Here is a 57671-nt window from a genome sequence, read left to right on the forward strand (position 1 = left end):
TTCGCCATCGAGGTCAAAGTCGCACTTTTTGAACAAGCCGTCCGGCGGCTCTGGAAGATTTGACGACCAAAGCCGCAGGTCATGATCCCGCAGACTTTCAGGTCCGTAGGAAAGAAAGGTGTTCGGGGTACCAGCCATTGGCCGGATTCCAAGTGTATGAAGACCGGCCCAATAGACGCTGGACGCAAGACGTTTCAGATTTCTGCCCGCGTCGCGGCCAATGACGCCGGTCGTCTCACCACCCGCCAAGAGCGCCTCGCTCAATTGAAATTCAAGGTCGCGTGCGAATGCGACGCGCTCGGCAGGCGTGCCCTTTTGACGTTGTGCCTCGCGATAGATCCAAGGGACAAACAGCATATAGCGAAGTCGGGTTTGAATCGTGCTCGTACCCGGGAAGAGCAAGTCGGCTATCGCGTCACGAACGGTCCCTAGGCCGAGCTCATCCCGCGCCTCAGGCTGCTTGAACAGATCAATAAGAGTCTGCGCTCGCTGGCGCTCGTCCGGGTCAAAATCTATCCAGGCCAGATAGGACATATCGCTCTTTCAAGTTTCGGCGTTTGATGAGGTGCAATCGACCGATGACAAGTCGTTGGGCGTAGAGGAGGCGCCGAGAGGCGAGAGAGACCCGCGAGGCCCCTACACTTGGTCTTTCCCGATCATCGACGGAAAGCCATCATCCGCCAGCGGCAGCGGTTCGATCTGTGACGGCAATTTGATGCGCAAGATGTCCGGCTCATCTTGTGCCAAGCCGTAAGCCAGCAACAGCCGGCCAGAATCACAGCGTTTGCGCGTCATATGCTTTGGCGGTTTCGGCCTGTAGGCCTTTCGATCCCCGAGAATTCGGCCCGGCATGCTGTCGACAAAGGCGGCGTGAACCTCGGTCGCACATCCTCCCCCAGTCGTCACAAGCTGCACCGGCTCGCGGCGCAAGCTCGGCCTGAAACAACCGGGAGCAACCGTCGGAAGGCAGGCTCGCTTGTATACGAGGTTGAACTGGTGATCGCAGGCTGACCGGAAAACCTTATCGTCGATCTCGGCTTCGCGCGCTGTTTCGAGCGCCGCCGCACCCAATAGTTCGACGCCGGCCGAGAAGGCTGCAATGTTGGTACCTTCATCATCGTCATTGAGGTTGAACGCGACGATATCGAGGGTCGAGGCTCCAACATCCACCAGCACATGCGACCGGCGGTAAGATGTCGGCAATTTGGCATATCCGGCCAAAGCCGCACAAAGCTCGGGAACTACGATATAGCCGGGCGGAAGCTCGCCGGATGAAGCACGATAAGCCTGCCGCACCTTGTCCAAACTAAGGTTGGTGCAATCGGCAGCAACCACGCGCGCGGCGCTCAGGATACGCCGGAATATTCCGAATGAGGCGGCGTCATCGTGAGCTGCGGTCGGGATGCCAAAATTGAAAGAAAGAAAGTGCGATCCGCCGACAGGGCCAAGCGGTCGGGTCTCGGCGTACCAGCCGGTCAGATGCGCCATATGCAGCGCGATGAAGGCAACGGCCGCATCGGCACGGGTTACGGGAACTTCCGGCCGGATACGCTCACCGTCATAGCCGGCAATGATCCCCGTCTTGAAACCGTCAAGCGGCGTCGCGTTGTTCGAAGGGACCAGCGAAAACTCCTGACTGTCAGGATCAAACCAGATCACGGTCTGCCACAGATAAGGGTGATCTCGCGACCGCAGCTCCTTCGGAACCTCCATTGCCGCGACCGGATCATCGGCCGCATAGGGCTGATGAAACACCACCTTCAGCGAGCTAGTGCCGAAGTCGAACCCCACCAGATAGCCGCCCTCGTCGCGCTCCGGTCGCTCGGCGAGCAACCGGCTCCCGGTAGCGATATGATCGCAAATTTCCCGCGAAACAGTAGTCCGAACCGAATTCGCTCGCGCTTCAATCGCCGGCGTCGACCTCTTCACGACATCCCGGATATGATCGAACGCCTCCTCCACCGGACTCTTGCGGCTCTTGGGCACTTCGACGGGGGCTGCGGCAGACTGCGGCGCCGAGACATTGCTGCGGGAAGCCTCATCGGCATGGTCGGTCACCGGAGAGGATGGGGGAACCGGCGGTAAGCTGGCTTCATCGCGTTGCAGCCTAGCCCGTGCCGCAGGCGTCAGGTCCCCGACCAGGGCTGGAGGCGTGCGTGATGGCCGAACTGGAACTTTGGAAGGATCGATCTCCCGTTTTGGCGGGCGAGATTTCTTCGACACCTCGATCGCCCGGCCCCGCCGATCGACTATGCCATTCCCAGGCGCCAATTCACTCGGCGTCCGTCCGGATTCGGAGCCACCGTCGTTGAAGGCATGTCTAGCGAGCATCTGTTGCTCCATGTCCGAAACATCGATCGGAGCACGGCTCTCAGAGGCACTGCCAGCGGGCTGATGACGGCCTGCCCCCGCACCGCTGCGCGGAACCCGCGCATTTTCGCGCATGGCCGCTTGCAGCCCGCTCAGCTGGTCTGCGAGGCTTGTTGGGCGACGATCCTTTGCCATCATGGCTTCTCCAACAGATCAACGATGGCGAGGCCGACCAGCTTTGGCTCATCGTAACTGAAGGATTCTTCGCGCCGCTGTATCTCGTTGAGCTTCAGGTTGAGCCGGGCCATCAGCTTCTCGAGCTTGCCCTGCACGGCGTAAACGAGTTGCTGGCGTTTCACGCTGCCGGAAAAGCGATGCTCCCTGATCTGGGTCTCGGCCCGTTCCTGCTCGCGCCGTGCATGTTCCTCGATCAACGACCGCTGCGTGTCGACAAGATCATAATGCCGGGCTGCTTCGGCGTTCTCAAAATCGGAGCGTGCCTCCCTGAGCGACTGAGCCAGATCTTCGACCGTGGGCATCGCTGCAAGACACTCATCCGGCGGAAGAAGATTGAGCCGCGGCTCTTCTGACAGTGCTTCGAGCAAAATCCGCTCGGCGACCTCCTCGGAAAGCGCCACCCGTCCTCCGAGCGCAGCTCCTACAAAGGCGAGCTTGTCGACCGGCACTATGCCTTCGACGGACCATCGCTCGATGGCGATAGCGTAGCGTCCAGCAGGCACGCCCCATTCTTCTCTCACCGGAATCTGGAATGCAGTGACAGGTCGCGCGAGGGAGCTTCCCTGCTTTCGGTCGAGCATCTGAGCGCTGAAACGTGACAATGGATGGGTCATCGGAATGGCTTCGACACCGCGAAACCGCGACGGGTTCGGATTGCTACCGAAAATGCTCCTGACGACGCTCTCGCGTGCAAACTTTGTCGGATAGCGCCGGGCGTTGTTGTTTCGAAACTGGTTGAATTCGGCGGCCGCGGCGGCGGACAGCCGGATATCGTAGGCCTCGATCTCCATATTGGCTGCCCGATCAATTCGGGTTCCCCGATAGGACCCGGCCAAGATACCAGCGACATAGTCGCGCAGATCCGCTGCGGTGAGGCGCTTGTGCGGCGCCTGCGCATCGTTGATGCGCTGCAAAATGCTGTCACCGTGCGCAACCAGCCCTGGCGCCTCGCGCTCAAGCTGCTCCGCTTGGGCCTTGCGCTGTTCGGCCGCGAGCACAGACCTATCAAGCTCGATCGCGCGTTGCTCGACAGATAGTTCGGGATTGACGAGCGCAATCTCGATATCGCGAATGATATCGCCCAAAATAGGCTCGAAATCTCCGAGCGCCGTCCGGATGATGCCCAACCGCTCGTACAGCCGGTCATAGACCTGCTCTTCGATGGTGTCCTTCGAGATCAGATTGATGATGTCGATCGACTGCGACTGCTGTCCGATGCGATCGATACGACCAATCCGCTGCTCCACCTTCATGGGATTCCAGGGCAAGTCCCAGTTGAAGAGGATACGGCAAAACTGAAGGTCGAGACCTTCACCGCCTACTTCGGAGGTCAAAAGGATCGTACCGCCCGGCGCATCCCCGAACAGGTTCACGATCGACTGGCGATCCCCCGCCACACCCCCATGCAGTTCGAGAACCTCGAAACCCTTGGCACGCAGCTTCTGTTCGAGGTGAGCGATCGATTTGCGGAAGCTGCTGAAGATGATGACCTTTTCGTCGGGCGTTTCCGCACGAATGTGTCTTAGCCATTCGGCTAGACGGTCAAATTTAGTGTCACTCGCTTCCAGCGCACGTAGGCGAACAGGATCGTCGCAAATCTCTCCCAGAGCTTCCGTCAGGGGGCCGGGCATGGGTCCACTCGATCCGGCATCATCTTCCTCATCGAGTGTAAGCTGGCCGCTTCGCGTGCCCCAATGGCGATATGCCGCAGGCAGGCTCGAGGCCAGTAGGCGCTGGGTCTGAGCGAGGAGAAAACGCTCGTTGATGTCATGCCTGTAAGCATAGGCCTCGATCCGAGCCGTCGCTTCGTCATAAAAGTCCCGTTCGGCCTCGGTCATTTCCCATCGCGCCGTTCGAGGTCGCCGCTCAACCTTGAACTCGGCAACATCACGCCGGCGGGTGCGATTGATTATCGAGCCGAGAAGGGACATCTCTTCGAGACGTGCAGCGATCTTGATGCGGTTTGCCGGCGTATCCTCCACTCCCTTGGCGAATTCTTCGCGCAAGCGCTCCAAGCGGCTTCCGGTCTTGAGCACCTGACCTTCTGGCAAATCCGCGACAAGGGCCGCGACGCTTGCCATCGGAACCTTTGGATTTCGCGCAGCTTCCCACGCAGCCACATAGGGCGCGTTTTCTTCCTGCAGCATGTCGAACAACCACTCGCGTTCGAAGGTATCGGGATCGATAAGCTTGAGCAGGGCGCGCAGGTCATTAGCCCGGAGGTTGATCGGTGTGGCCGACAGAAACAGGCTGTAGTCGGTCACGTCGGTGACCAACTGACCGAGCTGATGGTTCATCGTGTCGGTATTGCGCAAATGGTGCGCCTCATCGATCACAACCAGGTCGAAAAGATCGTCGCCCGCTTCCGCGAGATATTCCGCCAAGTCGGCGCGCGGCCCACTGACATCTTCATCGGGATCGCTCCATCCTTTGGGCGGACGCAGGCTCGGCATGGATGCAATGACCGCAAAGCCCTCCCTGTGCTCGCTGTCATCCTTGAGCGTCTGAAGCAGCCCCTTGGCATCTTTGATCTGTGCAAGGACGTTGAACTTGCTGCGCAGTTCGTCGCGCCACTTCTCGCAGAGCGGCTTGGGGCAGATGACCAGGAGACGGCGACAATCGAAGCGGGCGACAAGCTCCGTCCACACCAGCCCGGCTTCGATCGTCTTTCCAAGGCCGACCTCATCAGCGATGAGCAAGCCCCGCGACGGCGAATTGAGGAGCTTCAATACGGGCTTGAACTGGTAGGCGTGAAACTCCGTGTTGGTCGCACCCAGGCTATAGATCATGTCCGCGAGGCGGCCGGTCATCCGAAGATGCGTGATGACCCGCCTGAGATCGCTAGGTGCCGACAGCTTTCCACGCTTCAAGTCTTCGAACGGATCAGCAACCGCGAGGATCGCTTCGAGCTGCGCGCTCGGAACTTTCCGGCGGCCCGTCGGGAAGTCGATCCAAAGAAAGGTGCGCCCGTGGACTTCTTCCGCAGGCTCTCTCCCGACCGTCCCGACAGTTGACGGGTCATTTTTTAAACGAACAAGTTCACCAGCCGAGAACATCTTCTTCCCTTCCCCCAAGGAACGTCCTTGCGTCCCAATAATCACTGGGCTCGTCAATGCGATTTACCTCGTCCGTTCAGAACTTCAGGCGGTGCAGACGGTTTGCCGCCGTAACGATCGCCCCGTCGTCGCTGACGACGACATAGCTGTCGAGCGCGCGCTCCAGCTTCGAGTATCGCTCGCGCCCGAATGCGCCAGCCAGCCGCCGCCGCGATTTCTTGTCGAGATAATAAATGTCCGCGCCGCGGTGCCGGCGGCGCGTGCCATAAGTAAGGATCGCATCCAGCGCTTCAGTAGAAATTCCACGCTGCTGGATGCGCTGCCTCGCATGCTTCGTCAGTCCCATGTCGTCCTCCCAATGGTTGCCGAGCATCCAAAATAGGAAATTGGGGCGACAAAAACTGTCACCCGCTGAGACTGAGGTCAAATTGGGCCTAGCCCCTTACGGCAGAGCCTCAAACTCGCGCTGGTGTCCATGCACCATCTGGCGAAGCCGAGCGGGCTGCAGCACCTCGACCGACTTCCCCCATGAATAGAGGTGCCAGCACATTTCGAGATGTCCCGAGGCCTTGAAGCGCACGAGCAAGGAGCCATCGGCCTCTTCCTCCACACTCTGCGTAGGGTGGAACACGAACCGCCGGGCATGGGGTGCAGCGTCTGGCGAAAAGCGCCAAATGACGTCGCCATGTTCGGCAGCATTCTCGAACGAGCCAAAGCCCTTTTCGGAATGTTCGCGGATATTGAAGCCGGGATCGATCTCGAAGCTCGTGTCGAGTAGCTCGGCCGAGTAGATTTCTTCGACCCGGTAATGGCGCAGCGGCTCGGTAGCCGGCTTGGCCGTGTCGCGCGCGACGAGATAGCGGCGCACACCCAGCAAGAGGCCGTGCGGCGCAACCACACGCTCGGTCGGCTTGTCCTGCGTCCGGCGCCGATATGAGATGCGGAGCAGAAACGGCCCTTTCAGGCTCTCCGATATCGCACTGTCGACCTCGCTCGTTCCGGCCGGTCGCGGCCCCGGACGCGCGGCATGCCCCAGCGCTTCGAGCAGGGCTTCCTCATCGACAGCCAATCGTGTGCCCGCATGAGCGGGAATCAGCGCCCTTACCTTCCGTTCCATCTGGCGCACGGTCGCAGCCTCGGCCGCCATGCCGGCCGCGTCCAGCTGGCGTATTGCCGTCGTCATCGCGGCTAGTTCCTCGGCCGACGGCAACAACAAGGGCGCAATCGCCCGCGCGGGGATGCGCCATCGCCGCTTGCGATCGTCACCGTCTTCGGGCTCGGCCTGAGGGAAAGCCGCCTCAAGCGCGACCGTCATGCGCTGCGCCGATCGGTGGACACAGCCAAACTCCTCGACAATCTCTTCGAGCGACACCCCGCTGCGGCGCGTCGCCATCATCGCTAGCTTGAGAAGGTCCTGGGCCTTTGCAAACGACATCCGATTCTCCATGACAGCTTTTGTCGTCCCGACCTGCCATAGCGGAATAAAGGGGATTGTGTATGCGGATGATCGACGACGCTCTCAGGCTTTCGGCCTCGGACCTGATGCGGTTCAAGGGGTGCAGGCACGCGACGACGCTCGATCTGCGGCTGATAGAGGCCCGCGATATCGCTCCGTGCGAGGATGGCGATGAAGCCGAACTTCTTCAGAAGCAGGGCGACGCCCACGAACTTGCCTTCCTCGACGCGCTCAAGGCGCAGGGCAAAAATGTCGTCGAAATTCCCAAGGACGGGATCACGCTGGAAGAGTCGGTCCGGCTCACACGCGAGGCGATGACGGCCGGCCCGGACATCATCTTTCAGGGCGCGCTGCTCGGCGGCGCATGGGGCGGCTATTCCGACTTTCTCGAACGGGTGGAACGCCCCTCCAATCTCGGAAGCTGGTCCTATGAGGTTGTCGATACCAAGCTGAAACGGAAGCCCGACCCCAAACATATTCTCCAGCTCTCGCTCTACTCCGACCTGATCGCCGACCTTCAGGGCGTCCGGCCGGAATCCGCTCATCTCCAGCTCGGCGACGGGTCGCGTTTCACCGTGCCGCTCGCCGACGTGGCATCTTACGCACGCCATGCACGGGCGGTGTTCGAAACCTTCCTGACCGACCGTCCGGAAACGCGGCCCGAGCCTGTTTCAAGCTGCGGCCTCTGCCGCTGGAAAGAGCATTGCCGCGACGAATGGGACAAGGCCGACAGCCTTGCCCTGGTAGCCGGCATGACAAGATCGCAGCGTGGAAAAGTCGAGGCCGCAGGCATCGAAACGCTCGGCGGCCTCGCGGTCCATGACCAGCGCATCCCGAAGCTCGCTCCTGAGACCCAGCAGCGGCTCCAGACGCAGGCGCGACTCCAGGCCGCGCGCCGCGCCGGCGCCCCGCCGGGATTTGCGCTTCGCGACTATGAGCCCGGCAAGGGATTCGGACTGCTGCCCGAAGCCGACGACGGCGACCTCTTCTACGATATCGAGGGCGATCCCTATTATGAGGGCGGCCTCGAATATCTCCACGGCATCTGGTTTCGCGATGAGGGCGAATGGAGCTTCCGCGCCTTTTGGGCGCATGACCGTGCCGCCGAGGGCGAAGCGGTTTCTGAGCTACTGCAATTCTTCACGGCGCATCTCCAGCGCCACCCGAAGGCGCACATATACCACTATGCGAATTATGAGATTGCGGCGCTTCGCCGCCTGACCGCGGAGCATCGCGTCGGCGAGGCCGCCATGGACCAACTCCAGCGTGAACGGCGGTTCGTCGACCTGTTCCGCGTCGTGTCGGGATCGCTGATCGCTTCCGAGAAAGGCTATTCGATCAAGGATCTCGAAGCCTTTTATATGGAGAAGCGCGAAGCGGATGTCGCAACCGCGGGCGCGAGCGTCGTCTTCTACGAACGCTGGCGGGAAACGCAGGACGGCGATCTGCTCGACAAGATCTACGACTATAACCGCACCGACTGCATCTCGACGCAGCTGCTGCGCGACTGGCTGATCCGCGACGTTCGCCCTGAAGGCCTGCCTTGGCCGAAACTCGGCGAGGTTCCCGACGGGGGCCCGCTCGCGAATGTCGAGGCCGAGGACGATGAGATGGCGGCGCTGCGCGAGCGGCTCCTTCCGGTTCGCGAGCGGCTCGGCGAAGACATCGCCGATCTGCTGCTCGACCTCAACTTCTTCCACAAGCGCGAAGACAAGCCCGCGTGGTGGGCGATCTTCGATCGGCTCGCGCAGGAGAGCGAGGAGCTCGTCGATGATCTTGAATGCGTCCAGGGCCTCGAGGCGGTCGGTGATCCCGTCAAAGTAACGGCAAGGTCGTTCGAGCGAACCTATCGCTTCCCGCCGCAGGAGACCAAATTGAGGGCAGGCCGCAAACCCTGCGTCAAACCCGCCGCGATGCCCGAGGATGTCGATCTGCGCGAGATCGACCACGACACGAACTTGCTCGTGCTGCGCCGCTCGACAGCGAAAGGCGAGCTGCCCGATCGGCTCGATCTCATTCCGGCCAAGCCGATCGGCAACGCAACGCTGCGCGCCGCGGTTGCAGCCGTGACCGATGCCATCATCGACAATCCCGGCTCGGCCAAAGCGATCGAACAATTGCTCATGCGCGCGGCGCCGACGTTTCGCGACGGCGCGCGGCCGAAGGGCATCATCGACGCCGAAGGCGATCTCCCGGCGCAGACCAGCGCCGCAATTGCCGCCATGGATGAAACGACCCTAGCGATCCAGGGACCGCCCGGCACCGGCAAGACCTATGTCAGTGCGCTATCGATCATAGACCTCGTCCGTGCAGGCAAGCGCGTTGCGGTTTCGTCGAACAGTCACAAGGCCATCACCAATCTCCTTGAAGCGGTCGCGGACCGGAGCGCGACCGATGGTGTTCGATGCAGCGTGGTCCAAAAAGTCGCCGACGATGACGATGAAAATGCCCATCCCGGCATCGTCCTTGTCAGCGAGAATGACGCGCCTGAAATCGGGACCGCCGATGTCGTCGGCGCTACGGCGTGGCATTTCGCTCGATATGAAGCGCCAGCCTATGACTATCTCTTCGTTGACGAAGCGGGACAGGTCTCGCTTGCCAATATCATCGCCATGTCGCGCGCGGCCCGCAATCTCGTCCTCGTCGGCGATCCGATGCAACTGCCGCAGCCGCTTCAAGGTACGCACCCCGGACGGAGTGGCGATTCCTGTCTCGAATATCTGATCGACGGACACCGGGTCGTCCCCGCCGATCGCGGCATCTTCATGCCGGTCAGCCGCCGAATGCATCCCGCGGTCTGCGACTATATCTCGGTCGCCGTCTATGAAGGCAAGCTGCACTCGGACGATGCCGCCGGCAGTCAATCACTGCTCGCTACTGACGGGCAATCGCTCGTCGGCGCGGGCGTCCGCGCGATCGATCACTTCGGGCGCTCGCAGGTCAGCCCGGAAGAGATCGACGCCATCAAGGCGCAGATCGAGGCTGTGACCGGAGCAACCTATCGCGCGCGAGACGAAAGCGAGCGCGCCATCGGCCACACCGATATTCTGGTCGTCGCACCCTATAATGCCCAAGTTAACGCGCTGCGCGCCGCGCTGCCTGCGGCTGTCCGTGTCGGCACGGTCGACCGCTTCCAGGGGCAGGAGGCGCCGGTGTGCCTCGTCTCCATGACGACATCGAGCGGTGAGGAGCTGCCGCGCGACATCGACTTCCTCTTCTCGCTGAACAGGATCAATGTCGCCGTATCGCGCGCGCAGACCTCGGCGGTCGTCTTCGCAAGTCCCCTTCTTCTCGAAACCCCCTGCCGAACCGTCGAGGAAATGATGCTCGTAAATGCACTTTGTTTGCTCCGCGAGCATGGGGGTGACAGCTTCTGACATGCTGTGGTGCGAATCTGCTTTCATCGAACGAAAGGAGATTCGCTCATGGCCTACTGGGATATCGGACTTCGCCACATCGTCGACGTTGACGGGCAGTTGCTGGCAATCGACGCCGAGGTGATCGACACGGCTTCGCTTCTCGCGAAGGCCAATCTTCCGACCGACCGCCAGCTCTGGCTGGTCCGGGCCGGCGAATATTTCGCGCTCGGTGCGAAGCAGCTTCTCCGCCTCTCGCAGGACGAAGTGCTGTTCTTCGAGACCGCCGAGCGCGTGCAGGCGCCGATATTTCACAAAAGGGCCGCTTGAGGCCCAACGCCCCCTAAGCAGATTTGGAAAGGAAAAGCTCATGGCAGACGTGCAAGTGACGTGCATCAACAAGCAGCCGCGCAACGATCCTTATGAAGGGATCACCCACCTCGGCGGAGCGACCTGGCACTGGACGCGACAGCAGGTCATCGATTCGATCGAGGCGAAGACCAACACGTTCTACACCCTTGTCGGAAACAACCGGGGCGATATCGGCGTCGTGAATGGAGCGAACGGCAAATATCTTCGCACCTACGCCGACGGAAAGTGGAATGACAACCTCCTCGCGCTTCCGGAATGTCCTCGCTAACATCTAAATGGCCCTATCGCATTACGCGGTAGGGCCTGGATCCGGCGCCCCGAGATGATCAACGAACAGAAAGAAAATTATGCAGGAGCGGTACCTCGGGGATTCTCACGACTTCTTGAAGTACGCCCTGCTCCGGCATCTGAGCAAATCTCTCGAGCTTCGGATCGGGGTGAACTGGTACCTTACGACGCCCGATCAGGTTGACCGCCCGGGCAACAATGATGGCGAAAAGCGTCATCATCTCAAAGGCGGGGTTTGGCGTGATGCGGACGCCGAGCTCTTCGAAAAGATCGGCAAGTTCGATACGGTCGCCGACCGCAAGCTTTCGAACGTAGCCTCGTGGGAGATTCTACCGCCCGACACTTGCTACTTTGCGGCCCACGTTCCTGCGGATGACCGTGGAAGCTGGCACCAGAACGCGATCGCCGAATTGCAGCCGGCCGACCTGATTTTCCTCGATCCGGATAACGGCTTCGAGGTGACCTCAATGACCGCGCGAACCCGGCCCAAATATTCGCTCTTCAGCGAAGCCGCGGACTATGTGGCTGCGGGCAAGTCTGTCGTTGCAATCCAGTTCGCTCGCCAATGCGACCCGGTACAGCGAGCGATCGATATTCGAATCAAGCTCGTCTCACTGGTAGGAAGTCCTGCGGACTTCCCGGTTATTCGCGGGCGCGTTGCTCCCAATCTTCTATTCTTCAGTATCGTTCCGGGCGCCAATCGCGAGCGGTGGCGGCGCGCCCTGCTCGACTTCGAGATGAATTGCGCCAAGGCCGAAATCATCGAGTAGGCGGCTTTCAATGTTTCTTTATTGCCGTCTGGCATGGTCGTTCCATGTCAACGACGCTCGAACATCCTGCTAAGCTCGCAGTTCTCATTGATGCCGATAACGCGTCGCCGCGGATAGCCGCAGGCCTTTTCAAAGAAATCGCCACGATAGGCGAAGCGAGCGTCCGGCGCATTTATGGCGATTTTTCTAGCACGCGGCTCAAGGGTTGGGCGGAGGTTTTGGCCACACATGCCATCATGCCGCACCAGAATTTCGCCAATACGATCGGGAAGAACGCGTCCGACATCGCGCTCGTGATCGATGCTATGGATCTTCTGCATTCGGGACGGTTCGATACCTTTTGCCTCGTCTCGTCGGATAGCGACTTCACGCGCCTTGCCGCCCGAATACGAGAACAAGGCGTCGCCGTGTATGGCTTCGGAGAACAGAAAACGCCGCAAAGTTTCCGTCAGGCGTGCAAGCGCTTCATCTACACCGAGAACCTTACGCTCGACGAAGCTAAAGGCATAACGGCGATTGGCGGCGGCCCCGAGCCTGAACCCGAAACGGCCAAACTAAAGCCGACGGAGGCGATCCCGCTCATCCAAGCAGCGCTGGGCCAGCTCGACGATCTGGATGGCTGGTACCCGCTAAGCGCGGTTGGAAGCCGACTTCTGGCAGAGATGCCCGATTTCGATCCACGCAGCTACGGGTGCGCCAAGCTCGTCTCGCTGATCGAAAAATCTGGCGCCTTCGACATTAGGCGCGACCAGCTTCGGGTTTACATCAAGACAAAATAGCTGCCCCGCAATCGCTGATCGTCTTACCCAACTCCCTTGGCAAAGAGCTTAGTCAGAGGCCGAAGTCTGAAGGCCGAAACCTAAACCGCTCCTCCGACGGAAAAGCGCGAAGAGCGATCAATTCCCCTTGCTCGTAGCGAATATGCCAAGTTTGAGCGTTGCGGGGCGCTGGGTCACGAAAGACCGATGGGTCCAGCAGGGCCACGTTCGCGCGATGCTGAGGATCTCTAACGGACGCATAGCGAATAGCCTGCGCGTCAATCTCTCGCGCTTCAGACGCAAATTGCTGGCAAGCGGAATAGTCGTCCTGCGCCATCCACAGCGACGCGCCCGCAACAAATGGTTCTGCACACAGGTCGAGCAGACGATCCATCGCTACCGAGACACTGATTGCCGAGTGTTCCACGGTCGTGCTCGGCGGCTGAAATCCAGGCGACCGGGAGTAGAAACGCAGTCGCCAATAGGCTGTCTCGGCAATCGCAGCGCCAATCGCCTCTGCGGCATAGAAGATGCCGGGCTTCTCGCCGGCGCGGCGAAATCTCGAGCTAATCTTATGCCCGTAGCGAAACGGCGTCGCGAGCAGATAGTGGAGATGTCGCGCCGCTACCGGCAAGTTCGGTTTCACTTCTTCCACAAGCTGCTCGAGCAACGCTTGATCGTCGGCGCCCGCCGCCAGACGGTTGGTCGAAATCCGATGTTGTGCTTCGACGATCCGCCACAGCTTCCCACGGTAGGCGCGAAGATGCTCCGGCTTCGGCGTTCGCTCAAACGCGGGCGCGGTAATCATCGACATAGTCGGCCACGTCGTTCAGACCGCGGATCGTTCGGATCAGATCGATGGGTCTGCCGCCAAGATCCAAGTTTTCCGACTTCAGCCAAGACGTCGACGCCGCATCGTCGCTTCCCATGAGCGCATCGAGGCTGCGAAAAAGCCGGACGAGATACTGCCCAAGTTCGAACGCCTTCTCGGCTCGCTGAAGTTGATAACTGCCGGAACGAAGACGCGAGGCCGTTGCAGCAGAAATACCGACCACCGAGCCCAACTGCTCGTTCGTCAGCTTCCAGCACGTCGCCACACGCGCGACCGCTTCCGAGAGAACTCGTCCCTGATCCGCTTGGGAGGCTGGCCGCGTCGCCATGACATTCTCCAGAATGAAAATCTACATTTCCATTCATAAGAACAAACTTCGGATTTTGCAAGCGGGCGCATTTCATTTGGCGGTTAGAGCCGAGATCTGGTCTTCGTCAGACGCGCGTAGAGCGTCGAGATAATCGCTCCACCACTGATGCATCGCTACCCGTTCATCCCAATAGCGCCCTCGATTATACGTCCCGCGAACGACATTGGCGTCCGCATGCGCCAGTGACCGCTCGATGGCATCGGGATGCCACTTGCCGCTTTCGTTCAAGAGCGAAGAAGCGGTGGTGCGCAGGCCGTGAGCCGTCACCTCCCCGGTGGAGTATCCCATGCGGCGGAACGCCTGATTGAGTGTGTTCTCGCTCATTGGGCGACGAAACGTGTGAAAGGCAGGAAAGACGAACCCTTCGGGTCCGGTAAGCTCATGAAGCTGCCTCAAATAGCTCACGACCTGACGCGACAAAGGTACGGCATGCGGCCGGCGCATCTTCATGCGCTCCGCAGGGATATTCCATACCGCACTATCGAGGTCGATCTCCGACCACAGGGCTTTACGCAGTTCTCCGGGCCTGGCCATCACATGAGGCGCAATTTGACACCCGAGCCGCGTAATCGTGTTTCCGGTGTATGCATCGATAGACCGCAGCAACGCACCAACTGCCTCCGGTTCCAAGAGCGCAGCGTGGTGCGTCACACGCGGGGCGATCAGCGCCCCCCGCAACACGGCAGTAGGATCGCTCTCTCCTCTTCCAGTCGCGACCGCATAGCGGAAGACCCTGCTGGCGAAGGAGCGGGCGCGACGCGCCGTTTCATATTTGCCGCGCGCCTCGATCCTTTTGAGCACAGCCAGAACCTCAACGGGCTTGAGGTCGGCGACAGGCATGGTCGCGATAGGCTTGAGCTGGTCGAGGAGCCAGTTAGCCTTCACCGTCGTCGCATCGGCTCGCCCCTCGGCGACCGACTTGTCGATATACTCCTTGGCGATGTCACCGAACGTGTTTCCGGCATTGAACTGCGCGATCAGCTTCTGACGCTTGCGCTCGGCAAGCGGGTCCACGCCCTCGCGCAACTTACGCCGGGCATCGTCGCGCAATTGCCTCGCCTCGGCCAAGCGCACTTCCGGATATGCACCGAGCGCGATGCGGTTATCCTTTCCGAGGTGCCGATACTTGAAGCGCCAGAGCTTTGCGCCTGTCGGGCGCACCTCCAGATAGAGGCCTCCAGCGTCCGCGCGTTTGTACGGACGGTCCTCCGGCTTCAGCGAACGGATCACAACATCGGTAAGGGACATCGACTCAACTCCTGCAAGCAGGTCTCAGCCGGTGCGACATCTCAAGCCAGCGATGGGGCCACCAGAAAATGGCCGTGGGGCCATCGCCTATTCCGGTGGCCCCATTTCGAGTGAGATCGAGTGAAATATCCTCGGACACCAAAAGACAAGACCAAGGAGAAAATGGCAGATTTCTGCCGTTTTGTCGATGGTTCTGGGATGTCAGGAGAGGGGTAAATGGTGCCCAGAAGAGGACTCGAACCTCCACGACCTTGCGATCGCCAGCACCTGAAGCTGGTGCGTCTACCAATTCCGCCATCTGGGCACGGGGTAGGAGCGGGCGCTTAGCGGGGCGTCCATCGGCTTGTCAACCGCGCTGCGAGCACCGACGCACATTTTATCGCAAAGCCGCCGGTTTCGCCTCACAATAGGCGCCTCGCCCCTTGCCCCCCTTCCCGCTTCGCGGCATGGGGAAGCCGTGCGGCGCGCCCCTGCGCCCGCAAGAGAATCGATCACAGGCGGACGATATGCAGAAACTCGACGGGCAATTGATCACGGTGCTGGGCGGCGGCGGCTTTCTTGGCCGCTATGTCGTGCAGCGGCTGCTGACGCGCGGTGCGCGCGTTCGCGTCGCGCAGCGCGAACCCCGCGCCGCAACCTTTCTGAAGCCGCTCGGCGGGCTTGGCCAGACGCAGTTCGTCGCGGTCGACGTTCGCGATCCCGCCAGCGTCGCGCGCGCCGTGCAGGGCAGCGATGCCGTCATCAACCTCGTCGGCGCGTTCGGCGACATGCAGGCGGTGCAGGCCGATGGCGCCGGCCATGTTGCGACCGCCGCCAAGACGGCCGGCGTCGGCTCGCTTGTCCATGTCTCGGCGATCGGCGCCGACGCCCACAGCGCATCGGCCTATGGCCGCAGCAAGGGCGATGGCGAAGCAGCGGTCCGCGCAGCCTTTGCCGACGCAGCGATCCTGCGCCCGTCGATCCTGTTCGGCCGCGAGGATCATTTCATCAACCGTTTCGCGACGATGATGCGCATGGCGCCGGTCGTTCCGGTGATTGCGCCGAAGGCGAAGTTCCAGCCTGTCTATGTCGGCGACGTCGCCGATGCGGTCGTCGCGGCGCTGGCCCGTGATGCTGCGGGCAAGACGTTCGAGCTCGGCGGGCCCCAGGTGCTGACGATGGCCGAACTTCTGCGCTGGATCGCGGATGCGACCGGCCGCAGCCCGCTGTTCGTCGATGTGCCCGACTTCGTTGCCTCGGCACTCGCCAGCGGCTTCGGCTGGGCACCCGGCGCGCCGATCACCAAGGATCAGTGGTTGATGCTCCAGCACGACAATGTCGTCGCAAACGACGCCGCGGGGCTCGCAGAGCTCGGCATCACCCCGACGTCGCTCGGTTCGGTCGCCGACGGCTGGCTCGTCCAATATCGCCGCAATGGTCGCTTCGCCGAGCTTGCCTCGCGATAATGTCTATCTGGCTGACCGCAATCATCCTCGGCATCGTCGAGGGTCTGACCGAGTTTTTGCCCGTCTCCTCGACGGGCCACCTCATCCTCGCGACCGAGCTGCTCGGCTATGACGCCGCGCGCTGGGCGATCTTCAACATCGCGATCCAGCCGGGGGCGATCCTTGCGATCGTCGTGCTGTACCGGAAGCTTTTCTGGGAGATGTTCACGGGCTTTTTCCGCCGCGAACCGCAAGCGATCGCGTTCGTGCGCAACCTGCTGCTCGCCTTCTTTCCCGCGGTGATCCTCGGCCTCGCGTTCGGCGACTATATCGAGCTGCTGCTCGAAAATGCCGTGGTCGTTGCCTGGGCCCTTATCATCGGCGGCTTTGCGATCCTGCTCGTCGAGCGCTTTGCGAAGACGACGGATGTCGGCGGCGTCGCGAATGTGTCGACGCGGCAATCGATCCTGGTCGGGCTGGTCCAGTGCATCGCGATGATCCCGGGCGTCAGCCGGTCTGGCGCGACGATCCTCGGCGCGATGTCGTTCGGGGTCGATCGCAAGACCGCGGCCGAGTTCAGCTTCTTCCTTGCGCTCCCGACGCTGACGGGTGCGACGATACTCCAGCTGTTCAAGCACCGCGACGCGATCACATCGAACGACCTCGGCCTGATCGCGGTCGGCTCGCTCGTCTCGTTCATCGTCGCCTGGGCGGTGATCAAGGCGTTCCTCGCCGTCGTCACGCGCTACGGCTTTGCGCCCTTCGCCTGGTATCGAATCATCGCCGGCGTCGCCGCACTGATCTGGCTCGGGATGAGATAGGTCCGAACTGATACTAATCGACGAAAGATAATTGCGCGACCCCATTTTGAGGCAAATTCACCCCTCATTTTAGGTTAGCAATACTGCCCTAACTCGATATTCGCCCGTGACACGGCTTTTCGAGCCATGCAATTCCCCGCTCAACGAAGGGGATACTGCATGGCTTCCGAACGCATGCTCCAATTTGTGGGGCGTGAACAATCCTATCCGGACAAGCGCTCCGCCGAAGAACGCGCGCGCGACTTTCGCGAGATCGCCGAGCGCTACGCCGAGCCCGACGCCGACGCGCAGGCCGCACGCTGTTCGCAGTGCGGCGTGCCCTATTGCTCGGTGCATTGCCCGCTCCACAATCATATTCCCGACTGGCTGCGCCTGACCGCCGAGGGGCGGCTGCGCGAAGCCTATGAGCTTTCGAACGCCACCTCGACGATGCCCGAGATCTGCGGCCGCATCTGCCCGCAGGATCGCCTGTGCGAGGGCAATTGCGTGATCGAATTTTCGGGGCATGGCGCGGTGACGATCGGCAGCGTCGAGAAATATATCACCGACACCGCCTGGGCCGAGGGCTGGGTCGAACCGCTGCACGCAGGCGCCGCGACCGGCCAGTCGGTCGGCATCATCGGCGCCGGTCCCGCCGGGCTCACTGCCGCCGAATATCTGCGCGCCGCGGGGCATGAGGTCCATGTCTACGACCGGCACGACCGCGCCGGCGGGCTCCTCACCTATGGCATCCCCGGCTTCAAGCTGGAGAAGGACGTCGTGATGCGCCGCATCGACCGTCTGGTCGAAGGCGGCATCCAGTTCCACCTTGGCTTCGACGTCGGAAGCGACGCGACGCTCGACCAGCTTCGCCAGAAGCATGACGCGCTGCTGATCGCGACCGGCGTGTACAAGGCGCGCGAGATCAACGTTCCGGGCAACAGCGCCGAGGGCGTGATCGCGGCGCTCGATTATCTGATCGCGTCGAACCGCAAAAGCTTTGGCGACGCTGTTCCGGCGTTCGACGACGGCCGTCTCGATGCCAAGGGCAAGCATGTCGTCGTTGTCGGCGGCGGCGACACCGCGATGGACTGCGTCCGCACCGCGGTGCGCCAGGGCGCGAAGTCGGTGAAGTGCCTCTATCGCCGCGACCGGGAAAATATGCCGGGGTCGCAGCGCGAGGTGACCAACGCCGAAGAGGAAGGCGTCGAGTTCGTCTGGCTGTCGGCGCCCGAAAGCTTCACCGCCGACAAGCATGTCAAGGAAGTCGCGGTCGCCGGCATGCGTCTCGGCGCGCCCGACGCGAGCGGCCGCCGCAGCCCCGAGGCCGATCCCGGCCGCAAGTTCGACGTGCCCGCCGACATGGTGATCAAGGCGCTGGGCTTCGATCCGGAGGAATTGCCGCACCTGTTCGGCTCGCCCGATCTCAGCGTTACCCGTTGGGGCACGCTCCGCGTCGATCACCAGACGATGATGACCAGCCTGCCCGGCGTTTTCGCCGCCGGCGACATCGTGCGCGGCGCCAGCCTGGTCGTCTGGGGCATCCGCGACGGCCGCGATGTCAGCGACCAGATGGCAAAGTGGTTGAAAGCGAAGGCCAAAAGCGAAAAGAAGGCAGCATGACCAACAGGGGAAGGAATTTCATGATGCCGTCGTTCAAATCGATCCTGCTTGCCGGTGCCGTCGCGATGCTGCCGTTCGGCGCCGCGGCCCATGCCGCCCCCAAGAAGACGGCCAAAGAAGCCCCGGTCGCCGAAGTGATTGTGGCCGAGCCGGCGCAGGTCGAAGAAGAACCTGCCACCGACTTCGACAGCGAAGCCTATGCCGCAGAGCAAAAGGCGAAGATGCAGAAGGAAATGGACGAGGCGGTCGCGCTGATCGAAAAAATGTTCGACACGAGCAGCCTGCCGCCGATCGAGCCGGCGCGCCTGGCGCTCGCGCAAAAGACGATGGGCGCGCTGATCCCCGCCGGCAGCATCGAGAAGATGATCGACAATCTTTATGGCAAGATGTTCAAGACGATCATGGGCGAGTTCGGCGGCCAGTCCGACCTGATGCTCTCGATCCAGACCGGCGTCGAAAGCGAACAGGTCGCCAAGCTCGACGAAGCGACCAAAAGCAAGATCGCCGACATGTTCGACCCGCACCGCAAGGAGCGCGAAGACCAGATCACCAAGGTGATCAAGCCGCTGATCAGCGAAGGGCTGGGCGACATGGAACCCCCGATGCGCGAAGGGCTGGCCAAGGCTTATGCCCGCAAGTTCACCGCGGCACAGCTGACCGACCTCAACGGCTTTCTCGCGACGCCGACCGGCGCGCTCTATGCCAATGAATGGATGGCGCTGCAGGCCGATCCCGAAGTCATGGTTGCAGTCATCAAGGCGGTGCCGCCGCTGGTCACCAAGTTCATCGACCGCGCGCCGGAGCTGGAGAAGGATTTCAAGGATCTGCCGAAGGAAAAGCAGCTCTCCGATTTCAGCGACAAGGAGCTCTCCTCACTCGCCAAGCTGATGAAGGTCGATGTGAAGCTGCTGAAGGAACAGCGCGACATGTGGAAGACCGACAGCGTCGAGGCGACCGATGCGGTCGCGGTCGAAGCGGCCGACGATTATGCCGTCGATGCCGCGGCCGACGCGGCGGACGCGGCAGCCTATGCCGCCGATGCGGCCGCCGACGCGGTTGCGGACCCCGCCTATGACCGCAGCAACTGGTCCGCCGCCGACCTGAAGCGCGTCGAAGATCTTGAACTCGCCTACGAAAACGCTTCCCTCGCCGCGCAGCAGGCCGCCGAGGAAGCGGCCGAGAACGCGCGCAAGAAGCTACCCGACTAAACACTCCGTCAGGACGAAGATGATGACCCATTTCCCCACCCCCGATCACGCGCGGCTCGCAGCCGAAGGCATGTATCGCCCCGACCTGGAATCCGATGCCTGCGGCGTCGGCATGGTCGCGGCGACCGACGGCAAGCCGTCGCGCCGCGTCGTCGAGGCAGCGATCGAAGCCCTGCGTGCCGTGTGGCACCGCGGCGCGGTCGACGCCGACGGCAAGACCGGGGATGGGGCGGGCATCCATGTCGACCTGCCCGTGCGGTTCTTCGACGATGCGATCGCGGCATCGGGGCACAAGGTGCGCCCGAACCGCCTCGCGGTCGGCATGGTCTTCCTGCCGCGCACCGATTTGGGCGCACAGGAGGAATGCCGCACGATCGTCGAGGCCGAAATCATCGACGCGGGCTTCACCATCTATGGCTGGCGCCAGGTGCCGGTCGACGTGTCGGTGATCGGCGACAAGGCGCAGCGCACGCGCCCCGAGATCGAGCAGATCATGATCGCGGGCCCCCTGCCCGACGAGCAAACGGTCGCCGAGTTCGAAAAGCAGCTTTATCTCGTCCGCCGCCGGATCGAGAAAAAGGTGATCGCGGCACAGATCGCCGACTTTTACATCTGCAGCCTGTCGGCGCGCTCGATCATCTACAAGGGCCTGTTCCTTGCCGAGAGCCTTGCCGACTTCTTCCCCGACCTCACGAACAAGCTGTTCGAGAGCCGCGTCGCGATTTTCCACCAGCGTTATTCGACCAACACCTTCCCGCAATGGTGGCTGGCGCAGCCGTTCCGTTGCCTCGCGCACAATGGCGAGATCAACACGATCCGCGGCAACAAGAACTGGATGAAGAGCCACGAGATCAAGATGGCGAGCCTCGCGTTCGGCGAGCATTCGGAAGACATCAAGCCGGTTATCCCGGCAGGCGCGTCGGACACTGCCGCGCTCGACGCGGTGTTCGAAGCGCTGTGCCGCGCCGGCCGCGACGCGCCGACCGCCAAGCTGATCCTCGTCCCCGAGGCGTGGACGACCGAATGCGACGTCCCCGACAATCACCGTGCGATGTACTCCTATCTCGCCAGCGTGATGGAGCCGTGGGACGGTCCCGCCGCGCTCGCGATGACCGACGGCCGCTGGGCGGTTGCGGGCATGGACCGCAACGCGCTCCGCCCGCTGCGTTACACGCTGACCGCCGACAATCTGCTCGTCGTCGGGTCGGAAAGCGGCATGGTGCTGCTGCCCGAGGCGAGCATCCGCAAGAAGGGCCGCCTCGGCCCCGGTCAGATGATCGCCGTCGATCTCGAAGAAGGCGTCTTGTACGAGGATCTCGCGATCAAGGACAAGATCGCCGACGCGCAGGATTATCGCTCGCGCGTCAAGGGCTTCCGCACGATGGCCGACCTGCCCAAGGGCGGCAAGTCGAGCCTGCCGGCCTTCGAGCGGCCCGAACTGCTGCGCCGTCAGGTCGCCGCCGGCCTCACCATGGAAGATATGGAGCTGATCCTCGCCCCGATGGTCGAGGATGCCAAGGAGGCGATCGGGTCGATGGGCGACGACACGCCGCTCGCGGTCATCTCCGACAAGCCGCGCCATGTCGCGCAATTCTTCCGCCAGAATTTCAGCCAGGTGACCAATCCGCCGATCGACAGCTTGCGCGAACGGCATGTGATGAGCCTGAAGACGCGCTTCGCCAACCTCGCGAACATCCTCGACGAAAAGGGGCAAAGCGACCATGTGCTCGTGATCGACAGCCCCGTGCTGATCGGTGACGACTGGGATCGCCTTCGCGCCTATTTCGGCGACGCGGTCGCCGATATCGACTGCACCTTCCCCGTCGGCGGCGATGCCGCAACCTTGCGCGAAGCGATCGCCCGCGTCCGCCGCGAGGCCGAAGACGCCGTGCGCGCGGGGCGCTCGGAACTGTTCCTCTCGGACCAGAATCTCGGCGAGAACCGCGTCGGCATGGCGATGGTGCTCGCCGCCGCCGCAGTACACACCCACCTCGTCCGCAAGGGGCTCCGCAGCTACGCGTCGATCAATGTCCGTTCGGCCGAAGTGCTCGACACGCACGCCTTCGCCGTACTCGTCGGTGTCGGCGCGACGACGGTCCACGCCTATCTGGCCGAGGCCGCGATCGCCGATCGTTGGACGCGCGGGCTGTTCGGCGGCGAATTGTCGCTGGGCGACTGCCTGACGCGCTTTCGCAAGGCGATCGACGACGGGCTGCTCAAGATCCTCGCCAAGATGGGGATCGCGGTGATCTCCTCCTATCGCGGCGGTTATAATTTCGAGGCGGTCGGCTTGAGCCGCGCGCTCGTCAACGATCTCTTCCCCGGCATGCCGGCAAAGATTTCGGGCGAAGGTTATCAGTCGCTCTTCATCAACGCGACCGACAAGCACAGCGCGGCGTTCGACAAGCGCGTCACCACGCTGCCGATCGGCGGCTTCTATCGCCAGCGCGCGGGCGGCGAGGCGCATGCCTATTCGGCGCAGCTCATGCACTTGCTGCAAACCGCGGTCGCGACCGACAGCTATTCGACCTATCTGCAATTTGCGCGCGGGGTCGCCGATCTGCCGCCGATCTACCTCCGCGACCTGATGGAGTTCAACTATCCGGCGCAGGGCGTCGCGCTCGATAGCGTCGAGGCGATCACGGAGATCCGCAAGCGCTTCGTCACCCCCGGCATGTCGCTCGGCGCGCTGTCGCCCGAAGCGCATGAAACGCTGGCGATCGCGATGAACCGCATCGGCGCGAAAGCCGTGTCGGGCGAAGGCGGGGAAGCGAGTGAACGCTATCGTCCCTATGCCAATGGCGACAATGCCAACAGCAACATCAAGCAGATCGCGAGCGGCCGCTTCGGCGTCACCGCCGAATATCTGGGCGCCTGCGACGAAATCGAGATCAAGGTCGCGCAGGGCGCCAAGCCCGGCGAAGGCGGCCAGCTTCCGGGCTTCAAGGTCACCGAATTCATCGCCCGCCTGCGCCATGCGACGCCGGGCGTGACTTTGATCTCGCCCCCGCCACACCACGACATCTATTCGATCGAGGATCTGGCGCAGCTTATCTACGACCTCAAGCAGATCAATCCGAAGGCGCGCGTCTGCGTCAAGCTCGTGAGTTCGGCGGGCATCGGCACCGTCGCTGCGGGCGTTGCGAAGGCGCACGCCGACGTCATTCTCGTCGCGGGCAACACCGGCGGCACCGGCGCCTCGCCGCAGACCAGCGTCAAATATGCCGGTACGCCGTGGGAAATGGGCCTGTCCGAAGTCAACCAGGTCCTGACGCTCAACGGCCTCCGCCATCGCATCCGTCTCCGCACCGATGGCGGGCTCAAAACCGGGCGTGACATCGTGATCGCCGCCATCCTCGGCGCGGAGGAATATGGCATCGGGACTTTGAGCCTCGTCGCGATGGGCTGCATCATGGTCCGCCAGTGCCACAGCAACACCTGCCCCGTCGGCGTCTGCACGCAGGACGAGAAGCTGCGCCAGAAGTTCACGGGCAGCCCCGAGAAGGTCATCAACCTGATGACCTTCATCGCCGAGGAGGTTCGCGAAATCCTCGCGAAGCTCGGTTGCCGCAGCCTCGACGAGGTGATCGGCCGCACCGAATTGCTGCGGCAGGTCAGCCGCGGCGCCGAACATCTCGACGACCTCGATTTGAACCCGATCCTCGCGAAGGTCGACGCCCCCGACGACCAGCGCCGTTCGCAGGGGCCGAGCTTCCGCAACCCGGTGCCCGACAGTCTCGACGCGCAGATCCTCAATGACGCCAAGCCGCTGTTCGAGCGCGGCGAGCGTATGCAGCTGACGTATAACGTCCGTAACACGCATCGCGCCGTCGGCACGCGCCTGTCGGCCGAGGTCACCGCGCGCTTCGGCATGAAGGGCCTCGCCGACAATCATGTGCAGGTGCGCCTCCGCGGTACCGCCGGCCAGTCGCTCGGCGCCTTCCTCTGCCAGGGCGTCACATTGGAAGTGTTCGGCGATGCGAACGACTATGTCGGCAAGGGCCTGTCGGGCGGTCGCATTGTGGTGCGCCCGACGGTGTCGAGCCCGCTCGTCAGCCAGCACAACAGCATCATTGGCAACACCGTCCTCTACGGCGCGACCGCGGGCACCTTGCTCGCCGCGGGTCAGGCGGGCGAACGCTTCGCGGTCCGCAATTCGGGCGCGAAGGTCGTCGTCGAGGGCTGCGGCGCGAACGGCTGCGAATATATGACCGGCGGCACCGCGGTGATCCTTGGCCCCGTCGGATCGAACTTCGGCGCGGGCATGACCGGCGGCATGGCGTTCATCCTCGACACCGACGAGCAGTTCGAACGCCGCGCGAACGGCGAATCGATTGTCTGGCAACGCCTCGCGAGCAGCCACTGGGAAGCCGTGGTCAAAGAGCTGGTCGAGGAACATGCGCAGGCCACGGGTAGCAAATGGTCGGCCGAGGTCCTCGCCGACTGGGACCGCTGGCGTGGGCGCTTCTGGCAGGTGTGCCCGAAGGAAATGCTCAGCCGCCTGACCCATTCGCTGAACGAGGAAGAGATCGAGGTCGTCGCGGCGGAATGACCCGTCGCGGCGGAGGGGCAACCCATCGCATCGCCGCAGGACGTTCACCCCAGCGAAAGCGTCGCTTCCCTATAAGCGCCGCTTTGCTGACCCCTTGCGTCCTTTGAAAGGATGAAGCCATGACCCGTTTCGCCCTGATCGCCCTGCCCCTGATCGCGCTCGCTGCGCCGCTGCCGGCGGCCGCCCATGAAATGGAGGGCGCTGTCGCGACGCTCAACGATCCCGTGGCGCAGGACCGGATGGCCGACACCGTCACCGCCATGGTCGCGGCGCTGATGCAGATGCAGGTCGGCCCGCTCGCAAAAGCTGTCGCGCAGATCGATCCCGAATCCGACGCCGCCTATATCCCGCCCGACGCCACGCTCGGCGAGATCGCGGGCCGCGATCCCGAATATGCCGAACGCATGGGCGCCGATGTCCGCGCCGGAACGCGCATGGCGGGCCACGCCGCCTCGGCGCTCGCGGCTTATGCGCCGGTGCTCAAGGACATGGCGCGCGACTTTGCGGCACAATGGGAACGCGAGCGCGAAGCCGCGCGCCGCTGAGGCCTAATCCACAATCGCCGGGGCGGCGCGCGCCATAGACGTTGCGCGCGGCGCCTTGCTGCCGCTATGCCGGTAATATGTGGCAACTCTATCAATTCCCGCTCTGCCCCTTTTCGCGCAAGGTCCGCCTGTTGCTGGGCGAAAAAGGCGTTGGTTATGAATTGGTGCGCGAATCGCCGTGGGAGCGCCGCGACGAGTTTATCGACCTGAATCCGGCGGGTCGTACCCCCGTGATGGTCGATCAGGCGCGCGGCCAAGTGCTGATCGACAGCATGGCGATCGCCGAATATTTCGAGGAAACCGTCGAAGGCAAGGCGATGATCAACGGCACGGCCGCGAACCGCGCCGAAATCCGCCGACTGACGTCATGGTTCGACCACGACTTTTATTATGAAGTCACCGGCCCGCTGCTGTTCGAACGGATGCAGAAACGCATCGTCCACCGCCAGCCGCCCGACGGCGGCGCGCTGCGCGAGGCGATGAAGGCGGCGAACAACCATCTCGACTATGTCGACTATCTCATCGACCACCGCACCTGGCTCGCCGGCGCGACGATGAGCCTCGCCGACCTGACCGCCGCCGCGCATATCTCGGTCGCCGACTATCTCGGCGGGATCGATTGGACGGGGCATGAGCAGACCAAGGGCTGGTATTCGGGCCTGAAGTCACGCCCGAGCTTCCGCCCGCTCCTCGCCGAGCGGATGGAAATCGTGACGCCGCCGAAATATTATGAGGATGTAGACTTCTGATACGGCACACAGATTAGTGCTCCCCGGCGAAAGCCGGGGTCCAGAAGCGCATTATGATGGCATATGGGCCCCGACTTTCGCCGGGGAACACGAATCCTCGGCCTCAGCAGCCCTTATATTTCCAGTTCCGGTCCTTGCCCTCGGCGACCTGCGCGACGATCGTTTCGATGCGTTTGACGCGCGTTTCCTCGCGCTTCGCCTCTAGCACCCATTCGATATAATCGCGGCGCTTGCCGGGCGAGAAGGCATCCCAATGGCCTTGCGCCGCGGGATTGGCCTTGAGCGCGGCACCCAGATCGTCGGGCAGACCGAGCGCCGCTTTTGGCTTTGGCGCCGCCCGCTTGGGCTTACCCTGGGCGCACAGCGCCGCCGCCTTCCTGATATAGTCCGCCATCTGCTCGTCGGATGGCAGGTCGGCGAGCGACCCAAGCCGCCCCATGCTCCCCATGGCCCCGGTATCGCGCGGCGAGCCCGTCACCTCTTCATCGCGCCAGAAACCAAAGGTCGCATGTTCCTTGAACGCGGCCATGCCCGCGAGATTCTCGCCGTTCAGGACGAAATGCGGCACGCCCCATTTCAGCGTCTCCTGCGAGCCCGGCGCATGTTTATGCACCAGTTCGCGAAGATGATTGAGGATCGGCTGCGCGAACGGCTGGCGCTTCGCGATATAATCGTCGACGCGCTGGTCGCGGCTCACACCGCGTGCCTCGCGGCGACCAGATAGTTTAGCGCCTCGCTACCGCCGAGCTTGAAGCCCTTCGCGGGCGATGGCGACAGGCCGGTGCGGTCGATGACCTCCAGCCCGGCGCCTTCGAGCAATTCGGTCAATTCTTCAGGTTTAAGGAACTGGTCCCAGTCGTGCGTCCCCCGCGGTACCGCGCCGATGCGCTCCGCGGCTTCGACGAGCAGCAGCTTCGACAGCGCGGTCCGGTTCGGGGTGGACAGGATCATCAGTCCGCCAGGCGCGAGCCGCGCCGCGAGTTCGGCGATGAAAGCGGCGGGATCGGTGACATGCTCGACGACCTCCATCGAGGTGACGAGATCGAAGGTCGCCGGCGGCAGCGCGGCCAGTTCGCCCGCGAAATAGGTAATCGCCAGCCCCTGCCCCGCGGCATGATCGCGCGCAGCAGCAATATTCTCGGGTGCCGCGTCAACGCCGGTGACCTTCGCCCCCATTCGGGCGAGCGGTTCGGCAAGCAGACCCGCGCCGCACCCGACGTCGATCGCCGTCCGGCCCGCAAGCGCGTGACGCTCGCGTGCATCGACCTGCCAATGCGCGTCGATCTGATCGCGGATATAGGACAGCCGCACCGGGTTGAGCTTGTGCAGCATCGCCGACGACCCATGCGGATCCCACCAGTCGGCGGCGAGCGCCCCGAAATGGGCGGCTTCGTGCGGATTGATCGTGGCAGCACTCATGCCCTGCGATGTGGCACCGCGCCTCGCGCCATGCAAGAAATTCTATCCGCCGCATACGAAGCCGGTCTTGCCATCGCCCCTCCCCTTCCCTAACGACGCGAGCGCCGCAGAAATGCTTGGAAAAGTTGCGGCGGAAACCAGATCAGGAAAGCGGGGCGAGATGGCGCGGATCGTGATGAAATTCGGGGGCACGTCGATGGCGGGCACCGAGCGGATTCGCACCGTGGCGAAACTCGTCGCGCGCGAAGTCGCCAATGGCAACGAAGTCGCCGTGGTCGTCTCGGCGATGGCGGGCGAGACCGACCGGCTCGTCAATTTCTGCCGCGAGGCGAACCCGCGCTACGACCCCGCCGAATATGACGTCGTCGTCGCCGCGGGCGAACAGATCACCTCGGGCCTGCTCGCCCTCACTTTGCAGGCAATGGGCACCCCCGCGCGCAGCTGGCTCGGCTGGCAACTCCCGATCCGCACCGAAGAAGCGCACGCCCGCGCGCGCATCGCCGACATCGACACCGGCGCACTCGGCGCCGCGATGGCAAAGGGCGAAGTCGCGGTCATCCCGGGCTTCCAGGGTCTGATGGACGACGGCCGCGTCTCGACACTTGGCCGCGGCGGCTCGGACACGAGTGCCGTGGCCGTTGCCGCGGCGCTCAAGGCCGACCGCTGCGACATCTACACCGACGTCGACGGCGTCTACACGACCGACCCGCGCATCGTCGCCCGCGCGCGCAAGCTCGACTACGTCACCTATGAGGAAATGCTCGAACTCGCGAGCGTCGGCGCGAAAGTGCTCCAGACCCGCTCGGTCGGACTCGCGATGAAAGAGGGCGTGCGTGTGCAGGTGCTCTCGAGCTTCGTCGAGGGCGACGAGGCTCCCAAAAAAGGCACGATGATCGTCAGCGACGAGGAAATAGAGGAACATCAGATGGAACGGCAGCTGATCACCGGCATCGCCCACGACAAGAATGAAGCGAAGATCATCGTCACGCGCGTTCCCGACAAGCCGGGCGCGGTCGCGAACATCTTCGGCCCGCTCGCCGCGGCCGGGATCAACGTCGACATGATCATCCAGAACGTCGGCCGCGAGAAGGGCGAGACCGACGTGACCTTCACCGTCCCCGGCACCGACCTCCTCCGCTCGATCGACCTGCTCGAAGCCGCGAAGGAAAAGATCGGCTTCAACCGCATCATCAGCGACGACAAGGTCGCCAAGGTCAGCGTCGTCGGCGTCGGCATGAAGAGCCACGCGGGCGTCGCAAGCACGATGTTCCGCGCGCTCGCCGATCGCGGCATCAACATCCAGGCAATCTCGACCAGCGAGATCAAGGTCAGCGTGCTGATCGACGAGGACGAGACCGAACTCGCGGTGCGCGTCCTCCACACCGCCTACGGGCTCGACGCCGACTAAGTTTTAAGGGCGGGCCGTGTTTCGCGCCCGCCCGCTCAATTCCAGTCGCGCGCCATGAAGCGCTCCTTTGCCCCGCTCAAAACGCCGACCGCGCGCTCGACATTGCGTTGCCTGGCCGCATCCGATTTGAGATTGGCGAGATAGCGCAGGACTTCCTTTTTCAGGCCGGGCGTCAGGCCGTCCCATCGGGCCTTGGCCAACGGATTTCCGTCGAGGCGCGAAGCGAATTCGGGCAGCATCTCATGCTGCGGCCCGGCCCTGTAGGCGTCGTCGAAGACGAGCGTCACCTCGACCGTATCGCCGACCTCGGTGCCCGAGGCGCCGCGCACGCTGCCGTCGAGATAGAGATAGAAGCTGCCGTCGCCCGCCGGCATCATATTGACCGGCCAGGCGGGATCGGGCTTGCCATTCAACTGCACCAGAATGGGCATCGGCCTTTTCCAGTCGGGCTTGATCCGCCGCGCCCGCGCGGCGCTCACCAGCACATAGGGATTGATGCCTCTAAGCTCGATCTTGGCTTTGAAATTCATGCCTGATCCGTAGCAGAAGGATCAGGGTGGCGTGAGCCCCGGTTTAGGCGGCCGCACCGATATCCGCCGCACGGCGGCGCTGACGCGCCTGCCCGACGAAATGCACCACGGCGATGTGGATCGCAAACAGCCCGAATTTCGACGCCAACGGAAAGACCCCGATGAACAGCGGCCACCAGCTCGTAAAGAAGAGCGCAATCACGAGGTTCAGCCCCGCGCTCGCGAACATCAACGCAGCCCAGATCATGCCGAACCGGTCCATGACATCACCGACCAGCGCCATCTGTTCGGGCGGGATATAGCGGTTCAACCAGCCCTTGCGCAGCATCACCGTGCCGACGATCAGATACACCACCGTCGGCTTCGCCATCACGAAGCGCGGGTCGCCGGTCAGCAGGGTGGCGGCGGCGGTGAAGAGCACCGACGCCAAGCTGATCCACTGCAACGCCGCGACCTGATGCCCGCGCGCCAGTTCATAGCCGACCACCGCGACCGCGACGACGGTTCCCGCGATCACGGCGGGAACGATCCCGGCGCCGGCGGCAAGCAGGATGGCAAAGACGATGATTCCCAGGGAATCGAAAAGCATCGGCCCCAGGGCATAGAGCAAGGTACGCATGACCCGTCCTTTCGCGCTGCAATGTTATCGACGTCAACATTGCAGCGCGAACCGAGTCGGGTCAAGTCGAAATTGACATTGTTAACATGGGCCCGCGACAGGGTGCGGCGCGCACGCGGCGAACCGAGCCTCAGTCGCGCAGCCGCACCTTCGCCGTCACCGACAGGCCGGGCCGCAACTGCGCCAGTGCCGCCTGCCCCGGATCGAGCCGGATTCGTACCCCCACGCGCTGGACGATCTTGGTGAAATTGCCCGAACCGGGTTCGAAGGGCAGCAGGGTAAACTCGCTCGCCGACCCCGGCGCGAGGCTTTCGATCGTCCCGGTCAGCGTGTCGCCGAGCGCGTCGACATAGACGTCGGCCTTCTGCCCGGGCCGCATTTCGCGCGTCTGCGTTTCCTTGAAATTGGCGACGACATAGATCGAACGCACCGGCACCACCGACAGCAGCCGGGAGCCGGGTTGGACATAGTCGCCAACCTGGATACGCCGGTTCCCGACGACGCCGTCGATCGGCGCGGCGACGAGCGTGTGCCCGCGGTCGAGCTTGGCCAGCGCGAGCGCGGCGCGCGCCTTCGCCGCAGCCGCTTCGGCGGCCTGCACGCGCGCAGCTAGGATCGGCCCCTTGGCGCGCGTCACCGACGCTTCTTCGATGCTCGCGCCAAGGTCGGCGCGCGAACGCTGCGCCGCCGAGGCCGCCCCGACCGCGGTCGCGTCGACCTGCTCGGCGTCGCGCCGTGTCACAAAGCCATCGACGAGCAGCGCGTTATAGCGCCGCCGGTCGGCCGCGGCGCGCGCGGATTCGGCGTCGGCGGCGGCGATCTGGGTGTTGATCGAACGGATGTGCGCGGCGGCAAGCTTCTGCTCGGCTCCGAGCGAGGCGAGCGTCGCGCGCGCTGTCGCGACCTGCGCATCGGCGTCGGCAACCGCGGCCTCGGCCTCGAGTAGCCGCGAGTCATAGTCGCGTACGTCGATGCGGACGAGCGGGTCGCCCGCCCTCACCGCCTGATTGTCACGCACGAGCACCGCGGTGACCAACCCGCCGACGCGCGGCGCGACCTCGCTCGCATCGGCCTGCAGATAGGCGTTGTCGGTCGATTCCGACGTCCGCGGCGCGGTGAGCCACCAGATGCCCACTGCGGCGATCACTAACGCGATCAGCCCGATCTTCCACGCCTTTTTCGGCAGCGCGATGCGGCGACGCCCCATGTCCTTGGCCGGCGCCTCAGCCTCGATGGCGGCCTGCACATTCATTGCTGGATCACCAGCAGTGTCGATGTCGCAGTCGCGAGAATGCGCCCCTCGCCGTCGGTCAGCTTCGCCTCGACATAGGCGACGCGGCGCCCGATCGAAATCACCCGCCCCTCGGCGCGCACCTTGCCCGTCTTGCCCGTCATCGCCTTGAGGTAAGAGGTTTTGAGTTCGAGCGTCGTCATCGCCTGATCGTCGGCCAGCCTGGTCACGACCGCGATGCCGCAGGCGGAATCGAGCAGCGTCGCGGCATAGCCGCCATGGACAATCCCCATCGGATTATAATGTTCGGGTCCGGGCACGCCCTCGAACGCCGCCCAGCCCTCGCCCGCATCGACAAGCTCGAACCCCAGCGTCTCACCGATCGGCGGGCGTCCGCCTGTGGCGATCAGCCCCTGCACTTTGGCGAGCGTCATTGTGCGGTCTCCAGTCCGTAACGCCGGGTGATGCTCGCATGCGTGTCGGCGAGCATCGCATCGGACAGCGCCGGGTCGCCCACCGCGCGCGCGAGCGCGACGCCGCCGACGAGCTGCGCCAGCAGCGCATGCGATTCCGCTTGCGGGTCGGCATAGCCAAGCTTTGCGAGCGGCGCCGCGAGACGGCCTGCAATCCCTTCGACTCCCGCCCCGAAGCGTTCGCGCGTAGCAGGCTGTGAACGCGCGAAATCGCCCGACAGGGTCGGCAGCGGGCAACCCCGATCACGACTGTCGCGATGCTTGGCCGACAGATAGAAATCGACATAGGCGCGCAAAACGCCGCGCGGATCGCCATCATGATCGATCCGCTCGGTCCGCGCCCGCGCGTCGGCGAACATCGTCCCGATCGCTTCCTTCACCAGCGCGTCCTTCGACGGAAAATGCGCATAGAAGCCGCCGTGAGTCAGCCCCGCGCGCGCCATGATTCCGGCAACCGCGACGTTGTCGGGGCCCTTCGCGCGGATTTCCTTCGCCGCCTCTTTCAGCACGCGCTCGCGCGTCTCTGCCTTGTGCTCGGTTGAATAGCGCACTTGCGTCTCCTTTTATATGACGCATATAATATAAAGACGACAGGACACAAGACCCATGGCCACCATCCCGCTTTCTCCCGCCGCCGCAGACGTGCCGTTCAACCCGGCGGCGATGCCCAACGCGCGGAAATATCTGATCTTTGCGGTGATGGCGTTCGGCCAGTTCATGGCGCTGATCGACATCCAGATCGTCGCCGCCTCCTTGAACGAGGTGCAGGCGGGACTCAGCGCCGGACCCGACGAGATCAGCTGGGTGCAGACCGCCTATCTGATGGCCGAACTCGTCATGATCCCCTTCTCGGCCTTCCTTGCGCAGGCGCTATCGACCCGCTGGCTGTTCGCGACGTCGGCGGGGCTGTTCACGATATCGAGCATGCTCTGCGGGCTCGCGTGGAACATTGAGTCGATGATCCTGTTCCGCGCGGTGCAGGGTTTTGTCGGCGGCGCGATGATCCCGACGGTGTTCGCGACGGGCTATATGCTGTTCGAAGGCAAGCAGCGTGCGATGATCCCCGCGATCCTCGGCATGGTGTCGGTGCTCGCGCCCACCTTGGGGCCGACGGTCGGCGGCTGGATCACCGACGCGATGGGCTGGCGCTGGGTGTTCTTCATCAACGTCGTGCCCGGCGCCGCGGTAACGCTGGCGATCATCGCGCTCGTCAAGATCGACAAGCCGAACCTGCAGATGCTTCGCCGTATCGACTGGGTCCATCTCGCCTCGATGGCGATATTCCTCGCGGGGCTCGAGTTCGTGCTCGAGGAAGGGCCGAAGCATGAATGGTTCAGCGAGCCGTCGATCGCGATCGGCGCCTGGCTATCGTTCGTCGCCTTCGGCCTCTTCCTCGAACGCTCGTTCCGCTCCGACGGCCCGATCGTGAAGCTCACGCCGTTCCGTAAACCGACCTTCGTCTTTGCCTGCGTCTTCAACCTCGTGATCGGGTTTGGCCTTTATGCGAGCACCTATCTCGTTCCGATCTTCCTTGGCCGCGTGCAGGGCTATAACGCGTCGGAGATCGGCACGACGGTGTTCGTTTCGGGCATCGCGCAGCTGCTCGGCGTGCCGATCGCCGCGGCATTGTCGCAGCGTGTCGACCAGCGCATCGTCATCACCTTCGGGCTCAGCCTGTTCGCGATCGGCCTCTGGATGTTCAGCTTCATGACCCCCGAATGGGGCTTCGCGGCGCTCTTCTGGCCGCAGGTCATGCGCAGCTTTGCGATCATGTTGTGCATCGTTCCATCGGTCGGGCTCGCGCTCGGCAATTTCGAGGGGCCCGAACTGCGCTATGCCTCGGGGCTGTTCAACCTGATGCGCAACCTCGGTGGCGCGATCGGCATCGCGCTCGTCAACACCTGGCTCGGCGACAATATGCGCCTCCATATGCTACGTCTCTCGGAAGCGCTCGGCCGGTCGAGCGAGGCGGCGAACGAAGCCGCCGCGGGGCTCGCCCAGCATATCGGCCACTATGTCACCGATCCCGCGCTTGCGGCGCAGATGGCGGGTTCGACGCTCGCCCACGTCATCGGTCGCGAGGCGCTGACGCTCGCCTTCGACGACGTTTTCCGCCTGATGTCCTGGATATTCCTCGCCGCGCTGGTGATGGTCCCCTTCTGCAAACCCCCGCCGATCGGCGGCCCGGCACCAAAGGACGCGCATTAGATTAAGCGAAAGAGTAGTTCGTCTGAAAGCAACCAATTGCGGACATCGGTTTTGGATGTATCCTCCGCTAGATGTTTGGGGGAGCGACCGATGATCGGCAGGCGAAAGGCAATCACAGTAGCGGCGTGCGCGACGTTTATGCCGGGAACGGCACTGTCTTGTCAGATATCATCGCCTCGCCCCAACCCTGTATTTGATAGGCAGGCGCAAGAAAAACGTTTGAGATTAGTCGAAAGCTTTTTTGAGAAGATCGATCGGGCAAGGTCGTTCGAAGAAATCGAGCGCTCGACCGCGAGCATGCGACGGGCCAGTTTTCGGTGGCCCGCTCCGCAACCAACCCAACTGTTGGAAGCCATTCCAGTGGGCGATCTGGTGATTGCTCGCGCGCGAGGTATTGAAGCGACGCCCGAGAATGAGTGCAATCCGTTCGTCACGGTCCACGCTTACTACTCGTTCCATTTCGACCAAGACCAGATCGCTCTGATGAATACGATTAGCTATGGCGCTCTCTGGCCCGCCCCGGAGCTACCGGAGGCTATTTCGCTGAAACGAGACTAAGTCGCTCTTGAGCAGCCGCCTCCAGCATCCGCTTTCCACCCTTAAACAGGCCTTCGAATAATCCTTTCCTACATTATCCCGCCGTGCTCCATACTGGCAGATGGAAAAGACCACCCCGCCCGCCCCGCTCCTCGCCGGCACCTGCCTCGCCTTCACACCCGTCCCCGGACAGCGCCATCGCGCCGACGGCTGGACGCCCGACACGCAGGCCAATTTCATCCGCGCGCTCGAAGCGATGGGCTCGGTGGGCAAGGCCGTACGCGCGGTCGGCATGGGCCGGGCTTCGGCCTATCGTCTACGCGAACGCCCCGACGCTGCAAGCTTCGCCGTTGCGTGGGATCTTGCCATCGCAACAGGCCGGACGCACCAGTTCAGCATCGCAATGGACCGCGCGCTCAACGGCGTGACCATCGTCCGCGTTCTGAAAGGCGGCGCGGTCGACGTCAGCGGCGGCCCCGACATGGCGGTCGTCCATGCCGCGCTCCGCGAAGACGCCTTCGCTAAAGCGACAAAGGAGACTGAATGAACGCGCACATGCGTATCTTTTGTCGCTTTAAGCCCAAAAAAAGAAGACCCGCCCCCAGGCCCATGTCCCCGGGGGCGGGTCGCGACCCGTCGTCCTTTGGCCGCCGCCGGTCCCGCGGCATGATTGCGGGACCGGGGCGCCGGATCAGGCGAGGTCGAAACGGTCGGCGTTCATCACCTTGGTCCAGGCCTTGACAAAGTCCTTCACGAACTTCTCTTCATGGCCGGTCTCGGCATAGACTTCGGCAACGGCGCGCAGTTCGGCGTTCGATCCGAAGATCAGGTCGGCGCGCGTCGCGCGCCACGTCTCGCCGCCGCTCGCGCGGTCGGTCGCGACATATTCCTGGTCGTTCGAGCCGTCGACGGCCTTCCACACATTGGTCATGTCGAGCAGGTTGACGAAATAGTCGTTCGTCAGCTGCCCCGACCGCTTGGTGAAATGGCCGTGCCCGCGCTCGCCATGATTGGCGCCGAGGACGCGGAGGCCCCCGATCAGCACGGTCATTTCGGGCACCGACAGGCCGAGCAGCGAAGCGCGGTCGAGCATCATTTCCTCGATCTTCACCGCGAGCTTCTTCTTGCCGACATAGTTGCGGAAGGCGTCGGCCTCGGGCTCCATCACCTCGAAGCTGTCAGCGTCGGTCTGCTCGGCGGTCGCGTCGCCGCGGCCACCGGTGAAGGGCACATTGGTCGCGCCCGCCTTCTCCAGCCCGACCACACCACCGAGGACGATGGCATCGGCCAGCGACATCGAACCGCGCAGACCGTTCAGCGTATCGATCACCTTGGCAAGCGCAGCCGGTTCGTTGACCTCCCAATCCTTCTGCGGCGCCAGCGCGACGCGCGCGCCATTGGCACCGCCGCGATAGTCGGACTTGCGATAGGTGCTCGCCGACGCCCAGGCGGTCTTGATCAGCTGGCTGACCGTCAGCCCGCTGGCGGCGATCTTGTCCTTCACCGCCTTGACGTCTGCGTCCGACGGCATCGAACCGGCGGGGATCGGGTCCTGCCAGATCAGGTCTTCGGCAGGCACTTCGGGCCCGAGGTAGCGGACCTTGGGCCCCATGTCGCGGTGCGTCAGCTTGAACCAGGCGCGTGCAAAGGCATCCCTGAACGCCTCATGGTCGGCGCGGAATTTCTCGCTGATCTTGCGGTATGCCGGGTCGAGCTTCAGCGCCATGTCGGCGGTGGTCATCATCGTCGGGACCTTCTTGCCGGGGACATGCGCGTCGGGCGCCATATCCTCTTCCTTCTGGTCGATCGGCTGCCACTGGTTGGCGCCTGCGGGCGATTTCACCAGCTCATAATCATAGTCGAACAGCAGGCGGAAGAAATTGTCGGTCCATTTGTCGGGCGTGTTCGTCCACGCGCCTTCGAGGCCGCTGGTGACCGTATGCTCGCCGATACCGCCGCTCTCGTGTCCGCTGACCCAGCCGAAGCCCTGCGCGGCAAGGTCGCCGCCCGCGGGCGCGGCGCCGAGCAGCGATGCGTCACCATTGCCATGCGCCTTGCCGAAGGTGTGGCCGCCGGCTGTAAGCGCGACGGTTTCCTCGTCGTTCATCGCCATGCGCGCGAAGGTTTCCTTCATGTCGCGCGCCATGCCTTCATTGTCGTTCGAATCGCCCTGCGGCCCTTCGGGATTGACGTAGATCAGGCCCATCTGGATCGCGGCGAGCGGGCCTTCGATCTCGTGCAGGCCATGTTGGGGCGCGATACGCGTCTGCACACCCTGATTGACCCACTTTTCTTCCGAACCCCAATAGATGTCGCGTTCGGGCTCGAACACGTCGGCACGGCCGCCGCCGAAGCCGAACACGGGCCCGCCCATGCTTTCGATCGCGACATTGCCGGCGAGGATGAACAGGTCGGCCCAGCTGATCTTGTTGCCATATTTCTGCTTGATCGGCCAAAGCAGGCGCCGCGCCTTGTCGAGGTTGCCATTGTCGGGCCAGCTGTCGAGCGGCGCGAAACGCTGCTGCCCGCTGTTGGCGCCGCCGCGCCCGTCAGCGGTGCGGTACGTGCCCGCGGCGTGCCACGCCATGCGGATGAAGAAGGGCCCGTAATGCCCATAGTCGGCCGGCCACCAGGGCTGGCTATCGGTCATCAGCGCGGTGAGGTCATTCTTGAGCCCCTGATAGTCGATCGACTTGAAGGCGGCTGCATAATCGAAGTCGTCGCCCAAGGGGTTCGACGAGCCGTTGGGATTGAGTATCTCGGTCGCCAGCATCTCGGGCCACCAGTCCTTGTTCGTACGGCCGAGCAGCGCGCGGGCTCCGTCCGTATTGAACGGACAGCCTTTTTCGGGGGCGTTCATGCAGTCTCTCCTTTTATGGTGATCGTTGGATGTTGGCGCGGCGGGATGACGGGCGCGTGACGCATGCTCGGCGACGGGGTCACCGCAGGGTGGTCGGCGCGGGCGGGCGTCGAGTCGATGGCGTCATCCTTTCGTTCAGACAGGGAGAGGTTACGCTGCACCTTCCCATCGACCTAAACGAATAAGCTGAATTCAGTCATCGAATGAACCGATCAAGCGCACGGCGGTTGCCCGTGCCGAGGGCCACCCGTCCCGCCCCCGCCACGTCCCGGCGATGCCGACGCAACATCGATACCGGCGCCGGGTTGATCCGATGCCGCGCCATGATGTGATGCGCGGCGCAAGGAGATGGAAAGTGGCTAATAACCCGAACCAGCAGAATGAGAAGAAACCGCAGTCGGATCGTGACCGCCAGCAGCAACAGCAGGGCGGCCAGCAGCGCCAGCCTGGCAGCGACCAGCGCCCCGATCAGGGCCGCCAGAACCCGCAGCAGCGCTGATACCGTCAGCCTGCATGAGAAAGGGCCGCCCCGTCTGGGGCGGCCCTTTTCCTTTAGAGGAACGAATTCCGCCTAGAAACTGAACTTCACCGTCCCGCCCCATGTCCGCGCGTCGCCGACCTGCCCGGCGATCAGGCCGGTGTTGCCGGGAGCGACCTGAAGCAGTTCGATATAATTCACATCGAACGCATTGCGGACCCAGCCGAAAACGTCGAGCCCCTCGCCGCGGAAGCCGACGCGGAAGTTGGTCAGGGCATAGCCTTTGACGTCGGTATAGGCCGACGGCGACGCATTCGAATTCCAGTGCGAACGGTAATTGCCGTCGACGCCGAGATAGACCTGCCCTTCCTTTGCCAGCAGCGTGACCGGGACATTGGTTTCGGCACCGTAAGAAAACGCCCATTTCGACACGCCGGGTAGGCGCTGTCCCGAAATATCGCACTGCCGCGGGCTCAGCGCCGCCGGAACGCCGGGCTGCGAATAGTCGGGCACCGCGTTGGCGCCCTGCAGCGTACCGCCCGACAGTTCGGGCGGGCACGGCGCGTTAGTGAACTTCTTGTATTTGGCGTCGGTGTAGGCGCCGTTGGCGTAAGCGGTGAACCGGTCGCTCGCGACGATCTTCAAGTCCGCCTCGATACCCTGCGTCCGAACCTTGTCGGCGTTGGCGAGATAGCCGCGCACCGTGCCGAACTGGCCGCCGTTCACCGTCGCCTGGAAATCCTTGATATCGGTGCGGAAGGCCGCGAGGTTGAACGTCGCGCGCCGGCCCAGGAACTGCGTCTTGAGCCCGATTTCGAAATGGTCGATCGATTCGGGCTTCACCGTGCTCGCATCATAATTGACCGTATTGTCGGCGTTGAGCGGCAAGCCGTTCTGGTTGATGCCCAGCGTCTTGAAGCTTTTGGCATAGGTCGCATAGGCCAGGATATCCGGCGCGACCTTGTAGTTCACATTGAGATCGTAGGTGAAGTTCCACGCGCTGTCCGACGGTGCGCTTTCCTGTGGCTGATAGACGCCGCACTGTGCCGCCAATATTGCAGGAAGGCTGGTGCCCGGCGCAGGAGTGCAATTGATGACCTGCCCGGCGCCGTTCGTGACCACGCGCCGGTAAAAGCCCGATTTCTTGTCGTAATTGACGCGCGCGCCCGGCTGGATCGTCAATGCATCGGTCACCTTCCAGCTGAGCTGACCGAACAGCGCCGCGCTGGTACTCTTGAGATACTGCGTGTTGGTGGCGGTCAGCCCCTGAAGCACGCTCGGATCGTTGGCGAGCGCGCCGGTCAGGCTCCATTTGCTGGCGTCTGCGCCCTGCTGTTCGGTGCCCTGCGTGTCGATCCGCTGCTTGAAACCGAACAGGCCGACGACGAAGTCGATCTTGTCGCCTTCGTAATTATAGCGGAATTCCTGGCTATACTGATCCTGCTGCGAGGGGTTCTGAGACTTCGAGACGATCGAGAGGCCGGTGAAATCGCGGTCATTCTCGGGCTTCCAGTCCCAGAAGCGCCACGCGCTGATCGACGTGAAGGTGCCGGGACCGACGTCCCACTTCACGCGCACCGAGGCGCCGCCGATCTTGTTGCCCGCGTTCAGGCTAGCATCAAGGTCGGTCAGGCGGTCGTAGGGATTGGTGCTCGGCACGGCATAGTTGCGGCCGGGATTGGCGGCGTTCACCGCGGCGACGAGCGCGTCATACTGGCGCGCGAGCGCGCGCTGGGTCCGGCCGACGCGAACATAGGTCGTGCCATAGCCTTCGGGGTCCTGCTTGCTGTAGTCGCCGGCGATGGTGATGCTGAGATCTTCGTTCGGCTGGAACAGCAGCTGGCCACGCAAGCCCAGATTGTCCTGTTCGTTGATCCAGCGGTCGCTCACCGTGTTGTAGAGCGTGCCGCGGCGGCTGGTCGCCGCAATAGCGATGCGGGCCGCGATCTTGTCGGTCAGCGGCCCCGAGATCGCTGCCTTCGCCTGCCGGTAGTTGAGGTTGCCGACGCTCACCTCGGCGCGGCCCTCGAAATCGAAGGTCGGCTGGTTCGTCGTGATGTTGATCGCGCCGGCGGTCGTGTTCTTGCCGTAGAGCGTGCCCTGCGGCCCGCGCAGCACCTCGACCTGGTCGACATCGAGAAAGTCGAAGGTCGCCGCGGCGACGCGCGAATTATAAACGTCATCGACATAGATGCCGACGCCCTGCTCGAATCCGTCGCTGGTGAGGCCGAAGGGCACGCCAAGACCGCGGATGTTGACCGAGGTGTTGCGCGGGTTCGACGTGTAAACCTGGAGCGTCGGAGCGAGCTGCTGGAGCTTCACGACGTTGAAGTTGCCCGTCGCCTCGATCGAATCGCCGCGGATCACCGAGATCGCGACGGGCACTTCCTGTGCGGTTTCCTGACGGCGGCGCGCGGTGACGATGATGATGTCGCCGCGGCTCACATCGTCGTCAAGCTGGGCCGCATCGGCCGCCCCCGCGGCAGTGGCGGCATCGCCCGCTTCGGCTTCCGCGGCTATCGCCGGGGTCGCGCCGAGCGCGAGCAGAAAAGAGAGTGTGAGCGCGGACGCCGGCAAGCGGCGGCGGACGGACGGGTATTTTGCGGTCATGACAATTTCCTGTTGCTTTGAAGATGCACGAAAATTGCCACATCCGGCGGTCCGGTCTGCGGCAGGCGGGACGCAAGTCCCCATTGGGAGCCGTGAATTCAGTTGGGGTAGCGGTGCCGCTCGGTCACATCGACCTGCACCAGACGCCCTTCGTGCACGGTCAGCTGGATCGCGCCGAACTTCAGCCTGTCGAGAGCCTCGAGCACGGTCTGAATGGCGCGCGGCACCTCTTCGGAGCCGCCTTTGGCGACTTCGTTGATAGCGCTCATGATAATTCCTTTCCCTCGTGGATTCGCCCCGCAAGCATATGCCAAGTGAATTGGTAGACAATAAATCTTTTCCTTTCTGCGCCGAAAGGTTCGGTTGTCGCGCCCAATGGACAGCGCCGAACGGATTCGGGCGTGCGACGAGCCGACGGACCGAGCGACGCCGGGGATTGCGCGCGAGTCCCAGTGCTGGCAAAGGCAGCCCCAATGAGCAAAATTAACGATCTGATGGCCCGCGGAACCGAGCTTCTCGGCAGCGACTACGCCATTCTCTGCGGTGCGATGAGCTGGGTTTCCGAACGCCATCTGGTCAGCGCGATCAGCAATGCCGGCGGGTTTGGCGTAATTGCGTGCGGCGCGATGACGCCCGAACTGCTCGATGCCGAAATCGCCGCGACCAAGGCGCTGGCGACGCGAAATTTCGGCGTCAATCTGATCACCATGCATCCGCAACTGTTCGATCTGATCGACGTCTGCGCGAAACATGGCGTCGGCCATGTCGTGCTTGCGGGCGGTCTGCCGCCGAAGGGCAGCCTCGAGGCGATCAAGGCATCGGGCGCGAAGGTCATCTGTTTTGCCCCGACGCTCGCGCTGGGCAAGAAGCTCGTTCGTTCGGGCGTCGACGCGCTGGTGATCGAGGGGATGGAGGCCGGCGGCCATATAGGCCCCGTGTCGACCAGCGTGCTGGCGCAGGAAATCCTGCCCACGCTCGCCGACGAAGTCCCGGTGTTCGTCGCCGGCGGCATCGGCCGCGGCGAGGCGATCGCCGCCTATTTGGAAATGGGCGCATCGGGGGTCCAACTCGGCACCCGCTTCGTCTGCGCCACCGAAAGCATCGCGCATCCCAATTTCAAGAAGGCTTTCATGCGCGCCTCGGCACGCGAAGCCGTCGCAAGCGTCCAGATCGACCCGCGCCTGCCGGTCATCCCCGTCCGCGCGCTCAAGAACGCGGGCACCGAAGCCTTTACCGCCAAGCAGCGTGAAGTCGCGAACAAGCTCGACACGGGCGAGGTCGACATGATGGCGGCCCAACTCGAAATCGAGCATTATTGGGCGGGCGCGCTGCGTCGCGCGGTGATCGACGGCGACGTCGAAAATGGTTCGTTAATGGCAGGGCAATCTGTCGGTATGGTATCCGAAGAAGAGAGCGTCGCAGCAATCGTCGCATCTCTGGTGCAACAGGCCGAAGCCGCGTTGCACGCTCGGGGTTGATGCTGCAAAATATAGCAGCTGGGGAGTGGGTCATGAATTTGTCGCGTAAGATTATCGTAGCGGGCTTGCTGGCGAGCGTTGCCGCATGCGCACCGAAGCCGCCTCCGCCGCCTCCGCCGCCCCCTCCGCCGCCGGTCGTCGTCGTCATTCCACCGCGGCCGCTGCCGCCGGGCAACGCATCGCTGACGCAGATCCTGCCGGGCCGTGCGCTCGACGGCCATTTCGTCACGGCGAACAGCAATGTGACCGGCGACCGCGCCTTCTGGCAGCTCAAGATCGGGCTCAACGTCGCCGCGATCGGCTGCCGCGGGCTCGAGGAAACGACGCTCGTTTCAGCGTATAACAATATCATCAAAACCCATAGCAAGGTGATCAAGTCGACCGAAAAGTCGGTGATCACCCAGCTCGGCAAGGAAAATAAGAACAACGGCATCGCACCGCGCGACCGCCTGTCGACGCAGTTGTTCAACTATTTTGCCCAGCCGCCGGCGCAGCGCGGCTTCTGTGCGCGCGCCAACGAGATTGCCCAGCTGGTTTCGGCAACGCCGACCGCACAGGTCGTCGAACAGGCGCCCGCGCATCTTGCGCGGCTCGATCAGCCGTTCCACGAATTTTACGAGGCCTACGCCAAATATCAGGTCGACGCCGTCGCGTGGGACGCCAAATATGCTCGGCCGCCGGCGATCATGACCGCACCGGCAGCGCCGATCGCAACACCCGCTCAGCCCGCGACGTCGCCGTCGGGCACCTGATTTGAGTTCCTCGCCGGGCGGCCTTGTTGCATTCGCGCAACGCCGCCCGCGCGATGCGACACAATCTTTTTCGGTTCGTCGCATTTCGCCCGTCGCGGGCCCATGGCGGGTGACGTCATGGCGCCGAACAGGGGTCGCGGCGTCCTGTACGGCGCCGAAAAAAGCCCAGCACTCCCGCCTTTTCCGGAATCGACATCGCGTTACCCCATCGTGAACCAAAAGCTGCGGAAACTGCTTTCCGCTGCATTCATCCTTAATTCCCGGCAATCTTTCGACTCTCCCCTGCCCCTTATCGTCAGCCTCGCCGGGATCGTCCGGCGTTGCTCGGGGGAGCATTGGGGGAATGGGGAACATGACCAGAGGAATCGGATTCGCCGCCGCGTGCGCGGCGGCCTTGGCTGCTGCGCCCGCAGCGGCCCAATATACGCAGCAGGAACCGCAGGCGCCCGGCTATGCCGCGGCCAACCTGCGCCTGCCGCCGCGCGATGCGCAGGGGGATTTTGCAACGCCCAATCGTGAACGGACCGGTCACGACGCGTTCTGGAACCTGCGCATCGCGCTTAACGTTGCCGCGATCGGGTGCCGTCATCCGGGATCGCTGCAACTGATAGCCGACTACAACAATATCATCGGACGCCACGGCAATCTTATCCGCTCCGCGGAGACGGCGGTGATTGCACGGCTGGGGCGCGAGACGGGCAGCAACGGCATTGCCGCCCGCGACCGCACCTCGACCAAGCTGTTCAACTATTTCGCGCAGCCGCCCGCGCAGAAGGAGTTTTGCCGCGTCGCCGGATCGATTGCGCAACAGATGAGCGGCATGGACAGCGCGACCGCGATGTCGATGGCTCCGGCCATGCTCGCGCAGGTCGACCAGCCTTTCGTCGACTTCTACAACGCCTATGCGCGTTATGAAGTGGAACTCGCCGCCTACCGCGCTCAGCGCGGTTACCAGCCGCGCACCGAACCGGGCGTCCAAATGGCGGCGGCGAAACCCTGAGCGAAATTAACTTGGGGCAATAGCAACGGTGCCAAGCATCTGTTAGCAGGGCGGAGCGATGACCAATGCTCCGCCCCCTCCTTCGACTGCGGCCCAGTCGGCACGTACCATCCTGACCCGATTGCACGAGGTCATGGCATCGCGTGCAAACGCGCAGGGCAAGCTCAACCAGGTCGTCGGCATTATCGGCGAATGCCTCGATAGCGAAGTCTGCTCGATCTACTTGCTGCGCGAAGGCGCGCTCGAACTCTACGCGACACGCGGGCTGAAGCAGGAGGCGGTGCACGTCACCCGGCTCGGCCTCGGTGAAGGGCTGGTTGGCACGATCGCCGACCAGATCGAGACGCTGAACCTCGACGAGGCTGCGGCGCATCCCGACTTTTCCTATCGCCCCGAGACCGGCGAAGAATTGTTCCACAGCTTTGCCGGCGTGCCGATCATCCGCCGTGAGCGCGCGGTGGGCGTGCTGTGCGTCCAGCACAGCGATCCGCGCCGCTATGACGATATCGAGATCGAGACGCTGCAGACCGTCGCGATGGTATTGTCCGAGCTGATCGCCAACGCCGACCTCGTCGACACCGCCGCCCGCACCGACGCCGCGGCGGCGGATCAGTCGGCGCAGCGGCTGAACGGACAGAAGCTGGTCGACGGCATGGGCGCCGGGGTCGCAGTGTTCCACCAGCCGCGCATCACGATCGAACACACCGTCGCTGACGACACCGAAGCCGAGCGCCACCGCGTCTACGCCGCCTTCGACAAGATGCGCGAGCAGATCGACCGCATGGCGAGTTCGGCCGACTTCGGCGTCGGCGGCGAGCATGAGGAGGTCATCGAGACCTACAAGATGTTCGCCTATGACGAGGGATGGTCGCGGCGGATCAATGAGGCAATCGACAGCGGCCTGACCGCCGAGGCGGCGATCGAGCGCGTCCAGCAACGCACGCGTATGCGCATGCGCCAGATCGACGATCCGCTGCTGCGCGATCGCATGCACGATCTGGAGGATCTGTCGAACCGGCTGATCCGCATCGTCTCGGGACAGATGGGGACCGCCGCGCAAATGGGCGGGCTGCGGCAGGATTCGATCCTGATCGCGCGCAACCTCGGCCCCGCCGAACTGCTCGAATATGACCGTCGCCGGCTGAAGGGCGTCGTGCTCGAGGAAGGCTCGCTGACCGCGCACGTCATCATCGTCGCGCGCGCGATGGGGGTTCCGGTGATGGGCCGCGTCAGCGACGTGCGCGCCTCGATCCGCGAAGGCGATTTGCTGCTGCTCGATTCGGCGGCGGGGTCGCTGCATGTCCGGCCGACGCAGGCGGTGCAGGATGCCTTCGACGCCAAGCTCGAAGTGTCGCAAAAGCGCCGCGCCAACCTCGCCGCGCTGCGCGACCTGCCCGCGGTCACCAAGGACGGCGTGCCGATCGAGCTGATGATCAACGCCGGGCTGCGCGAGGATATCGCCGCGCTCGACCTGACCGGCGCGCGCGGGATCGGGCTGTTCCGTACCGAATTCCAGTTCCTCGTTTCAGCCACCCTGCCGTCGCGTGACCGCCAGCAGCGGCTCTACCGCGATGTGCTCGACGCCGCGGGCGACCGGCCGGTGATCTTCCGCACCGTCGACATCGGCGGCGACAAGGCGCTGCCCTATATGAATGTCGGCGACAGCGCGCATGAGGAAAATCCCGCGATGGGCTGGCGCGCGCTGCGCCTCGCGCTCGAACGCGAAGGGCTGCTGAAAGTCCAGGCACGTGCTTTGATGGAGGCGGCCGCCGGGCGGACGCTCAACGTCATGTTCCCGATGGTGTCCGAACCGTGGGAATATGAAGCGGCGCGCAACCTGTTCGTCGGCCAGCGGGCGTGGCTCGCGAGCCATAACAAGAAATTGCCCGTCGCGATCCGCTATGGCGCGATGCTCGAAGTGCCGGGGCTGCTCGAAACGCTCGACCTGATGCTCCCGCATCTCGATTTCCTGTCGGTCGGCACCAACGACCTTACCCAGTTCCTGTTCGCCGCCGATCGCGCGCACCCGCGGCTCGCCGAACGTTATGACTGGCTGTCGCCGACGGTCATGCGATACCTCGCGCGCGTCGTCCGCACCGTTTCGGGCTCGAAGGTGGCGCTGGGCGTTTGTGGCGAAATGGGCGGCCGACCGCTCGAAGCAATGGCCTTGCTGGGTGTCGGCATCGAACGCCTGTCGATCACTCCCGCCGGGGTCGGCCCCGTCAAGGCGATGATCCGCTCGCTCGACCTTGGTGCACTGCGCGCCGACATGCCTGCGATCCTCGCCCAGCCTTCGTCGAACCCGCGCGGTCAGTATCATGACTGGGCGCAGCAACATCAGGTCGATCTGGGCGATTAATCCGTGCTTTCGACCCGAAATTAACCTTTCAACAGGGATGTTTTGGTTAATACACTCTTGCACCCGTTCGGGAGGCTGGAGAAGATGATGCAGTTGGTCAAACGGTCCTACGCCGGGGTGATGCACACGATTGCGAACCTTGGTCCGATGGAAAAGCTTGCCGAGGATGCGCGGCACAGCGACGAATATGGCTGGCGGCGCTGGTCGGCATCGCTGCTCGCAATCCACGATATCGAACGCATGATCGCGCTGGGCCTGCCCTGGTGGAACGTCGCCGCGACGCGCGAAGTCGCCGAGTTTCTCCGCGGACGGCCAAAGGCGCGCGTGTTCGAATATGGCGCGGGCGCGAGCACCATCTGGCTCGCGCGCCATGCCGCCAGCGTCGTGTCGGTCGAACACCATGCCGAATGGCACCAGCGCCTGACCAAAGAGGTTGTCTGTTTCCCGAATATCGAATTGCGCCATCGCGAACTCGAAGGCGACGCCTATATTGGGGCGATCGACGCGGCGGACGGCCCGTTTGACCTGATTGTCGTCGACGGACGCCGCCGCACCGAATGCCTAGCGCGCGCGATCCCGCATCTCGCGCCCGGCGGCATCATCCTGCTCGATGACAGCGGCCGCCGCCGCTACCGCCGCGCGATCGAAAGCTGCGGGCTCGAGGAGCGTCGCTATTTCGGTCGCTCCTATTGCGTCCCCTACCCCGATTTCACCAGCATCCTTTATGGCTGAAACAGCCGCGGCACACCGCCGCCCGTCCTTCGAAAGGATCGGGCGGTGGGTCGGCGGCGCGGCGCTGGCGGGCAGCATCGCCTTCATCGGCGAGCGGCTGTGGCGCCTCGACTGGTCGACGCTCCAGCCGCACGCATCGTGGGGCCTTGCGGGCGCCATGATCGGCGCGCCCCTGCTGTTTGCGGCCGCCGATCGTGCGCTGTCGAGCGCATGGACCGCAGTCGTCGACCGAGAACATATCCAGCCGCCCGGCGACCTGTCGCGCATCTATGCCCGCGGCGTGCTGATGAAATATCTGCCGGGGTCGGTGTTCCAATATGTCAGCCGGCAGATCGAAGGCGCAAAGACGGGGATCGAGCATAAGCTGCTCGCCAAGTCGGCCGTCGTCGAGGTCGGCCTGCATCTGGTCAGCAGCATGTCGGTCGCCGCCGCTTGCCTGACCTTCGAACGCTCGCCCGTCGGCGCCCTTGCCGCAGCTGTCATCGTCGTCGGCACCGCATTTGCCGCACGCCGGCCCTTATTGACGGCCCTGGCTTTCCAGATTCTCGCTTTTGGCGGGTTTGCCATGGCAGCCGCGCTGATCGGCGCCGCCGTCCTCCCTGCCGGAACGGACCTCGCCCATTTCGCCGCGCTGTTCCTGCTGGCATGGCTGGCCGGCTTTGTCGTGCCGGTGGCGCCGGGCGGGATCGGCGTTCGCGAAGCGGCGCTTCTCGCTCTTGCAGGCGCCGGTTTGCCGGCGGCGGGGCTGATGGCCGCGACGCTCGCGCTTCGGGCATCGTCGATCGCCGGCGATCTGGGATATGGCCTCGCCACCCTGCGATGCCGCCGCACCTGATCCGCAGTTAGAACGGCATGAACAGCGGGCCGCCGGCATCGGGCCGCACGGGAACCTTGATATCCTTGCCCCAGATCAACCGCGCGCCCTTGTCACCGGTCGTGGAAGCGCGATAGTCGCCGCGATCGAGATGGATGAACTGGCCCGGTGCAATCATGCGGTCGCCGATCGTGACGCTCGCGCCGCGCACCGTGTAGAAACCGGGCACGCGAACCTTGAACGCATAGTCGCTTGCACGGGCCGGAATATCCTCTCCCGCGATCCAGAACGGCCCCCACAGATGGACAAAGGTGTCGCGGATCGCGGCAAGATCGCCGGGAAGGAAGGCGGGAACGTCGCCTTTACCGTTCAGCGCATCCTCGAACATGTAATCGTCGTTCACCACCAGCGGCACCGGCTTCGATGCCATGGTTTTCTCAAGGCTGGGGAAGCCGCCGAGCAAATATTGATCGATCCCCCAGGGTGTCATGAACACATTGGCCTTCGGGAAACTTCCGAGCATCGCGCAGCTGTCGAAATAGGCAACGCCGCCGGGAAACATCGTATCGGCGACGCGCAGGATCTGCCGCTGGCGCTCAATCGTGTTCGGCGGCTCGTTGTAGAAGACGAACCCGCCGCCGAGCAGCATAAGCGCCGCGACCGAAATCGAACGATAACGCGCCACCAGCGACGCCAGCACCACGCCGCACGCGACGGTTACGGGCGGCAGCATATAGACGTAAAAATAGGGCGCGGTGTTGTGATAGAAAAACAGCGTCAGGATCGGCAGGTAGAATCCGGTCAGCGCCAGCTTCTCGGGCTTTGACAGCGCGGCCTTCCAGACCATTAGCGGAAAGGCCAATATCACCAGTGCGAGCACGAGCGACAGCTGCACGCCCTTCACCAACGACAGCCAATAGGTCACGTAACCGAAATGAAACATCTTGCCGCCCGCGCGCGAGACGACCTTCATCGCCTCGACATCGCTGTTGCCGGCAAGACTGCTCGCGTGAGCCAGATAGATCAGCGCAAAGGACACGAGCGCGACCGCGCCGACCGTGCCCAGTTGGAACAGCAGGCGCCGCTTGTTGCCTGCCTCCGACCAGAGGAGCCAGGCGATGCCGAGGAATACCGGGGCGTAGAGGATCGTCTTGATCGTCAGCATTGCCGACAGGCCCGCAAGTAGCCCAACGGCGAGGATGGTGCCGAGGCTCAATCGAAAGCGCAGCAACATCCAGGCTGCGGTCATCAACATCGCCGCCGCGGGCGCGTCGAAACGGAACGAGGTGCCGTGCTGGAGCACATATCCCGCAGTCAGATAGATGAGCGCGCAGAAGGCCGCCGGCACGCGCCCGACAAAGCGCGCCGCAGCACCGAAAATCGCTGCGGCAACGACGACGATGCACAGGAACATGAACATCCGGATCGCGACGATATGGTCGACGCCGACACCCGGAAGGTCGACCGCCCAGACGAACGCGCGCGTGTAAAGCGTCTGCAATGGTTCGGTCAGCGTGCCTTGCGCTAGTTTTTGAACCTGGCTGTAATGGTAAAACTCGTCCCAATTGATCGCACGCGTCAGGGCAAGATGAAGATGCCCTGTGAGCGCGAGGACGATGCCTGCGACCGGCCAGAATATGGAGCCGGCGCGAGGGATTCGGGACTTTCCGGCGGGCGCGCCGATGGCGGTGCTTGTCACGCGGCGCCTTTCCGGCGGTTCGTAGCCACGGGTTCTTGCGCTTCGGGTGTAGCGGGCAGCCGCTCCTCGATCTGCCGCAGGCGGACGAGGCTCGCCTCGATCAGCTTGCGGTTCGCCGCGATCAGATCGGCGAGCACGCCCATCACCGCCACCATCACGCCGAGGACGAGCAGCGCCCCGCCGATCACCAGCGACTGGACATGGCCGTCGCCCGAACCCTGAAGATAGAAGAGCAGGAAGCGGACGATCGGCACGACGCCGACAAAGGCGATGGCCAGCCCGAGCCCGACAAAGGCGCGGAGCGGGTTGTAGGTCGTATAGGCGCGGGCCATCGTGATCCCGGTGTTGACGATGAAGCGCGGGATCGACTTGAACAGGCGCGACGGGCGTAGCGTCGCATTGGTGCGGATCGGCACGCTCAGGATCGACAGCCGCTTGCGGCCTGCTTGGATCAGCATGTCGGTCGTGTAGCTGAACTCGGTCGTGATATTGATACGCTGCGCCGCGTCGCGGCTGATCGCGCGAAATCCGCTGACCGCGTCCGACACTTGCACATTGGCAAGGCGCTGGACGACCCTGCTGCCCAATTCCTGCAGCCGGCGTTTCACCGGACCGAAATGTTCATTGTCCCCGACGCCGCGGTCGCCGACGACGATATCGGCGCGCCCGTCGAGGATCGGCGCGACGATCCGGGCGATGTCTTCACCGACATATTGGCCGTCGGCGTCGGTGTTAACGATGACGTCGGCGCCAGCGGCGAGCGCCGCATCAATGCCCGAACGGAACGCTGCGGCAAGACCGCGATTGGTACGGTGGCGCACGACGTGATGCACGCCCCACATGCGCGCGACCTGCGCCGTATTGTCAGTACTGCCGTCGTCGATGACCAATATCTCGATCGTGTCGATGCCGTCGATCTTGCGCGGCAGCGCGGCGAGTGTCGCGGGAAGGTCCTCGGCTTCGTTCAGGCAGGGAATCTGGATGACAAGCTTCATCGTGCCGTCCCCCGGCCCGATGCCGATTGTCCCACTCCGCCCTGATCCATGGAAGTTCCCCAAAATCCGTGTATCTGCGGCCTAGAAGCTTGTGGTTAATATCCCGCTAACACTCGCCCGTACCGCCATTGTCAGGGCGCGCATGTTTATGTTATGTTCTCAATCCGATTCCTCGAGGAGAGAGTGATGACCAATCAAGCCCCCCGTGCCAGCGGCCAATGCCATTGCGGTGCGATCCGCTATTCGATGAGCACCGCGGTCCAGCATCATGCGCTGTGCCATTGCAGCGACTGCCGCCGCCATTCTGGCGCGCCGATGGTCGGCTGGGCTCTCGTCGCAAATGATGAAATCGAGATCCAGGGCACGGCGAAGGTTTACGCCTCGTCCGAACATGGCCGCCGCCATTTCTGCGGCGATTGCGGCACCGGACTCTTTTATTCCAACGACGCGATCTTTCCGGGCCAGATCGACGTGCAGACGGCAACGCTCGACGACCCCGACCTGATCCCCGCACAGGTGCAGATCCAGACCGCCGAGCGTATCGGCTGGATGGAGAAGCTGAACGATCTTCCGGCGTTCGAGCGTTACCCGGCCTTCGAATGATCAGCGGTCGGCAGCCACGATCGCCTTGACGAGCGCAGCGGTGTCGAGCCGGTTCTTGTCGTCGTCATAACCCTGCCGGACGATGACGAGTTCGCGCGACGGGATGACGACAAGATATTGGCCGCGGTTGCCAAAGGCACCGAAGGCATCGGCGGGGATCCCCTCCGACTTGTTGAGAAGCCAGAAGCCCGCGCCATAGCCGAACGCGCCGTCGGGCTGTGGCCCGCTCGGCGTGGTGACGAAGCGGCGCCAGTCGGCGGGAAGCAGGCGCTCGCCCTGCCACATGCCGTCGTTCTGGTAGAGAAGACCCAACCGCGCAAGATCGCGCGCCGTCGTCCACACCTGGCTCGACAGGATATAGTCGCCGTTTCGGTCATGCTCGGCGGTGGTGCGCGTCATGCCGAGGCGATCGAAGAAGCGATGGGGATTGAGCATCGTGTCGAAACGAACGGTCGCCGTAGGCTCGTTCACCCTGCGCTGCCCCTGATACAAGGCAGCCTTGAGCGACAGGACTGCGAGCAACGTGTCGTTGTTAGCATAGCGGAAGCGCGTTCCCGGCGGGTTGAGCAGCGGCCATTGCACCGTCCACGGCCGGACCAGCGATCCGCCCATATAGATCGCGTCGCTCCGGTTCCCGGCACTGTCGCTCGTAAGACCGCTGGCCATACGCATCAATTGCTCGGTCGTGATCGCACCGCGCGGATCGCCCGGGACCTGCCATTCGACGATCTGGGCGGGAGCCTTGACGTCGATCCAGCCATTGTGGACCGCATTGCCGATCAGCGTCGCGGCCATCGACTTGGCGACGGAGAACGTACGCTGCGCGGTGTGGAGATCGTGCCCCAACCAGTAGCGTTCGAACGCAATCTTGCCGTCTCTGACGATCAACAACGCGCTCGTCTTGCCGCCGAATGCTCCAACATTCGTCCCCACGTCCGCAAAGCGTGGAGCCCCGCGCGCGACGGGCGCGAGCGCATTCTTGTCGCCCAACGGCCAAGCACGGTCGTCGAGCTTCGGCCGTCCCTGATTCCGGAAGCCCGGGATCATTTGCGCAGACGCGCCGATCGGCAGGGTGACACAGCCCTCCCCACTGTCCCACATCGCGATGCGTGGGGGCATATCGTCGCGATATTTGACGCTGACGGTTTTCGTCTTGTCGTCGACATCGGCCTTGAGCTCGCGGACATCGGCCTCGATCTCGGGATAGATGCCGGTGAGTTCGTCGCGTTCGATCGCGTCGAGGGGCTTTCCCGTGCCGTTCCACAACGACGAACAAACGAACGCCGCACGATAGCCCGCCGCCCATGCGCGGTTCAGCTCGGCATTGGGCTTCGGCGCCTGCGCCGCTGCAGGCACCGCGCCGGCAAGAACCACGGCGCCGAGGACACGCAGTATATCAGGGGCGATCGCCGAAAGCCTGCCGCTGCGCCTTTTTCGCGCGATCCCACCAGGCCCGGCGAATGACATCGGCGACACGGTCGGGATCGTCCGGCCCGAAGCGGACGAGCAGCGCATGCCAGCCTTCGTAGTGCGGTGTTTGCCAGAAGGTGTCGGGATCGGTTTCAAGCAGGATTTCCTTTTCGTCGGGCTTGCACATCACTGCGAAACTGCCTGGCTCGCGGCCCGGCGAGGCGAGCGCCTTGCCGTTGAGCTTCGGACAGGGGGTACCGTAAAAGGAAAGCATTTCGACATCCGGGAGCGCACACGCGAACGCGACCACATCGTCCCAGCTATCGAATGTCGCCGTCATAATGCCGGTTTGACTCAGTCTTCCAATGTCCCGGCGGTGACCTCTATGTCGCGCCCCAAGGGCTGCATGGGCTGGAAGCGGAGGCGCGTCAACACCAGCCGGTCGCTCTGAATATCGAGATCGTAGAAGGCGTTGCCCCCGCGCGGACAGCATTCGCCGTCGCCTTCGCGCGCGACCGGAGCCGAAGCGAACATCTCGTCGAATGCGAATTGCGCCGGACCGCGGAGCCAGTAGCCGGTCGGCAGCAGCTTGCCGCCCTGCTCCGCCCAGTCGGACAAATCGACGCGCCGCCATTTCGGTGCGGCAGTGTCGCTGACGAACAGCGCGTCGGCGTTGCCGCCGCCGCTACCGGCGAGCGTGCCGCCGACATGGATCAGCCGACGCTTGTCGCCGTCGACCACCAGATCGGGCGTCCCGATCGACCCCGAGCTTTCGGTGAAGCCCGCGAGCGTCGCCTTTCCTGCCTTGTCTTGTGACAGCAGCACCAACATGCGCGCCGGCGGTCCGTCGCGCGGCGAAAGAAGCATTTTCTGCCACAGCAAAGCGGTTGCGGGATCGTCGCCGTTGATCCGGCCGCTCGCCTCGACGCTGCATTTTCCGCCAAAGTCGTAGAGGCATCGCTGCGCGATATTGGTGATCCGCGCGCGCGTCAGCGCGATCTTCGCCGTCACCTCCGCAGCGGTGCATTTGGTTTCAATAGTGCCGCCTGGACAGGACAGGATCGGTGTCGCTGCAGCGGCAAGGACAAGCGCCAATGCCATGATGACTACCCCAGTTCCGGCGCGACCCGATTGGCGCCAAAACTATACCCATGCACCGCGCGGGGCAAGGGTGACGTCATTCCTTCACGCGCCGCCGCTCATCCCACCAGGCGAGGCGCTCGGCGATGCGCTTTTCGAACCCGCGATCGACGGGCCGGTAAAAGGCGGCCGGCGCCATCTCGTCGGGCCAATAATTATCGCCTGAGAAGCCGTCGGGCGCATCATGATCATAGCTATAGCCTTCGCCATAACCCAAATCTTTCATCAGCTTGGTCGGGGCGTTGAGGATGTTGGCAGGAGGCGCGAGGCTGCCGGTGTCGCGTGCCGCCGCCCATGCCGCTTTCTGCGCCGCATAGGCGGCGTTCGACTTGGGCGCGGTCGCGCAATAGAGGCACGCCTGCACGATCGCGAGTTCGCCTTCGGGCGAGCCGAGGAACTGATAAGCGTCCTTGGCGGCGAGGCATTGCACCAGCGCCTGCGGGTCGGCGAGGCCGATATCCTCGCTCGCGAAGCGAACGAGTCGGCGCAGCACGTAGAGCGGCTCCTCGCCGGCGACGAGCATGCGCGCAAGCCAATAGAGCGCCGCCTGCGGGTCCGATCCACGCAACGCCTTATGCAGCGCCGAGATCAGATTATAATGGCCGTCGCGATCCTTGTCATAGACCGGCATGCGGCGATGCAGGAACTGCGCGAGTTCGGCGGGATCGAGCGGCACATCGATCGCGGTCGCGAACAGCGTTTCGACCTGGTTGAGCAGGAAGCGGCCGTCGCCGTCGGCGCTCGACACCAGCGCGGCCTTGGCGTCGTCGGTGACAGGAAGACTGCGCCCGACCTCGGCTTCGGCGCGATCGATCAGCGTCGCCAGCGCGTCTTCGCCCAAGCGGTTCAGCACCAGCACCTGCGCCCGCGACAGGAGCGCCGCGTTTAGCGCGAAGCTGGGGTTTTCGGTGGTGGCGCCGACAAGCACCACGGTGCCGCGTTCGACATAGGGCAAAAACCCGTCCTGTTGCGCGCGATTGAAGCGATGGATCTCGTCGACGAAAAGCAACGTCCTTTTGCCCGCTGCCGCCATCTTCTCGGCATCGGCGAAGGCTTGCCTGAGGTCGGCAACGCCGGAAAAGACCGCCGACAACGGTGCGAAGCGCATGCCCACCGCCTCGGCAAGCAACCGCGCGATCGTCGTCTTGCCCGTGCCCGGCGGGCCCCAGAGGATGATCGACGACAATTGCCCCGCCGCGACCATCCGCCCGATCGCGCCTTCGGGGCCGGTCAGATGCTCCTGTCCGACGACATCGGCGAGCGTGCGCGGGCGTAACCGTTCGGCGAGCGGGACAGGGCCGGTCGCGCCGCCCTGCTTGGCCGCGGGCACCTCTTCGCCAAACAGATCCCCGGCCATCGGACGCTCAGCCCCGGCGCCGCTGCTTCTGGCGGATCAGGCGGATATAGGTATCGGCAACCGCCTGGTTGATCGCGTCCCATTGATAGGCGCCGCTTTCGAGCACCGCCGCCGCGCCATGTTCGGCGCGGAGCTGGATATCGCGGCAATAGCGCTGAAGATGATCGGCGAAACCCGTGATCGAGCCCGGCGAAACAAGATAGCCGGTCTGGCCGTGCTTGACGATGCTCGCGCTGCCGGTCGCGCGCGCCGCGACGACGGGAAGGCCGCACGCCATGGCTTCGAGAGTCACATTGCCGAAGGTCTCGGTGACCGAAGGATTGAAGAAAATGTCGCACGAAGCGAGCGCATGCGCGAGATCCGCGCCCCCCTGGAAGCCGACGAAATTGGCGTCGGGCAGGCGCGATTCGAACCATTCGCCCGCGGGCCCCTCGCCGATCACGACGACCTTGTGCCGCACGCCGCGCCGCTGGAGCACGTCGATCGCGTCGGCAAAGACGTCGAGCCCCTTTTCCATCACCAGCCGCCCGAGAAAGGCGATGGCGGGCACATCATCCTCGATTCCCAGCGAGCGGCGCCATTCCATGTCGCGGCGGCCCGGATTGAAAACCGCCTGCTCGACGCCGCGCGTCCAGATGCCGATGTCGTAGTTCATCCGCTGTTCGCGCAGCACCTGCGCAAAGCTTTCGGACGGCGCGATCAGCGCATCGCACTTGCGGTACAGCTTGCGCAGCCACGCGACCATCACGGGTTCGAGGAACGACAGATTATAATAGCGCACATAGGTTTCAAAGCGCGTGTGAACCGAACAGGCGACCGGGAGCCGTCGGCGCCGCGCCCATGCCGCCGCCTGCCGCGCGACGCGGTCGGGGCTGGAGATATGGACGATATTGGGAGCGAAAGCGGTGATGTCTTCACGGACGCGGGACGAGAAGGACACCGGAATGCGATATTCGCTGCGCCCCGGAATCGCGACCGACGGCACGCTGACCAGATCGCCCGTCGGCTCGAAAGCCGGGTGCGCGATCGTCGGCGAATAGACGCGTACGGCGGCGCCATGATCCTGAAGATAGCCGACCAGACGGTTCAGCGCCTTGTTCGCGCCGTCGGTGGTCATGTTATAATTGCCGCTGAACAGGGCGATGCGAAGGTCGGAGACGTCCATCGCGCCTGCGCTAATCCCCTCGCGCCGCAAACGCAACGCCGCCGTCAGGCCATGATACTATATGGTTCGCCCGGTTTCGAACGGCACATGCGTTTCGACACGCGCGTTTCCTCGCCCTCGACAATCGCAATGTCGGTGATCGACAGGCACTTGCTGCCATTGGGTTCGGTGTTGAGCGCGGTAATCGTCGACGACCCCGCGACGCCCTCGCGCGTCGGGCTCGTCCAGTTGGCGGTCGCACCGACCTCTTCCTTTTTCGTGACCGCGACGGTCGCCTCGGCGGCGACCTTTTGTTCCTTTTCGTCAAGCTGGCAGGCGATTTCGGCAACGAGCACCGCACCGACCAGCCCCGACACAAGCGTACCGACGCCCTTGAGCCCCACGGCACTGCCCGCGACGCCGCCGATAAGGCCGCCCAGAGCGCCGCCGCGCTTGCGCGCCTTCTTGCATTTGGGATCGGGTGCGTCGTTGCTCGCGCGCTTCGTCTCGTCGCCTTTCTTTTTGGACGGCTTCTCCGTGACTTCGGGAGCGGCGACTTTGACGGCCGAAGCAGGCACCGGATAACCGTTGCAACCGGTGTTGAAGCAGAAGCGGTCGGCCAGATAGGCGCGATCGGTCTGATATTGCGCCTCGAGCCCGCGATAGGCGGTGAGGTTCGCACCTTCGGGACCGGAGGCCGCGTGCTCAGCCATAACGCTCTTGTAGAACCGGTCCTGGGTGGCGGGGGAGTAGCGCATATTGCCGCCAACTTTGGTCGTATAGAGCGCCGACAAGGCGTTCTGATAGACGATCATCGCCTCGCGATACGGCAGCATTTTCTGTGAATAATATGTGTCGATCGCTACCGTGCAGCGGTTGATCGCCGCCGCCTTGTCGAACGGCGCATCGATCTTTTTATAATCCTCGCGGCACTTGGGATAGCTGCGCGTATCGAGCGCAGGCCGTTCGGGAAGGGCGGGAAGCGCCGGTTCGGCGACTGGCGCGGGGACGAAGGCCTTGTCGCCTTCGCTCGGGGTACTTTGCCAGGCCGCAGCGACGGCGCTGCCCGACAACAACACCAGAAAGATGGCGCCTAACCCCGATCGATATCGCAGCTTTGCCCGCATGACTGAACTCCCACCCTTGTCTCCAAGGCTAGGCTGGAATGGCCGGCGCCTCAAGCGGGGTCAATGACGGGGGTCACACCGCTACGTTCGCGTCGTGATATTGTTTTGCCGGCGTCGATGACATAGCCTGATAGCGCCCGTGTGGTTGGGGATCATTTGGGGATGATCGAATGAACCGTTGGATCAAATCGGTCGCAGCATTTGCCGGGGCGCTCGCGTGCACCGCCGCGACGCCGCCCGGCATGGACCCCGACAATCCCACCTGCCCCGCCAAGCCGAATTGGTCGGACTATAAGACGATGGTGCTGACCCCGTTCCAGCGCAGCGGCGAAACCGTGCTGCTCGCCGAGGGCCGCGTCGACAGCGAGCTTCCGGCGCGGCTCGAGAAGGTGCTGACCGATAATCCGTCGATCAGCGAGATATGGATCCGCTCGCCGGGCGGGGATGCGCGGGCGGGCAATGCGGCGGGATTGCTGATCCGCAAATTCAGCAAGGAACGCCAGATGGTGACGCGCATTCCGTCGGGCTGGACCTGTTTCAGCGCGTGCAATTTCGTCTTCATGGGCGGCCGGGCGCGGACGATCGATCCGGGCGGCTATTTCATGGTCCATATGTTCACCATGACCGGCGACAAGAACGCCATTCAGTCGAGCGTCGCGCTGGGCGCAGAGTCCACAACCGAGTTGATCAGCGATGTCGAGCGCGAGGCGGCGCTGATGGCCACCGAGGACAAT

The 57671-nt window shown here is 63.6% G+C and carries 51 protein-coding genes and 1 tRNA gene (2 of these 52 running past the window's edge); 25 read left to right on the top strand and 27 right to left on the bottom strand.

What is annotated here, in order from left to right; all coding sequences use genetic code 11:
• From GGC65_RS06095 to GGC65_RS06115, 5 genes are all read right to left on the bottom strand, one after another.
• Window positions 1–534 carry the beginning of a DUF6361 family protein gene (locus GGC65_RS06095; RefSeq protein ID WP_192646340.1) on the bottom strand. It extends 633 nt beyond the left edge of the window, so 534 of the gene's 1167 nt are visible here — the first part of the coding sequence; the start codon lies at window positions 532–534; its stop codon lies off the left edge, out of view.
• Window positions 535–636: 102 nt separating this feature from the next.
• Window positions 637–2508 (bottom strand): S-layer homology domain-containing protein, encoded by a 1872-nt coding sequence (locus GGC65_RS06100; RefSeq protein ID WP_225940695.1) that lies wholly within the window; start codon window positions 2506–2508, stop codon window positions 637–639.
• Window positions 2505–5621, bottom strand: a complete 3117-nt coding sequence (locus GGC65_RS06105; RefSeq protein WP_225940696.1) for an SNF2-related protein — start codon at window positions 5619–5621, stop codon at window positions 2505–2507. The genes GGC65_RS06100 and GGC65_RS06105 overlap by 4 nt, the downstream gene beginning before the upstream one ends.
• 58 nt (window positions 5622–5679) lie before the next feature.
• Window positions 5680–5949 (bottom strand): DUF4258 domain-containing protein, encoded by a 270-nt coding sequence (locus GGC65_RS06110; protein ID WP_192646342.1) that lies wholly within the window; start codon window positions 5947–5949, stop codon window positions 5680–5682.
• A 96-nt stretch (window positions 5950–6045) separates the two neighbouring features.
• Complete coding sequence (locus GGC65_RS06115) at window positions 6046–7038, bottom strand: helix-turn-helix transcriptional regulator (RefSeq protein WP_192646343.1); 993 nt, start codon at window positions 7036–7038, stop codon at window positions 6046–6048.
• A 62-nt stretch (window positions 7039–7100) separates the two neighbouring features.
• Between GGC65_RS06115 and GGC65_RS06120 the strand changes: the two genes are divergently transcribed.
• The 5 genes from GGC65_RS06120 to GGC65_RS06140 all read left to right on the top strand — a co-directional run bounded on the left by GGC65_RS06120 (window position 7101) and on the right by GGC65_RS06140 (window position 12624).
• Window positions 7101–10436, top strand: a complete 3336-nt coding sequence (locus tag GGC65_RS06120) for a TM0106 family RecB-like putative nuclease (RefSeq protein ID WP_192646344.1) — start codon at window positions 7101–7103, stop codon at window positions 10434–10436.
• A gap of 48 nt (window positions 10437–10484) precedes the next feature.
• Complete coding sequence (locus GGC65_RS06125) at window positions 10485–10745, top strand: hypothetical protein (protein WP_054725023.1); 261 nt, start codon at window positions 10485–10487, stop codon at window positions 10743–10745.
• Between the two features lie 40 nt (window positions 10746–10785).
• Window positions 10786–11055 (top strand): DUF3892 domain-containing protein, encoded by a 270-nt coding sequence (locus GGC65_RS06130; RefSeq protein WP_192646345.1) that lies wholly within the window; start codon window positions 10786–10788, stop codon window positions 11053–11055.
• Between the two features lie 115 nt (window positions 11056–11170).
• Window positions 11171–11845 carry a hypothetical protein gene (locus tag GGC65_RS06135; RefSeq protein WP_192646346.1) on the top strand — a complete coding sequence of 225 codons (675 nt, stop codon included), beginning with the start codon at window positions 11171–11173 and terminating at the stop codon, window positions 11843–11845.
• Window positions 11846–11889: 44 nt separating this feature from the next.
• Complete coding sequence (locus GGC65_RS06140) at window positions 11890–12624, top strand: NYN domain-containing protein (protein WP_192646347.1); 735 nt, start codon at window positions 11890–11892, stop codon at window positions 12622–12624.
• Window positions 12625–12676: 52 nt separating this feature from the next.
• On the opposite strand, the gene GGC65_RS06145 is transcribed toward GGC65_RS06140, so the two are convergent.
• From GGC65_RS06145 to GGC65_RS06160, 4 genes are all read right to left on the bottom strand, one after another.
• On the bottom strand, window positions 12677–13417 hold the full coding sequence (locus tag GGC65_RS06145) for an RES family NAD+ phosphorylase (protein WP_192646348.1): 741 nt from the start codon (window positions 13415–13417) through the stop codon (window positions 12677–12679).
• The gene (locus tag GGC65_RS06150; protein ID WP_054725015.1) at window positions 13389–13763 is read right to left on the bottom strand and encodes an MbcA/ParS/Xre antitoxin family protein; all 375 of its coding nucleotides are present in this window, start codon (window positions 13761–13763) and stop codon (window positions 13389–13391) included. The genes GGC65_RS06145 and GGC65_RS06150 overlap by 29 nt, the downstream gene beginning before the upstream one ends.
• A 72-nt stretch (window positions 13764–13835) precedes the next feature.
• A complete protein-coding gene (locus GGC65_RS06155) occupies window positions 13836–15053 on the bottom strand; it encodes a tyrosine-type recombinase/integrase (protein ID WP_192646349.1) in 1218 nt (405 codons plus the stop codon).
• Between the two features lie 217 nt (window positions 15054–15270).
• Window positions 15271–15357: transfer RNA gene (locus tag GGC65_RS06160), tRNA-Leu, on the bottom strand.
• A gap of 202 nt (window positions 15358–15559) precedes the next feature.
• Between GGC65_RS06160 and GGC65_RS06165 the strand changes: the two genes are divergently transcribed.
• The 7 genes from GGC65_RS06165 (at window position 15560) to GGC65_RS06195 (ending at window position 25954) form a co-directional block, all read left to right on the top strand.
• A complete protein-coding gene (locus GGC65_RS06165; RefSeq protein WP_192646350.1) occupies window positions 15560–16498 on the top strand; it encodes a complex I NDUFA9 subunit family protein in 939 nt (312 codons plus the stop codon).
• Complete coding sequence (locus tag GGC65_RS06170; RefSeq protein WP_192646351.1) at window positions 16498–17298, top strand: undecaprenyl-diphosphate phosphatase; 801 nt, start codon at window positions 16498–16500, stop codon at window positions 17296–17298. Before GGC65_RS06165 ends, GGC65_RS06170 begins: the two co-directional genes overlap by 1 nt.
• Before the next feature lie 159 nt (window positions 17299–17457).
• Window positions 17458–18900, top strand: coding sequence for an NAD(P)-dependent oxidoreductase (locus GGC65_RS06175; protein WP_192646352.1), 1443 nt, complete (start codon window positions 17458–17460; stop codon window positions 18898–18900).
• A 23-nt stretch (window positions 18901–18923) separates the two neighbouring features.
• Window positions 18924–20108 carry a DUF2059 domain-containing protein gene (locus GGC65_RS06180; RefSeq protein WP_225940697.1) on the top strand — a complete coding sequence of 395 codons (1185 nt, stop codon included), beginning with the start codon at window positions 18924–18926 and terminating at the stop codon, window positions 20106–20108.
• A 19-nt stretch (window positions 20109–20127) separates the two neighbouring features.
• Complete coding sequence (gene gltB / locus GGC65_RS06185) at window positions 20128–24660, top strand: glutamate synthase large subunit (protein WP_192646353.1); 4533 nt, start codon at window positions 20128–20130, stop codon at window positions 24658–24660.
• Window positions 24661–24779: 119 nt separating this feature from the next.
• The gene (locus GGC65_RS06190; protein WP_192646354.1) at window positions 24780–25205 is read left to right on the top strand and encodes a hypothetical protein; all 426 of its coding nucleotides are present in this window, start codon (window positions 24780–24782) and stop codon (window positions 25203–25205) included.
• A gap of 77 nt (window positions 25206–25282) precedes the next feature.
• Window positions 25283–25954, top strand: a complete 672-nt coding sequence (locus GGC65_RS06195) for a glutathione S-transferase family protein (protein WP_058804199.1) — start codon at window positions 25283–25285, stop codon at window positions 25952–25954.
• A gap of 103 nt (window positions 25955–26057) precedes the next feature.
• Here GGC65_RS06195 and GGC65_RS23700 read toward each other — a convergent pair whose 3' ends face one another.
• Together GGC65_RS23700 and ubiG are read right to left on the bottom strand one after the other, a co-directional pair.
• Entirely contained in the window at window positions 26058–26651 is a 594-nt protein-coding gene (locus GGC65_RS23700; protein ID WP_192646355.1) for a YdeI/OmpD-associated family protein, read from the bottom strand.
• On the bottom strand, window positions 26648–27373 hold the full coding sequence (gene ubiG, locus GGC65_RS06205) for a bifunctional 2-polyprenyl-6-hydroxyphenol methylase/3-demethylubiquinol 3-O-methyltransferase UbiG (RefSeq protein ID WP_192646356.1): 726 nt from the start codon (window positions 27371–27373) through the stop codon (window positions 26648–26650). The genes GGC65_RS23700 and ubiG overlap by 4 nt, the downstream gene beginning before the upstream one ends.
• 160 nt (window positions 27374–27533) lie before the next feature.
• Between ubiG and GGC65_RS06210 the strand changes: the two genes are divergently transcribed.
• A complete protein-coding gene (locus GGC65_RS06210) occupies window positions 27534–28781 on the top strand; it encodes an aspartate kinase (RefSeq protein ID WP_192646357.1) in 1248 nt (415 codons plus the stop codon).
• A 35-nt stretch (window positions 28782–28816) separates the two neighbouring features.
• Here the strand turns inward: GGC65_RS06210 and GGC65_RS06215 are convergent, their stop codons facing one another.
• The 5 genes from GGC65_RS06215 to GGC65_RS06235 all read right to left on the bottom strand — a co-directional run bounded on the left by GGC65_RS06215 (window position 28817) and on the right by GGC65_RS06235 (window position 32185).
• Window positions 28817–29311 (bottom strand): YdeI/OmpD-associated family protein, encoded by a 495-nt coding sequence (locus GGC65_RS06215; protein ID WP_192646358.1) that lies wholly within the window; start codon window positions 29309–29311, stop codon window positions 28817–28819.
• A gap of 43 nt (window positions 29312–29354) precedes the next feature.
• Window positions 29355–29930, bottom strand: a complete 576-nt coding sequence (locus tag GGC65_RS06220; protein WP_192646359.1) for an inner membrane-spanning protein YciB — start codon at window positions 29928–29930, stop codon at window positions 29355–29357.
• Between the two features lie 130 nt (window positions 29931–30060).
• Window positions 30061–31182 carry an HlyD family secretion protein gene (locus GGC65_RS06225; RefSeq protein ID WP_192646360.1) on the bottom strand — a complete coding sequence of 374 codons (1122 nt, stop codon included), beginning with the start codon at window positions 31180–31182 and terminating at the stop codon, window positions 30061–30063.
• A complete protein-coding gene (locus tag GGC65_RS06230; RefSeq protein WP_192646361.1) occupies window positions 31179–31595 on the bottom strand; it encodes a PaaI family thioesterase in 417 nt (138 codons plus the stop codon). The genes GGC65_RS06225 and GGC65_RS06230 overlap by 4 nt, the downstream gene beginning before the upstream one ends.
• Window positions 31592–32185, bottom strand: coding sequence for a TetR/AcrR family transcriptional regulator (locus tag GGC65_RS06235; protein ID WP_192646362.1), 594 nt, complete (start codon window positions 32183–32185; stop codon window positions 31592–31594). Before GGC65_RS06235 ends, GGC65_RS06230 begins: the two co-directional genes overlap by 4 nt.
• A gap of 55 nt (window positions 32186–32240) precedes the next feature.
• Here GGC65_RS06235 and GGC65_RS06240 point away from each other — a divergent pair, with 55 nt between their 5' ends.
• The 3 genes from GGC65_RS06240 (at window position 32241) to GGC65_RS06250 (ending at window position 34926) form a co-directional block, all read left to right on the top strand.
• On the top strand, window positions 32241–33842 hold the full coding sequence (locus GGC65_RS06240) for a DHA2 family efflux MFS transporter permease subunit (protein ID WP_225940698.1): 1602 nt from the start codon (window positions 32241–32243) through the stop codon (window positions 33840–33842).
• 90 nt (window positions 33843–33932) lie between these two features.
• Window positions 33933–34400: a hypothetical protein gene (locus GGC65_RS06245; RefSeq protein WP_192646363.1), complete on the top strand. Its 468-nt coding sequence runs from the start codon at window positions 33933–33935 to the stop codon at window positions 34398–34400.
• Between the two features lie 100 nt (window positions 34401–34500).
• A complete protein-coding gene (locus GGC65_RS06250; protein WP_192646364.1) occupies window positions 34501–34926 on the top strand; it encodes a hypothetical protein in 426 nt (141 codons plus the stop codon).
• 144 nt (window positions 34927–35070) lie between these two features.
• Here the strand turns inward: GGC65_RS06250 and katG are convergent, their stop codons facing one another.
• Window positions 35071–37239 (bottom strand): catalase/peroxidase HPI, encoded by a 2169-nt coding sequence (gene katG, locus GGC65_RS06255; RefSeq protein WP_192646365.1) that lies wholly within the window; start codon window positions 37237–37239, stop codon window positions 35071–35073.
• A gap of 355 nt (window positions 37240–37594) precedes the next feature.
• On the opposite strand from katG, the gene GGC65_RS06260 reads away from it, so the two are divergent.
• The gene (locus GGC65_RS06260) at window positions 37595–37738 is read left to right on the top strand and encodes a hypothetical protein (RefSeq protein ID WP_192646366.1); all 144 of its coding nucleotides are present in this window, start codon (window positions 37595–37597) and stop codon (window positions 37736–37738) included.
• 72 nt (window positions 37739–37810) lie between these two features.
• Here GGC65_RS06260 and GGC65_RS06265 read toward each other — a convergent pair whose 3' ends face one another.
• Together GGC65_RS06265 and GGC65_RS06270 are read right to left on the bottom strand one after the other, a co-directional pair.
• A complete protein-coding gene (locus GGC65_RS06265) occupies window positions 37811–40327 on the bottom strand; it encodes a TonB-dependent receptor (protein ID WP_192646367.1) in 2517 nt (838 codons plus the stop codon).
• 98 nt (window positions 40328–40425) lie between these two features.
• Window positions 40426–40596 (bottom strand): YezD family protein, encoded by a 171-nt coding sequence (locus GGC65_RS06270; RefSeq protein WP_192646368.1) that lies wholly within the window; start codon window positions 40594–40596, stop codon window positions 40426–40428.
• A gap of 204 nt (window positions 40597–40800) precedes the next feature.
• Here GGC65_RS06270 and GGC65_RS06275 point away from each other — a divergent pair, with 204 nt between their 5' ends.
• The 6 genes from GGC65_RS06275 (at window position 40801) to GGC65_RS06300 (ending at window position 47483) form a co-directional block, all read left to right on the top strand.
• Window positions 40801–41805 carry an NAD(P)H-dependent flavin oxidoreductase gene (locus tag GGC65_RS06275; protein ID WP_192646369.1) on the top strand — a complete coding sequence of 335 codons (1005 nt, stop codon included), beginning with the start codon at window positions 40801–40803 and terminating at the stop codon, window positions 41803–41805.
• Window positions 41806–41837: 32 nt separating this feature from the next.
• Complete coding sequence (locus GGC65_RS06280) at window positions 41838–42557, top strand: hypothetical protein (RefSeq protein ID WP_192646370.1); 720 nt, start codon at window positions 41838–41840, stop codon at window positions 42555–42557.
• 352 nt (window positions 42558–42909) lie between these two features.
• Window positions 42910–43557, top strand: coding sequence for a hypothetical protein (locus GGC65_RS06285; RefSeq protein ID WP_192646371.1), 648 nt, complete (start codon window positions 42910–42912; stop codon window positions 43555–43557).
• Window positions 43558–43615: 58 nt separating this feature from the next.
• Complete coding sequence (ptsP, locus tag GGC65_RS06290; RefSeq protein WP_192646372.1) at window positions 43616–45916, top strand: phosphoenolpyruvate--protein phosphotransferase; 2301 nt, start codon at window positions 43616–43618, stop codon at window positions 45914–45916.
• An 87-nt stretch (window positions 45917–46003) separates the two neighbouring features.
• Complete coding sequence (locus tag GGC65_RS06295; protein WP_192646373.1) at window positions 46004–46648, top strand: class I SAM-dependent methyltransferase; 645 nt, start codon at window positions 46004–46006, stop codon at window positions 46646–46648.
• Window positions 46641–47483: a hypothetical protein gene (locus tag GGC65_RS06300; RefSeq protein ID WP_192646374.1), complete on the top strand. Its 843-nt coding sequence runs from the start codon at window positions 46641–46643 to the stop codon at window positions 47481–47483. Before GGC65_RS06295 ends, GGC65_RS06300 begins: the two co-directional genes overlap by 8 nt.
• A 7-nt stretch (window positions 47484–47490) precedes the next feature.
• On the opposite strand, the gene GGC65_RS06305 is transcribed toward GGC65_RS06300, so the two are convergent.
• Both GGC65_RS06305 and GGC65_RS06310 read right to left on the bottom strand, forming a co-directional pair.
• The gene (locus tag GGC65_RS06305) at window positions 47491–49161 is read right to left on the bottom strand and encodes a glycosyltransferase family 39 protein (RefSeq protein WP_192646375.1); all 1671 of its coding nucleotides are present in this window, start codon (window positions 49159–49161) and stop codon (window positions 47491–47493) included.
• A complete protein-coding gene (locus GGC65_RS06310; protein ID WP_192646376.1) occupies window positions 49158–50156 on the bottom strand; it encodes a glycosyltransferase family 2 protein in 999 nt (332 codons plus the stop codon). The genes GGC65_RS06305 and GGC65_RS06310 overlap by 4 nt, the downstream gene beginning before the upstream one ends.
• Before the next feature lie 186 nt (window positions 50157–50342).
• Between GGC65_RS06310 and GGC65_RS06315 the strand changes: the two genes are divergently transcribed.
• Window positions 50343–50759, top strand: a complete 417-nt coding sequence (locus tag GGC65_RS06315; RefSeq protein ID WP_192646377.1) for a GFA family protein — start codon at window positions 50343–50345, stop codon at window positions 50757–50759.
• On the opposite strand, the gene GGC65_RS06320 is transcribed toward GGC65_RS06315, so the two are convergent.
• From GGC65_RS06320 to GGC65_RS06345, 6 genes are all read right to left on the bottom strand, one after another.
• Complete coding sequence (locus GGC65_RS06320) at window positions 50760–52133, bottom strand: serine hydrolase (RefSeq protein ID WP_318780127.1); 1374 nt, start codon at window positions 52131–52133, stop codon at window positions 50760–50762.
• Between the two features lie 22 nt (window positions 52134–52155).
• On the bottom strand, window positions 52156–52509 hold the full coding sequence (locus GGC65_RS06325) for an MmcQ/YjbR family DNA-binding protein (RefSeq protein WP_192646379.1): 354 nt from the start codon (window positions 52507–52509) through the stop codon (window positions 52156–52158).
• A gap of 14 nt (window positions 52510–52523) precedes the next feature.
• On the bottom strand, window positions 52524–53270 hold the full coding sequence (locus tag GGC65_RS06330) for a hypothetical protein (protein ID WP_225940699.1): 747 nt from the start codon (window positions 53268–53270) through the stop codon (window positions 52524–52526).
• A 76-nt stretch (window positions 53271–53346) separates the two neighbouring features.
• On the bottom strand, window positions 53347–54666 hold the full coding sequence (locus GGC65_RS06335; protein WP_192646381.1) for a replication-associated recombination protein A: 1320 nt from the start codon (window positions 54664–54666) through the stop codon (window positions 53347–53349).
• A gap of 7 nt (window positions 54667–54673) precedes the next feature.
• Window positions 54674–55831, bottom strand: coding sequence for a glycosyltransferase family 4 protein (locus GGC65_RS06340; RefSeq protein ID WP_192646382.1), 1158 nt, complete (start codon window positions 55829–55831; stop codon window positions 54674–54676).
• A gap of 44 nt (window positions 55832–55875) precedes the next feature.
• Complete coding sequence (locus GGC65_RS06345) at window positions 55876–56937, bottom strand: hypothetical protein (protein ID WP_192646383.1); 1062 nt, start codon at window positions 56935–56937, stop codon at window positions 55876–55878.
• 170 nt (window positions 56938–57107) lie between these two features.
• Between GGC65_RS06345 and GGC65_RS06350 the strand changes: the two genes are divergently transcribed.
• Window positions 57108–57671, top strand: partial view of a hypothetical protein gene (locus GGC65_RS06350; protein ID WP_225940700.1) — the 5' portion only. Its footprint extends 156 nt past the window's final position; the window shows 564 of its 720 coding nt (coding positions 1–564); it begins with the start codon at window positions 57108–57110; its stop codon lies beyond the right edge, outside the window.

The organism is Sphingopyxis sp. OAS728, from assembly GCF_014873485.1.
Lineage (GTDB): Bacteria > Pseudomonadota > Alphaproteobacteria > Sphingomonadales > Sphingomonadaceae > Sphingopyxis.

Coding starts and splice junctions, on each gene's coding strand:
- GGC65_RS06100 (WP_225940695.1), bottom strand. CDS start 2,508: ATGATGGCAAAGGATCGTCGCCCAACAAGCCTCGCAGACCAGCTGAGC.
- GGC65_RS06110 (WP_192646342.1), bottom strand. CDS start 5,949: ATGGGACTGACGAAGCATGCGAGGCAGCGCATCCAGCAGCGTGGAATT.
- GGC65_RS06115 (WP_192646343.1), bottom strand. CDS start 7,038: ATGTCGTTTGCAAAGGCCCAGGACCTTCTCAAGCTAGCGATGATGGCG.
- GGC65_RS06120 (WP_192646344.1), top strand. CDS start 7,101: ATGCGGATGATCGACGACGCTCTCAGGCTTTCGGCCTCGGACCTGATG.
- GGC65_RS06125 (WP_054725023.1), top strand. CDS start 10,485: ATGGCCTACTGGGATATCGGACTTCGCCACATCGTCGACGTTGACGGG.
- GGC65_RS06130 (WP_192646345.1), top strand. CDS start 10,786: ATGGCAGACGTGCAAGTGACGTGCATCAACAAGCAGCCGCGCAACGAT.
- GGC65_RS06140 (WP_192646347.1), top strand. CDS start 11,890: ATGTCAACGACGCTCGAACATCCTGCTAAGCTCGCAGTTCTCATTGAT.
- GGC65_RS06145 (WP_192646348.1), bottom strand. CDS start 13,417: ATGTCGATGATTACCGCGCCCGCGTTTGAGCGAACGCCGAAGCCGGAG.
- GGC65_RS06150 (WP_054725015.1), bottom strand. CDS start 13,763: ATGGCGACGCGGCCAGCCTCCCAAGCGGATCAGGGACGAGTTCTCTCG.
- GGC65_RS06155 (WP_192646349.1), bottom strand. CDS start 15,053: ATGTCCCTTACCGATGTTGTGATCCGTTCGCTGAAGCCGGAGGACCGT.
- GGC65_RS06165 (WP_192646350.1), top strand. CDS start 15,560: ATGCAGAAACTCGACGGGCAATTGATCACGGTGCTGGGCGGCGGCGGC.
- GGC65_RS06170 (WP_192646351.1), top strand. CDS start 16,498: ATGTCTATCTGGCTGACCGCAATCATCCTCGGCATCGTCGAGGGTCTG.
- GGC65_RS06175 (WP_192646352.1), top strand. CDS start 17,458: ATGGCTTCCGAACGCATGCTCCAATTTGTGGGGCGTGAACAATCCTAT.
- GGC65_RS06180 (WP_225940697.1), top strand. CDS start 18,924: ATGCCGTCGTTCAAATCGATCCTGCTTGCCGGTGCCGTCGCGATGCTG.
- gltB (WP_192646353.1), top strand. CDS start 20,128: ATGATGACCCATTTCCCCACCCCCGATCACGCGCGGCTCGCAGCCGAA.
- GGC65_RS06190 (WP_192646354.1), top strand. CDS start 24,780: ATGACCCGTTTCGCCCTGATCGCCCTGCCCCTGATCGCGCTCGCTGCG.
- GGC65_RS06195 (WP_058804199.1), top strand. CDS start 25,283: ATGTGGCAACTCTATCAATTCCCGCTCTGCCCCTTTTCGCGCAAGGTC.
- ubiG (WP_192646356.1), bottom strand. CDS start 27,373: ATGAGTGCTGCCACGATCAATCCGCACGAAGCCGCCCATTTCGGGGCG.
- GGC65_RS06210 (WP_192646357.1), top strand. CDS start 27,534: ATGGCGCGGATCGTGATGAAATTCGGGGGCACGTCGATGGCGGGCACC.
- GGC65_RS06215 (WP_192646358.1), bottom strand. CDS start 29,311: ATGAATTTCAAAGCCAAGATCGAGCTTAGAGGCATCAATCCCTATGTG.
- GGC65_RS06220 (WP_192646359.1), bottom strand. CDS start 29,930: ATGCGTACCTTGCTCTATGCCCTGGGGCCGATGCTTTTCGATTCCCTG.
- GGC65_RS06225 (WP_192646360.1), bottom strand. CDS start 31,182: ATGAATGTGCAGGCCGCCATCGAGGCTGAGGCGCCGGCCAAGGACATG.
- GGC65_RS06230 (WP_192646361.1), bottom strand. CDS start 31,595: ATGACGCTCGCCAAAGTGCAGGGGCTGATCGCCACAGGCGGACGCCCG.
- GGC65_RS06240 (WP_225940698.1), top strand. CDS start 32,241: ATGGCCACCATCCCGCTTTCTCCCGCCGCCGCAGACGTGCCGTTCAAC.
- GGC65_RS06245 (WP_192646363.1), top strand. CDS start 33,933: ATGATCGGCAGGCGAAAGGCAATCACAGTAGCGGCGTGCGCGACGTTT.
- GGC65_RS06250 (WP_192646364.1), top strand. CDS start 34,501: ATGGAAAAGACCACCCCGCCCGCCCCGCTCCTCGCCGGCACCTGCCTC.
- katG (WP_192646365.1), bottom strand. CDS start 37,239: ATGAACGCCCCCGAAAAAGGCTGTCCGTTCAATACGGACGGAGCCCGC.
- GGC65_RS06265 (WP_192646367.1), bottom strand. CDS start 40,327: ATGACCGCAAAATACCCGTCCGTCCGCCGCCGCTTGCCGGCGTCCGCG.
- GGC65_RS06270 (WP_192646368.1), bottom strand. CDS start 40,596: ATGAGCGCTATCAACGAAGTCGCCAAAGGCGGCTCCGAAGAGGTGCCG.
- GGC65_RS06275 (WP_192646369.1), top strand. CDS start 40,801: ATGAGCAAAATTAACGATCTGATGGCCCGCGGAACCGAGCTTCTCGGC.
- GGC65_RS06280 (WP_192646370.1), top strand. CDS start 41,838: ATGAATTTGTCGCGTAAGATTATCGTAGCGGGCTTGCTGGCGAGCGTT.
- GGC65_RS06285 (WP_192646371.1), top strand. CDS start 42,910: ATGACCAGAGGAATCGGATTCGCCGCCGCGTGCGCGGCGGCCTTGGCT.
- ptsP (WP_192646372.1), top strand. CDS start 43,616: ATGACCAATGCTCCGCCCCCTCCTTCGACTGCGGCCCAGTCGGCACGT.
- GGC65_RS06295 (WP_192646373.1), top strand. CDS start 46,004: ATGCAGTTGGTCAAACGGTCCTACGCCGGGGTGATGCACACGATTGCG.
- GGC65_RS06300 (WP_192646374.1), top strand. CDS start 46,641: ATGGCTGAAACAGCCGCGGCACACCGCCGCCCGTCCTTCGAAAGGATC.
- GGC65_RS06310 (WP_192646376.1), bottom strand. CDS start 50,156: ATGAAGCTTGTCATCCAGATTCCCTGCCTGAACGAAGCCGAGGACCTT.
- GGC65_RS06315 (WP_192646377.1), top strand. CDS start 50,343: ATGACCAATCAAGCCCCCCGTGCCAGCGGCCAATGCCATTGCGGTGCG.
- GGC65_RS06325 (WP_192646379.1), bottom strand. CDS start 52,509: ATGACGGCGACATTCGATAGCTGGGACGATGTGGTCGCGTTCGCGTGT.
- GGC65_RS06330 (WP_225940699.1), bottom strand. CDS start 53,270: ATGGCATTGGCGCTTGTCCTTGCCGCTGCAGCGACACCGATCCTGTCC.
- GGC65_RS06335 (WP_192646381.1), bottom strand. CDS start 54,666: ATGGCCGGGGATCTGTTTGGCGAAGAGGTGCCCGCGGCCAAGCAGGGC.
- GGC65_RS06340 (WP_192646382.1), bottom strand. CDS start 55,831: ATGGACGTCTCCGACCTTCGCATCGCCCTGTTCAGCGGCAATTATAAC.
- GGC65_RS06345 (WP_192646383.1), bottom strand. CDS start 56,937: ATGCGGGCAAAGCTGCGATATCGATCGGGGTTAGGCGCCATCTTTCTG.